At 63.0% G+C, this 56,971-nt stretch carries 50 protein-coding genes and 1 tRNA gene (1 of these 51 cut by a window edge); 24 read left to right on the forward strand and 27 right to left on the reverse strand.

Annotation, left to right across the window (positions count from 1 at the left end):
- Positions 1-97: 97 nt before the first annotated feature.
- Entirely contained in the window at positions 98-1,660 is a 1,563-nt protein-coding gene (gene hisS / locus NKJ46_RS08295; RefSeq protein WP_352663963.1) for a histidine--tRNA ligase, read from the reverse strand.
- 209 nt (positions 1,661-1,869) lie between these two features.
- On the opposite strand from hisS, the gene NKJ46_RS08300 reads away from it, so the two are divergent.
- Positions 1,870-2,124 carry a hypothetical protein gene (locus tag NKJ46_RS08300; protein ID WP_352663965.1) on the forward strand — a complete coding sequence of 85 codons (255 nt, stop codon included), beginning with the start codon at positions 1,870-1,872 and terminating at the stop codon, positions 2,122-2,124.
- Between the two features lie 4 nt (positions 2,125-2,128).
- Here the strand turns inward: NKJ46_RS08300 and NKJ46_RS08305 are convergent, their stop codons facing one another.
- The gene (locus tag NKJ46_RS08305; protein WP_352663967.1) at positions 2,129-2,764 is read right to left on the reverse strand and encodes a DNA-3-methyladenine glycosylase I; all 636 of its coding nucleotides are present in this window, start codon (positions 2,762-2,764) and stop codon (positions 2,129-2,131) included.
- 222 nt (positions 2,765-2,986) lie between these two features.
- On the opposite strand from NKJ46_RS08305, the gene NKJ46_RS08310 reads away from it, so the two are divergent.
- Together NKJ46_RS08310 and NKJ46_RS08315 are read left to right on the forward strand one after the other, a co-directional pair.
- The gene (locus NKJ46_RS08310) at positions 2,987-3,721 is read left to right on the forward strand and encodes a L,D-transpeptidase (protein WP_352663969.1); all 735 of its coding nucleotides are present in this window, start codon (positions 2,987-2,989) and stop codon (positions 3,719-3,721) included.
- Positions 3,722-4,002: 281 nt separating this feature from the next.
- Positions 4,003-4,923 carry a bifunctional 5,10-methylenetetrahydrofolate dehydrogenase/5,10-methenyltetrahydrofolate cyclohydrolase gene (locus NKJ46_RS08315; protein WP_292664484.1) on the forward strand — a complete coding sequence of 307 codons (921 nt, stop codon included), beginning with the start codon at positions 4,003-4,005 and terminating at the stop codon, positions 4,921-4,923.
- An 11-nt stretch (positions 4,924-4,934) separates the two neighbouring features.
- Here the strand turns inward: NKJ46_RS08315 and glcF are convergent, their stop codons facing one another.
- The 5 genes from glcF to NKJ46_RS08340 form a co-directional block, all read right to left on the reverse strand.
- On the reverse strand, positions 4,935-6,266 hold the full coding sequence (glcF, locus tag NKJ46_RS08320; RefSeq protein ID WP_352663971.1) for a glycolate oxidase subunit GlcF: 1,332 nt from the start codon (positions 6,264-6,266) through the stop codon (positions 4,935-4,937).
- A gap of 68 nt (positions 6,267-6,334) precedes the next feature.
- Positions 6,335-6,718 carry a DUF4870 family protein gene (locus NKJ46_RS08325; RefSeq protein ID WP_352663973.1) on the reverse strand — a complete coding sequence of 128 codons (384 nt, stop codon included), beginning with the start codon at positions 6,716-6,718 and terminating at the stop codon, positions 6,335-6,337.
- On the reverse strand, positions 6,715-7,971 hold the full coding sequence (locus NKJ46_RS08330; protein ID WP_352663975.1) for an FAD-binding protein: 1,257 nt from the start codon (positions 7,969-7,971) through the stop codon (positions 6,715-6,717). The genes NKJ46_RS08325 and NKJ46_RS08330 overlap by 4 nt, the downstream gene beginning before the upstream one ends.
- Positions 7,972-8,189: 218 nt before the next feature.
- Positions 8,190-9,686: an FAD-linked oxidase C-terminal domain-containing protein gene (locus tag NKJ46_RS08335; protein ID WP_352663977.1), complete on the reverse strand. Its 1,497-nt coding sequence runs from the start codon at positions 9,684-9,686 to the stop codon at positions 8,190-8,192.
- 138 nt (positions 9,687-9,824) lie between these two features.
- Positions 9,825-11,159 carry a DUF3422 family protein gene (locus NKJ46_RS08340; protein WP_352663979.1) on the reverse strand — a complete coding sequence of 445 codons (1,335 nt, stop codon included), beginning with the start codon at positions 11,157-11,159 and terminating at the stop codon, positions 9,825-9,827.
- A gap of 310 nt (positions 11,160-11,469) precedes the next feature.
- Here NKJ46_RS08340 and NKJ46_RS08345 point away from each other — a divergent pair, with 310 nt between their 5' ends.
- From NKJ46_RS08345 to NKJ46_RS08355, 3 genes are read left to right on the forward strand one after another with little or no spacing between them, the layout of a single operon-like run.
- Positions 11,470-12,273 carry a FadR/GntR family transcriptional regulator gene (locus NKJ46_RS08345; protein WP_352663981.1) on the forward strand — a complete coding sequence of 268 codons (804 nt, stop codon included), beginning with the start codon at positions 11,470-11,472 and terminating at the stop codon, positions 12,271-12,273.
- Between the two features lie 54 nt (positions 12,274-12,327).
- Positions 12,328-13,464 carry an alpha-hydroxy acid oxidase gene (locus NKJ46_RS08350; protein ID WP_352663983.1) on the forward strand — a complete coding sequence of 379 codons (1,137 nt, stop codon included), beginning with the start codon at positions 12,328-12,330 and terminating at the stop codon, positions 13,462-13,464.
- A gap of 38 nt (positions 13,465-13,502) precedes the next feature.
- Complete coding sequence (locus NKJ46_RS08355) at positions 13,503-14,273, forward strand: metallophosphoesterase family protein (protein ID WP_352664347.1); 771 nt, start codon at positions 13,503-13,505, stop codon at positions 14,271-14,273.
- 24 nt (positions 14,274-14,297) lie between these two features.
- On the opposite strand, the gene NKJ46_RS08360 is transcribed toward NKJ46_RS08355, so the two are convergent.
- Positions 14,298-15,305, reverse strand: a complete 1,008-nt coding sequence (locus NKJ46_RS08360) for a LacI family DNA-binding transcriptional regulator (protein ID WP_352663985.1) — start codon at positions 15,303-15,305, stop codon at positions 14,298-14,300.
- Positions 15,306-15,506: 201 nt separating this feature from the next.
- Here NKJ46_RS08360 and NKJ46_RS08365 point away from each other — a divergent pair, with 201 nt between their 5' ends.
- The 5 genes from NKJ46_RS08365 (at position 15,507) to NKJ46_RS08385 (ending at position 22,387) form a co-directional block, all read left to right on the forward strand.
- A complete protein-coding gene (locus NKJ46_RS08365; protein ID WP_352663987.1) occupies positions 15,507-16,772 on the forward strand; it encodes an ABC transporter substrate-binding protein in 1,266 nt (421 codons plus the stop codon).
- A gap of 117 nt (positions 16,773-16,889) precedes the next feature.
- Positions 16,890-17,789, forward strand: coding sequence for a carbohydrate ABC transporter permease (locus NKJ46_RS08370; protein ID WP_352663989.1), 900 nt, complete (start codon positions 16,890-16,892; stop codon positions 17,787-17,789).
- A complete protein-coding gene (locus NKJ46_RS08375; RefSeq protein WP_352663991.1) occupies positions 17,786-18,643 on the forward strand; it encodes a carbohydrate ABC transporter permease in 858 nt (285 codons plus the stop codon). Before NKJ46_RS08370 ends, NKJ46_RS08375 begins: the two co-directional genes overlap by 4 nt.
- Positions 18,644-18,671: 28 nt before the next feature.
- A complete protein-coding gene (locus NKJ46_RS08380; protein WP_352663993.1) occupies positions 18,672-21,284 on the forward strand; it encodes a GH116 family glycosyl-hydrolase in 2,613 nt (870 codons plus the stop codon).
- On the forward strand, positions 21,284-22,387 hold the full coding sequence (locus NKJ46_RS08385; protein ID WP_502903373.1) for an ABC transporter ATP-binding protein: 1,104 nt from the start codon (positions 21,284-21,286) through the stop codon (positions 22,385-22,387). Before NKJ46_RS08380 ends, NKJ46_RS08385 begins: the two co-directional genes overlap by 1 nt.
- Positions 22,388-22,530: 143 nt before the next feature.
- Here NKJ46_RS08385 and NKJ46_RS08390 read toward each other — a convergent pair whose 3' ends face one another.
- Both NKJ46_RS08390 and NKJ46_RS08395 read right to left on the reverse strand, forming a co-directional pair.
- Complete coding sequence (locus tag NKJ46_RS08390; protein WP_292664785.1) at positions 22,531-22,671, reverse strand: hypothetical protein; 141 nt, start codon at positions 22,669-22,671, stop codon at positions 22,531-22,533.
- A 287-nt stretch (positions 22,672-22,958) separates the two neighbouring features.
- Entirely contained in the window at positions 22,959-23,657 is a 699-nt protein-coding gene (locus tag NKJ46_RS08395; RefSeq protein ID WP_352663997.1) for a type 1 glutamine amidotransferase, read from the reverse strand.
- Between the two features lie 74 nt (positions 23,658-23,731).
- Here NKJ46_RS08395 and NKJ46_RS08400 point away from each other — a divergent pair, with 74 nt between their 5' ends.
- From NKJ46_RS08400 to NKJ46_RS08415, 4 genes are all read left to right on the forward strand, one after another.
- Positions 23,732-24,394 (forward strand): hypothetical protein, encoded by a 663-nt coding sequence (locus NKJ46_RS08400; protein WP_352663999.1) that lies wholly within the window; start codon positions 23,732-23,734, stop codon positions 24,392-24,394.
- Positions 24,395-24,426: 32 nt separating this feature from the next.
- A complete protein-coding gene (locus NKJ46_RS08405) occupies positions 24,427-25,161 on the forward strand; it encodes a 16S rRNA (uracil(1498)-N(3))-methyltransferase (RefSeq protein ID WP_352664349.1) in 735 nt (244 codons plus the stop codon).
- Positions 25,162-25,346: 185 nt separating this feature from the next.
- Entirely contained in the window at positions 25,347-26,720 is a 1,374-nt protein-coding gene (locus NKJ46_RS08410; RefSeq protein ID WP_352664001.1) for a glutamate--cysteine ligase, read from the forward strand.
- Between the two features lie 102 nt (positions 26,721-26,822).
- Positions 26,823-27,878, forward strand: a complete 1,056-nt coding sequence (locus tag NKJ46_RS08415) for a DUF937 domain-containing protein (protein WP_352664003.1) — start codon at positions 26,823-26,825, stop codon at positions 27,876-27,878.
- Between the two features lie 191 nt (positions 27,879-28,069).
- Here the strand turns inward: NKJ46_RS08415 and NKJ46_RS08420 are convergent, their stop codons facing one another.
- Positions 28,070-28,360, reverse strand: a complete 291-nt coding sequence (locus tag NKJ46_RS08420; protein WP_254819306.1) for a DUF1127 domain-containing protein — start codon at positions 28,358-28,360, stop codon at positions 28,070-28,072.
- Positions 28,361-28,538: 178 nt separating this feature from the next.
- Between NKJ46_RS08420 and NKJ46_RS08425 the strand changes: the two genes are divergently transcribed.
- The 3 genes from NKJ46_RS08425 (at position 28,539) to NKJ46_RS08435 (ending at position 32,268) form a co-directional block, all read left to right on the forward strand.
- Complete coding sequence (locus NKJ46_RS08425; protein ID WP_023716458.1) at positions 28,539-29,495, forward strand: LysR substrate-binding domain-containing protein; 957 nt, start codon at positions 28,539-28,541, stop codon at positions 29,493-29,495.
- Positions 29,496-29,567: 72 nt separating this feature from the next.
- A complete protein-coding gene (gene xseA / locus NKJ46_RS08430; protein ID WP_352664005.1) occupies positions 29,568-31,133 on the forward strand; it encodes an exodeoxyribonuclease VII large subunit in 1,566 nt (521 codons plus the stop codon).
- A 7-nt stretch (positions 31,134-31,140) separates the two neighbouring features.
- The gene (locus NKJ46_RS08435; protein ID WP_352664007.1) at positions 31,141-32,268 is read left to right on the forward strand and encodes a DmpA family aminopeptidase; all 1,128 of its coding nucleotides are present in this window, start codon (positions 31,141-31,143) and stop codon (positions 32,266-32,268) included.
- Positions 32,269-32,318: 50 nt separating this feature from the next.
- Here the strand turns inward: NKJ46_RS08435 and NKJ46_RS08440 are convergent, their stop codons facing one another.
- The 4 genes from NKJ46_RS08440 to NKJ46_RS08455 all read right to left on the reverse strand — a co-directional run bounded on the left by NKJ46_RS08440 (position 32,319) and on the right by NKJ46_RS08455 (position 34,997).
- A complete protein-coding gene (locus tag NKJ46_RS08440; RefSeq protein WP_352465001.1) occupies positions 32,319-32,573 on the reverse strand; it encodes a hypothetical protein in 255 nt (84 codons plus the stop codon).
- A gap of 508 nt (positions 32,574-33,081) precedes the next feature.
- A complete protein-coding gene (locus NKJ46_RS08445) occupies positions 33,082-33,426 on the reverse strand; it encodes an Atu4866 domain-containing protein (RefSeq protein ID WP_352664009.1) in 345 nt (114 codons plus the stop codon).
- Positions 33,426-34,148: an SDR family oxidoreductase gene (locus NKJ46_RS08450; RefSeq protein WP_352664011.1), complete on the reverse strand. Its 723-nt coding sequence runs from the start codon at positions 34,146-34,148 to the stop codon at positions 33,426-33,428. Before NKJ46_RS08450 ends, NKJ46_RS08445 begins: the two co-directional genes overlap by 1 nt.
- Before the next feature lie 96 nt (positions 34,149-34,244).
- Positions 34,245-34,997, reverse strand: coding sequence for an SDR family NAD(P)-dependent oxidoreductase (locus NKJ46_RS08455; protein ID WP_352664013.1), 753 nt, complete (start codon positions 34,995-34,997; stop codon positions 34,245-34,247).
- Between the two features lie 137 nt (positions 34,998-35,134).
- On the opposite strand from NKJ46_RS08455, the gene NKJ46_RS08460 reads away from it, so the two are divergent.
- The gene (locus NKJ46_RS08460) at positions 35,135-36,058 is read left to right on the forward strand and encodes a LysR family transcriptional regulator (RefSeq protein ID WP_352664015.1); all 924 of its coding nucleotides are present in this window, start codon (positions 35,135-35,137) and stop codon (positions 36,056-36,058) included.
- Between the two features lie 45 nt (positions 36,059-36,103).
- Here the strand turns inward: NKJ46_RS08460 and NKJ46_RS08465 are convergent.
- Positions 36,104-36,180, reverse strand: a tRNA-His gene (locus tag NKJ46_RS08465).
- Positions 36,181-36,525: 345 nt separating this feature from the next.
- Positions 36,526-36,981, reverse strand: a complete 456-nt coding sequence (locus NKJ46_RS08470) for a phasin (RefSeq protein ID WP_352664017.1) — start codon at positions 36,979-36,981, stop codon at positions 36,526-36,528.
- 252 nt (positions 36,982-37,233) lie between these two features.
- Here NKJ46_RS08470 and NKJ46_RS08475 point away from each other — a divergent pair, with 252 nt between their 5' ends.
- The gene (locus NKJ46_RS08475) at positions 37,234-40,977 is read left to right on the forward strand and encodes a PAS domain S-box protein (RefSeq protein ID WP_352664019.1); all 3,744 of its coding nucleotides are present in this window, start codon (positions 37,234-37,236) and stop codon (positions 40,975-40,977) included.
- A gap of 282 nt (positions 40,978-41,259) precedes the next feature.
- Here NKJ46_RS08475 and NKJ46_RS08480 read toward each other — a convergent pair whose 3' ends face one another.
- The gene (locus tag NKJ46_RS08480) at positions 41,260-43,218 is read right to left on the reverse strand and encodes an acetoacetate--CoA ligase (protein ID WP_352664021.1); all 1,959 of its coding nucleotides are present in this window, start codon (positions 43,216-43,218) and stop codon (positions 41,260-41,262) included.
- A 182-nt stretch (positions 43,219-43,400) separates the two neighbouring features.
- Between NKJ46_RS08480 and NKJ46_RS08485 the strand changes: the two genes are divergently transcribed.
- Complete coding sequence (locus NKJ46_RS08485; protein ID WP_352664023.1) at positions 43,401-45,251, forward strand: AsmA family protein; 1,851 nt, start codon at positions 43,401-43,403, stop codon at positions 45,249-45,251.
- 7 nt (positions 45,252-45,258) lie between these two features.
- Here NKJ46_RS08485 and NKJ46_RS08490 read toward each other — a convergent pair whose 3' ends face one another.
- The 7 genes from NKJ46_RS08490 to NKJ46_RS08520 form a co-directional block, all read right to left on the reverse strand.
- Positions 45,259-46,077: an ABC transporter permease gene (locus tag NKJ46_RS08490; protein WP_352464986.1), complete on the reverse strand. Its 819-nt coding sequence runs from the start codon at positions 46,075-46,077 to the stop codon at positions 45,259-45,261.
- A complete protein-coding gene (locus NKJ46_RS08495; protein ID WP_352664025.1) occupies positions 46,074-47,042 on the reverse strand; it encodes an ABC transporter permease subunit in 969 nt (322 codons plus the stop codon). Before NKJ46_RS08495 ends, NKJ46_RS08490 begins: the two co-directional genes overlap by 4 nt.
- Before the next feature lie 9 nt (positions 47,043-47,051).
- The gene (locus NKJ46_RS08500; protein WP_352664027.1) at positions 47,052-48,191 is read right to left on the reverse strand and encodes an ABC transporter ATP-binding protein; all 1,140 of its coding nucleotides are present in this window, start codon (positions 48,189-48,191) and stop codon (positions 47,052-47,054) included.
- Positions 48,192-48,264: 73 nt separating this feature from the next.
- On the reverse strand, positions 48,265-49,362 hold the full coding sequence (locus NKJ46_RS08505) for a polyamine ABC transporter substrate-binding protein (RefSeq protein ID WP_352664029.1): 1,098 nt from the start codon (positions 49,360-49,362) through the stop codon (positions 48,265-48,267).
- 352 nt (positions 49,363-49,714) lie between these two features.
- Positions 49,715-50,662, reverse strand: coding sequence for a DMT family transporter (locus tag NKJ46_RS08510; protein WP_352664031.1), 948 nt, complete (start codon positions 50,660-50,662; stop codon positions 49,715-49,717).
- Positions 50,663-50,827: 165 nt separating this feature from the next.
- Complete coding sequence (locus tag NKJ46_RS08515) at positions 50,828-51,730, reverse strand: DUF2167 domain-containing protein (RefSeq protein WP_352664033.1); 903 nt, start codon at positions 51,728-51,730, stop codon at positions 50,828-50,830.
- A 155-nt stretch (positions 51,731-51,885) separates the two neighbouring features.
- Positions 51,886-53,337 (reverse strand): helix-turn-helix domain-containing protein, encoded by a 1,452-nt coding sequence (locus NKJ46_RS08520; RefSeq protein WP_352664035.1) that lies wholly within the window; start codon positions 53,335-53,337, stop codon positions 51,886-51,888.
- Between the two features lie 237 nt (positions 53,338-53,574).
- On the opposite strand from NKJ46_RS08520, the gene aceA reads away from it, so the two are divergent.
- Together aceA and NKJ46_RS08530 are read left to right on the forward strand one after the other, a co-directional pair.
- Complete coding sequence (gene aceA / locus NKJ46_RS08525) at positions 53,575-54,864, forward strand: isocitrate lyase (protein WP_352664037.1); 1,290 nt, start codon at positions 53,575-53,577, stop codon at positions 54,862-54,864.
- Between the two features lie 78 nt (positions 54,865-54,942).
- Positions 54,943-55,185, forward strand: a complete 243-nt coding sequence (locus NKJ46_RS08530; RefSeq protein ID WP_352664039.1) for an SMc00767 family acetate metabolism repressor — start codon at positions 54,943-54,945, stop codon at positions 55,183-55,185.
- 65 nt (positions 55,186-55,250) lie between these two features.
- Here the strand turns inward: NKJ46_RS08530 and NKJ46_RS08535 are convergent, their stop codons facing one another.
- Positions 55,251-55,712: a RidA family protein gene (locus NKJ46_RS08535; protein ID WP_352664041.1), complete on the reverse strand. Its 462-nt coding sequence runs from the start codon at positions 55,710-55,712 to the stop codon at positions 55,251-55,253.
- 430 nt (positions 55,713-56,142) lie between these two features.
- On the opposite strand from NKJ46_RS08535, the gene NKJ46_RS08540 reads away from it, so the two are divergent.
- On the forward strand, positions 56,143-56,532 hold the full coding sequence (locus NKJ46_RS08540; protein WP_352664043.1) for an ANTAR domain-containing protein: 390 nt from the start codon (positions 56,143-56,145) through the stop codon (positions 56,530-56,532).
- Positions 56,533-56,564: 32 nt separating this feature from the next.
- Here the strand turns inward: NKJ46_RS08540 and NKJ46_RS08545 are convergent, their stop codons facing one another.
- Positions 56,565-56,971 carry the 3' portion of an HAD family hydrolase gene (locus tag NKJ46_RS08545; RefSeq protein WP_352664351.1) on the reverse strand. Its footprint extends 310 nt past the window's final position, so only the last 407 of its 717 coding nucleotides appear in the window; its start codon lies beyond the right edge, outside the window; it ends in the stop codon at positions 56,565-56,567.

The following is a 56,971-nucleotide window of genomic DNA, read 5'->3' on the forward strand; positions in this document are numbered from 1 at the left end:
GTCGCCAAATTATCAAAATAGCAAAGGAGGCGCCGACGGCGATGCTGCCAATCTCCCCCCTTGCGGGGGAGATGGCCGGCAGGCCAGAGGGGGGTGCTCACGCGCCACCTTTCGCCCGGTCGGCCGCCTGCGCCGCCAGTATCTTCTTCACCTCGGCGACCAGCTCACTCTCCGCCACCGTCATCTGCGCCGGCCGTGCGGCGCGCCATTCGGCGTTGTCGGCGATCTCGGCCGACATTTTCGCGCCCTCGATCAGATCCTTGATCTGCACCTCGCCCTTGGCGCGCTCGTCGCCGCCCTGGATGACGGCGATCGGGCTGCCGCGGCGGTCGGCATATTTCAGCTGCGCCTTCATGCCGGCGCCGCCGAGATACATTTCCGAGCGGATGCCGGCGGCGCGCAGCTCGGCCACCATCTTCTGGTAGCGGCCGAGGCTTTCCGTATCCTTGTCCATGGTCAGCACGACGACCGGCGCGATCACGTCCGAAGTATCGAGCTTGCCGAGGTTCTTCAGCGCCGTCATCAGCCGCGAGACGCCGATGGAAAAGCCGGTCGCCGGCACCGGCTCGCCACGGAAGCGCGAGACCAGACCGTCGTAGCGACCGCCGCCGCCAACCGAGCCGAAGCGCACGATCTGGCCGTCCTCGTTGGGGATCTCGGCCAGCAGCTCGGCCTCGTAGACCGGGCCGGTGTAATATTCGAGGCCGCGGACGACGGAGGGGTCGATGCGGATGCGATCCTCACCGTAGCCGCTTTGCGCGACCATGGTTCTTATCTGCTCCAACTCTGCAAGGCCCTCAACAAACGAGGCGTTCGTGATGCCCAGATGTTCGAGTTTCCTTTCCTCGATAAGATTGCTGAGACCGGGGTTGATGGATCCCAGTGTCTGGACAATTTCTTCGGGATCGTGCTGCGCCATGACTGTGAAATAGCTGATCACGACGTCGATCTGCGTATTGTCCAGCCCAGCACCCTTGGTGAAATCACCGCTCTCGTCCTTGCGCCCCGCGCCCAAAAGCAGGCGCACGCCCGCGACGCCAAGCTTGTCCAGCTTGTCGATCGCCCGCAGCACGGTCAGCCGGCGGCGGATATTCTCGTCGCCGCCAAGGCCGATCGCCTCCAGCACGCCATCGAGTACTTTGCGGTTGTTGACGCGGACGACGTAATCGCCGCGCTTGATGCCGAGCGCCTCCATCACGTCGGCCATCATCATCGCCATCTCGGCATCGGCTGCGACACCCGGCGTGCCGACCGTGTCGGCGTCGAACTGCATGAACTGGCGGAAGCGGCCAGGACCGGGCTTCTCGTTGCGGAACACCCAGCCGGAGCGATAGCTGCGATAGGGCTTCGGCAGGCGCTCGAAATTCTCGGCGACAAAGCGCGCCATCGGCGCGGTCAAATCGTAGCGCAGCGACAGCCACTGGTCGTCATCGTCCTGGAACGAGAACACGCCCTCGTTCGGCCGGTCCTGGTCGGGCAAAAATTTGCCGAGCGCATCGGTGTATTCGATCAACGGCTGGTCGACCGGCTCGAAGCCGTAAAGCTCGAAGACCGAGCGGATCGTGGCCATCATCTTCTCGACGGCGCGCAGATCGTCGGCGCCGCGGTCGACAAAGCCGCGCGGCAGCCGCGCTTTCATCTTTTCGGATTTGTCGGCCATGGGATGGGTACTTTGCCAAGCAATTGGTGACTTATTTCGGGTCGGCGTGTCCTACCGATGCAGGCCGGAGAAGGCAAGGGTTTGCGCTTCTCCCTGCTCCCCCTGCGCGAGAAGGCAAGAAAAAGAAGCTGAAACAATTGCGCCATGCGCGCGGCATCGTGCCGACACAATCCGGGCCGATAAGCGCGCCGAAACAAGGGGTCGGGGCCATGGCCACGCTAGAAAAGTTCGACATCATCGATAGCGGCGCACGCGACGCCTCGGTCCGGCTGCGGCCGGCCGATGGTTATGCGCCAAAAACGACGAAGCAAATCGCCGGACCGTTCGAGATCGCGGCGCAACAGCGCAGCGGGCCGACCATGCGCGACGTGCTGATGACCGGCCTGCTGGTGATCTATCCGGTGTTCGCCGCGCTGGCGGCCATCCTCGCCGGGTTTTTCCTGGCCGGCGCCGGCGGTGCCTGAGCCGCTATTTCGGCCGCTTGAACGCCTTCCGCTCCGCCTCGACCGGCTCGCGGCAGACGCAGCCCTCGAGATGGTCGTTGACCAGCCCCATCGCCTGCATGAAAGCGTAGACGGTGGTCGGGCCGACAAAGCTCCAGCCGCGCTTCTTCAGCTCCTTCGAAATGCGGACCGAGACGGCCGTCGTCGGATTGGCGCGCAGATGGGCGAGATCGACGATCTCGGGCCGCTCGTCGGGGCCGGGCTCGAATTTCCAGAACCATGCGGCCAGCGAGCCGGCCTCGTCGATGAGTTCGCGGGCGCGTTTGGCGTTGTTGATGGTCGAGACGATCTTGCCGCGGTGGCGGATGATCCCGGCATTGCCAAGCAGGCGCTCGACATCCTGGTCGGTGAAGGCGGCGATCTTGTCGACATCGAAGCCGGCAAACGCCTCGCGGAAATTGTCGCGCTTGCGCAATATGGTCAGCCAGGACAGGCCCGACTGAAAACCTTCGAGGCAGATCTTTTCGAACAGCCGGCGATCGTCGGCGACCGGCCGGCCCCATTCGTGGTCGTGGTAGTGCAGATAATCCGGCAGATTGCCGTGCCAGAAGCAGCGGGCGATGCCGTCGGGACCGGCAAGCAGACCTGTCTTTTCATCCATGGCGGAATTCCGTTCGTGTCTTGGCGTTAACGCGTTTTGACGCTGCCTTTACCGCGGCTTTACCAGATTCCTGAACCGGGCGGTAACCACACCAAAAGCTTTACTGACAGATCGGCATTTTACGCATTCCGATTCATGTTTCGGTTGCCGCTTCGCGCCCAATGTCGGCGAAATCGGGGAGGCTTTGCACCCCGGCATGTTCGACGATCAAGGTGCGTTGCGATGAAGACATTCTTGTTCCCACTGTTCGGCGCCGCGGCCATGCTTGCGGCCGGCGCCGCCAATGCCAACGACCGCTATGCCGAAAGGCCGCCGGTGGTGGTCAGCCCCGACCTTTCGGCGCCCTGGGTGCTGCAGCTCGGCCATGCGCCGGGCATCGTGCGGCAGAGCCGGCAGGAGACGCAGCCGCAACGGCGCTACCGGCGGCTGGCCGAACCGGATCAGCTGCGCACCGCAGCGGTGCAGGCGCCGGCCAAGCGCATGGTGATGCGGCCGCAGATCGACCCGATCTATCTGCCGCAGGAAGTCGCCTATGACGGCCCGCAGAAGCCGGGCACCATCGTCATCGATACGCGAGAGAATTTCCTCTATCTGGTCGGGAAGAACGGCAAGGCGCGGCGCTACGGCGTCGGCACCGGCAAGCCGGGCTTCGAATGGTCCGGCACCCACAAGATCACCAACAAGCGCGTCTGGCCGGACTGGCGGCCGCCGGCGGTAATGATCGCCCGCGAAGCCGCCAAGGGCCGCTATCTGCCGACCTATCTCGCCGGCGGTATGGAAAACCCGCTCGGCGCACGCGCGCTCTATCTCGGCTCGACCGAATACCGCATCCACGGCACCAACCAGCCCTGGACGATCGGCGGCGCGGTGTCGTCGGGCTGCATCCGCATGCGCAACGAGGACGTAGTCGATCTTTACGAACGCGTGAATATCGGAACAACGGTGGTGGTGATATAGTTGCCGCAGCGAATCATCTGGTCTAGAAAGACATTAGCTTTGGCTTTCTGAGGCCAGATGAATGAATAACGGGGGACGGGCCGTGTGGGGATGCGGCCAGTCACGAAAGGGCAGCGCGGCAAGCCGTGCTGCCCTTTTTGTTTCCGCCAACGCCAGCAAGAATTGACGGGAAGATTTTGCCGGCACGTCGCGCCACCGGCATGGCGGTTCGTTTTTCGCACTGCCTTTTCGCCGTTGCTTTGCTATGTGGCGGCTAAAATCCAGATAAAGGCCCCATCCCGATGTCCCTTTCCGACGACAGCCGCTATCTCAGAGGCGGCCCGGTTGCCCAACGCATCATCGCCGGCGTGCGCGAGGACGCGGCGATCGCCACCGCCGAAGGCTTTCCGCCCAAGCTGGTGTCGATCACCGTCGGCGATACCGCGGCGGTCGACGTCTATGTCCGCAACCAGCGCGCCAAGGCGGGGCTTGCCGGTATCGGCTTCGAGGAAAGGCGTTTTCGCGCCGACATCACCGCTGGTGAACTCGAAGCGGCAATCCACGGCCTGAATGCCGATCCGCGCGTCACCGGCATCATCATCCAGCGGCCGGTGCCGGTGCACATTCCGATCAAGACACTGCAGGCGGCGGTGCATCCGCTCAAGGACGTCGAGGGCATGCATCCGGCCTCGATCGGCAACATCGTCTATAACCAGCTCGACCTGGCGCCCTGCACCGCCGCCGCCTCGGTCGAACTGCTCAGGGAAACCGGGCTCGACCTCAAGGGGCTCGAAGTGGTGGTCGTCGGCCATTCCGAGATCGTCGGCAAGCCGATCGCGTTCCTGCTTATGAGCGAAGGCGCGACGGTGACCGTCTGTCACCACATGACGCGCTCGGTGGCGGCACACGCACGCCGCGCCGACGCGCTGTTCGTCGCGGTCGGCAAGCCGCGGCTGATCAAGGCCGACATGGTCAAGCCGGGCGCCGCCGTCATCGATATCGGCATCAATTCGGAAATCGGGCCGGACGGCGAGAGCCGCATCGTCGGCGACGTCGATGCCGAGAGCGTCAGGCATGTCGCGTCGTGGATCACGCCGGTGCCGGGCGGCGTCGGCCCGATCACCGTGGCGATACTGCTGCGCAACACGATGGTGGCGCTCAGCCGCCAGCGCGCCCGCTACCAGGCAACCTACGGCACGGCGGACAGGCTGGCGGCGGAGTAGGCGCCGTCGCATCACTCGGCCGCGATGACCGCCCGGTCGTCGCGAACGCCTTCGGGCTTCGGCCCACCGTAGGCCCAGTCGAGCAGCTTTATCGTATGCACCACCGGCAGCTTGGCGGCAGACGCGATCTGGGTGATGCAGCCGATATTGCCGGTGGCGACGATTTCGGCACCGGTCGCTTCGATATTCCTGACCTTGCGGTCGCGCAACTGAGCCGAAATCCCGGGCTGCAGGATGTTGTAGGTGCCGGCCGAACCGCAGCAGAGATGCCCTTCGCGCGGCTCGCGCACGACGAAGCCGGCACGGGCGAGGAGTTCCTTCGGCTGGCGGGTGATCTTCTGGCCGTGCTGCATCGAGCAGGCCGAGTGATAGGCGACGATGGTGCCCGGTCTACGCACCGGTTCCGGCAGGTCGAGGCTTGCCAGATATTCGGTGATGTCCCTGGCCAGCGCCGAGACGCGCGCCGCTTTGTCGGCATAGGCCGGATCGAGGCGCAGCATGAAGCCATAGTCCTTGATGGTGGTGCCGCAACCCGACGCGGTGATGACGATGGCATCTAGCCCACCCTGGTCGATGGCGCGCGTCCAGGCGTCGACGTTCCGACGGGCGGAGGCCAGGGCAGCGTCCTCGCGTCCCATGTGATGCACCAGCGCCCCGCAGCAGCCCTCGCCCTCGGGCACCACGACCTCGACACCAAGCCGGGTCAGCAGCGAGATCGTCGTGTCGTTGATGCTGGGATCGAGCACCGATTGCGCGCAGCCGGTGAGGATGGCGACGCGGCCATTTTTCTTCGTCCCCTGCCCCGCATGGACGCCCGGCAAGGCCATCGGCGAGCCTGCCGGGACCGACGCCGGTGCGAGCCTCAGCATGGCGCCCAGAGGCCTCAAGGCCTGGATTTTCTCAAACAGGCCGGCGAATGGCTGGCCGAGTTTCGCCAGCTTGAGCGCGGCGCGGAAGCGCGAGGGATAGGGCAGCACGAAGGCCAGCATGGCGCGCGTCAGGCGATCGGCCAGCGGACGCTTGTAGGTCTCCTCGATATGGGCGCGGGCATGGTCGACCAGATGCATGTAGTTGACGCCCGACGGGCAGGTGGTCATGCAGGCGAGGCAGGACAGGCAGCGGTCGATATGGGTGACGATCTGCTTGTCTGCCGGACGGCCGTTTTCCAGCATGTCCTTGATCAGGTAAATCCGCCCGCGCGGTGAATCCAGTTCGTTGCCTAATGTCACATAGGTCGGGCAGGTGGCGGTGCAGAAGCCGCAATGCACACATTTGCGCAGGATCTTCTCCGATTCCGCGACATGCGGATCGGCGAGCTGGGCAGCTGAGAAATTGGTCTGCACGTAAACGAATCCTTACCGTTTGAGCATGATCTTTTCCCAAAACCGGTATCCACTTTTGGGGATCATGCTCATAATCCCAGAAACCAGCTTTCCGGGTTTTTGACCGGCTCGCCGCGCTGTAGCGCCTGCAGGCCGAGAATACAGCGGGCGATGAACCAGACGGCGACGGCAACCATCAGCACGACACCGACGACCACGACCATCAGCAGCGCCGAGATCAGTGCATAGAGCAGGCCGATCCAGAAGGTGCGGATCAGGAATGTGTAATGGCTCTCGACGAAGCCGCCGGCCTTGCCGCGATTGATATAGGCCAGGACGATGCCGACAATGCCGCTGACGCCGATGGCTAGGCCGGCGAGATAGAGGATGTAGATGACCAGCGCATTGGTCGGACCGGGCTCCAGCCAGCGGTCGGTCTGGCGTGACGTACCGTTTTGACCTGGATCGCTCATTGGGCTCCTCCCTCGGTTGCCGGCGAAAGAGTAGCAGAGCCTGCGCCCGGCGCCATCCGGCCGGGATTGAGGATATTCTTCGGGTCGAATTCGGCCTTCAGCCGCGCCGACAGTGCTGCCAGTTGCGGCGCTTGCGGTTCGAACACCGGAACGGCGGCGCGGTGCGAAAGGGTTGCGCGCACCAGCGTCGCATGGCCGCCGCCGTGCCTTCTGATCAGGCCGCGCAACAGGCCGGCCTCGGGATCGTCCTGCTGCATGCGCAGCCAGATCAGCCCGCCCTGCCAATCGTAGAAGGCATCGACCGCGGCCTGCATGCGCAGCGCCAGCACCATAAGGTGGCCCTGCGACGGCGCCATCGAGACGCGCCATACCGGCCTTTCGCTGCCATCGGCGAACGGCGCGCAATCGCGGATATCGCGCCAGACCGAATACGAGACCGAACCCGAAATCTCATGCAGCGGCCCGGCGTTTTTCAGCAGGTCTTTCAGCGCGGCGATGCGGTAGGCGACCGACGGGCCGAAGCCCTCGATGCGCAGCAGCGTCGCAGCATCGCTGCCGAGACTTCCGCCGGCGACCCGCGCGGCGACCCGTTCGGGAAGATGGGCAGCGCTTGACACTTCGGCGCTCGAGCCGAGCGCCAGCGCCATGGCGGCGACGGCATGATCGTCGAGCAGGCCGCGGATCGCGAGCGTGACTTCGGTCTCGGCTGAAGGCAGCACCTTGAAGGTGACATCTGTGAACATCGCCAGTGTGCCCCAGCTGTTGGCCATCAGCTTGGACAGATCATAGCCGGTGACGTTCTTGACCACGCGGCCGCCGGACTTGAAGGCCTCGCCGCGCCCGGAAACGGCCGCTATGCCGAGAATGTGGTCGCGTGCAGCACCGGCCTTCAGCCGGCGCGGCCCGGAAAGGTTCGCGGCGAGTGCGCCGCCGATCGTGCCTCGCCCTGGCTCACCGCCGAGCAGCGGGCCGTAATCCATCGGTTCGAAGGCCAGTTGCTGGCCGTTTTCGGCAAGCAGGCTTTCGATCTCGGCCAGCGGCGTGCCGGCTTTTGCCGACAGCACCAGTTCGGCCGGCTCGTAAAGCATGACGCCGGAGAGTTTGGAAAGGTCGAGCGTATGCTCACTCTGCTGCGGCCGGCCGATGCCGCGCTTGGAGCCGTGGCCGACGATTTCGAGCGGCGAGTCTTCCGCCGCTGCCCAAGCGATGGTGGAGAGGGTTTCCGCGGCGGTTGATGGGGTGAAGGTGGTCATGCGGCGGGTGCGCCAATCGTAAATGAAGAGAAGCCGCGATCCTTCCCACCCCCCTCTGTCCTGCCGGACATCTCCCCCGCAAGGGGGGAGATCGGATGTCGCTTCGGCTTTCGCCAACCACCAACACTTGAAGGCGAGCAGGACGTTGAAGCAGCCAATCTCCCCCCTTGCGGGGGAGATGTCCGGCAGGACAGAGGGGGGTGTTCAAGCGCCAACCCTCAAAACCTCGGAATGTCCGGAAACGCGGTCTGCCCGCGATGCACGTGCATCCGCCCGAGTTCGGCGCATCGTCTTAGCTGCGGAAATACCTTGCCCGGGTTGAGCAGATGGTTGGGGTCGAAGGCGCATTTGACGCGCATCTGCTGGTCGAGGTCGATCTGGTTGAACATTTCGGGCATCAGGTCGCGCTTCTCGACGCCGACCCCGTGCTCGCCGGTCAGGACGCCGCCGACCTTGACGCAGAGCCGCAATATGTCGGCGCCGAAGCTTTCCGCCTTGTCGAGTTCGCCCGGCACGTTGGCGTCATAGAGGATCAGCGGATGCAGATTGCCGTCGCCGGCGTGGAAGACATTGGCGACGCCGAGCCCGTATTTCTCCGACAGTTCGCGCATGCCGGCGAGGACGCGCGGCAGTTCCTTACGCGGGATGGTGCCGTCCATGCAGTAATAGTCGGGCGAGATGCGGCCGACCGCAGGGAAGGCCGCCTTGCGGCCGGCCCAGAAACTCAGCCGCTCCTGCTCCGACTGCGAAATGCGGCATGTGGTCGAGCCGTTCCTGTAGGCAATGGCTTCGACCAGGCCGATCAGGTGATCGACCTCGACACCCGGCCCGTCCAGCTCGACGATCAGCAGCGCCTCGACATCCAAGGGATAGCCGGCCTGGACGAAATCCTCGGCGGCGTGGATGGCCGGGCGATCCATCATCTCCATGCCGCCCGGAATGATGCCGGCGCCGATGATGTCGGCGACGCATTGGCCGGCCTGCTCGCTGGTCGGGAAGCCGATCAGCAGGGCACGCGCCGTCTCCGGCTTCTTCAGGATGCGCACGGTGACCTCGGTGACGACGCCGAGCAGTCCTTCGGAGCCGGTCATCACGCCGAGCAGGTCGTAGCCCTCCGCGTCGAGATGGCTGCCGCCGAGGCGCACCACCTCGCCATTCATCAGCACCATCTCGATGCCGAGCACATTATTGGCGGTGAGACCGTATTTCAGGCAGTGCACGCCGCCGGAATTTTCCGCGACATTGCCGCCGATCGAGCAGGCGATCTGGGAGGATGGATCGGGGGCGTAATAGAAGCCCTCCTGCTCGACGGCGGTGGTGATGCCGAGATTGGTGACGCCGGGCTGGGCGACGACGATGCGGTTCTGAAAATCGATCTCGAGGATGCGGTTGAAGCGGCTCATCACCAGCAGCACCGCGTCCTCCAGTGGCAGCGCGCCGCCGGACAGCGACGTGCCGGAGCCGCGCGGCACGACGCGGATGTTGCGGTCGCTGCAATATTTCAGCACCCGCGAGACCTGCGCCACGGTTTGCGGCAGCACCACGACCAGCGGCAATTGCCGGTAGGCGGTGAGCCCGTCGCTCTCGAAGGCGCGCATTGCATTGGCGGCGTCGACGACGCCCTCGCCCGGCACGATGATGCGCATATCGGCGACGATCTCGTCGCGCCGGCGCATCGTGGCGTCGTCTGGTTTCGGCATGGCAAGGCCGGACATCGACAGCCTCCTTCGATCGACTGGTAAAAATCTTTTACCAGCGACGGCTGTCGGTTGCAAATGCCGCTTTGGCCGGGATAGGAGGCCTGTGGCCGGGACAGCCTTCCGCAGCGGCAATCTGCCGCTGCGCGCCCCGCACTACTCGCCCGGCTGCTTGCCGGGTTCGGAGTGCATGCGGCGGACGCGGCGCACGCCCCACCAGACGAGCAGGACGGCGAGCGGCACCGAGGCGGCGGTGACCATTTCCGGCGCAAAGGCATGGCCGAAGATCGAGGCGCCCTTAGCGACGTAGCCGATGAGGCCGACGACATAGTAGGACACCGCGGCGACCGAGAGCCCCTCCACCGTCTGCTGCAGCCGCAATTGCAGGCGGGCGCGATTGTTCATCGATGCCAAGAGATCGCGGTTCTGCTTCTCGACCTCGACGTCGACCCAGGTGCGCAGCAGCGTGGTAGCACGGGTGAGCTTCGTCGACAGGTTGGCCTGACGCTCCTCGACCGAACGGCAGGTACGCATCGCCGGCGCGACGCGCCGCTGCAGGAACCCGCCCCAGGTGTCGTAGCCGGGCACCGCCTCTTCCTCGAGCGCCTCCAGCCGTTCGCGGACGATGCCGTCATAGGCGCGGCTGGCGCCGAAGCGGTAGAGGCTGGAGGCGGCATCGGCCTCCAGTTCGGCGGCCAGTTCGGTCAAGTCGGCAAGTAGCGTCTGGCTGTCGCGGGTCTCGGCGACCTTCATTTCCAGCGTGGTCTGGGCCAGCCTGTCCTCGATGCGGCGGGCACGCCCCGAAAGCGTCAGCGCTAGCGGCAGGCCGAGCATGGCCAGCGTGCGGTAAGTTTCGATATCGATCAGCCGCTGCGACAGTGCCCCGGTGCGCGCCGGCGTCAGGCCGCGGTCGAGCACCAGCATGCGGGTCAAGCCGTCGCCATCCTGACGGAAATCGGTGACGATGGCCGCGTTGCCGCGCTCGACCAGCGAATAGCACAGGCTGGTCGGGTCGAAACCGGCGATCAGTTTTTCGTTCGCCGGCGTCCATTTGCGGATTTCCAGCCTGATGCCGGAAATCACCATGCCCGGCGGCGAAAACCCGTTGCCGAAGGGTGTGTCTTCTTGCCCCCTGCCGTTTTCGGCGAGCGGGCCTTCCCAGAGATAGGTCGAGAACTCCGTGTGGCGTTCCCAGCGCAACGAGCCCTTGCCCCATTTCATCGCGTGGTGGCGGGCGTGAGGGTCGGGCGCGGCGATGCCGAGGCGTCGCGACAATTCGGAAAGCACGGCCTGATCGACACCGGATCCAGCTTCGGTCATGAAGGATAGTTGCACCAGCACGCGCGGCTTTTCGACCAGCGGCTGCGGCCGCGCGTGGACCTCGCCAAGCGCGCCGGGGCGACCTTCATGCGCCGGAAAACCCATGACGCTGCCGCCCACGGCTTTGGCGCGCAGCTGGAATTCGAGGTTGGAAGGGTCGGCGTCTGGCACGGCTGGTCCCCAGAGCTTTCTGAGCCCTTTGGCAATGATTCCCTCTAGAGCGGTGCATCGTTTCACGGAAACGCCGAACCGCTCTATCTCTTTGATTCTGTGCAATTCCGGACGGAAAACCGTTTCACACTTTTCCTGGAATTGCTCTAGAGGCAATCTCGAGAGGACGCAAACACCAGTTTAGCTCAAGCTGATATGAAGCCGCGGCTGTGAAACCGACCTGGCGCGGGCAAATTGGATAAATAATTTGACCAGTTGGCGACGCTGGCTTTATCTTGCGCGACATCGGTTCAACCCCCAGGCATCCCGTTTGAGCGACATTTTCTCCCGGATCGAGCATTCGCGCACCGCCGACGAGGTGGTGCAGCAGATCGAGAGCCTGATCCTCGAAGGCGTCCTGCGCACCGGCGACCGGCTGCCGGGCGAGCGCGAGCTGGCGCGCCAGTTCGAGGTGTCGCGGCCGATCCTGCGCGATGCCTTGAAGGCGTTGGAAGGGCGCGGGCTGTTGACGACACGGCCAGGCGGCGGCACCCATGTCGCAGATGTCATCGGCCAGCTGTTCACCAAGCCGGTGACCGACTTGATCTCGATGCATCGCAAGGCGGTGACCGACTATCTGGAGTACCGCCGCGAGATCGAGGCGGTGGCGGCGGAATATGCGGCGCGGCGCGCCACATCGGACGATCTGGCGCTGCTCGACCGCATCATGGCACGTATGGACGAGGCGCACCGGACCGGCAATTTCGACGACGAGGCGGAAATCGACGTCGAGTTCCATCACGCGATCTGCGAATGCGCGCACAACATCATCCTGCTGCACACGCTGCGCTCCTGTTATCGGCTGCTGTCGGAAGGCGTGTTCCAGAACCGGCGGCTGGTGTTCAGCGTGCCGGGCGCGCGCGAGGCGCTGCTTTCGCAGCACCGGGCAATCTACGCCGCAGTCAAGGCCGGCGATCCGGCCGCGGCACGGCAGGCGGCGATGGACCACATCTCCTACGTCGAACGGTCGATGGCAGAGGCCGAGCGCAGCGGCGACTGGCAGCGCGTGTCGCGGCTGAGGCTCAGGCAGCGCTCCGAGCCCGGTGACGGTGACCCGGCAAGAAAACAGCCGTAGGCACCGCCCAGAAAATTCAACGACGAACCAGCGACGAACCAGCGGAAAAGATCCATGAGCAGCATTCTCACCATCGCCGACCTCAAGGACCTGGCGCGCCGCCGCGTGCCGAAGATGTTCTTCGACTACGCCGATTCCGGCGCCTGGACCGAAAGCACCTACCGCGCCAACGAAGAGGATTTCCAGAAGATCAAGTTCCGCCAGCGCGTGCTTGTCGACATGGACAACCGCTCTCTGGAATCGACCATGATCGGCGAGAAGGTGACGATGCCGGTGGCGCTGGCGCCGACCGGCATGACCGGCATGCAGCATCCGGACGGCGAGATGCTGGCGGCGCAGGCTGCGGAAGAATTCGGCGTGCCGTTCACGCTGTCGACGATGAGCATCTGCTCGATCGAGGACGTCGCATCGGTGACCAGGAAGCCGTTCTGGTTCCAGCTCTATGTGCTGCGCGACAAGGATTTCGTCTTCGATTTGATCGACCGCGCAAAAGCGGCGAAATGTTCGGCGCTGGTGCTGACGCTTGACCTGCAGATCCTCGGCCAGCGCCACAAGGATATCCGCAACGGGCTTTCGGCGCCGCCGCGAATGACGCCGAAGCACCTCTGGCAGATGGCGACAAGGCCGCGCTGGTGCGTCGGCATGGCCGGGACAAAGCGCCGAAGCTTCCGCAACATCGTCGGCCATGCCAAGGGCGTCGGCGACCTCGCCTCGCTATCGTCGTGGACGAAGGAGCAGTTCGATCCGCATCTGTCGTGGAAGGACGTCGCCTGGATCAAGGAGCGCTGGGGCGGCAAGCTGATCCTGAAAGGCATACTCGACAAGGAAGATGCGCTGATGGCCGCCAGAACGGGCGCCGACGCCATCATCGTTTCCAACCATGGCGGCCGCCAGCTCGACGGCGCCTCGTCATCGATCATGGTACTCGAAGAGATCGCCGATGCCGTCGGCGACACGATCGAGGTGCATATGGACGGCGGCATCCGTTCCGGCCAGGACGTGCTCAAGGCACTGTGCCTCGGCGCCAAGGGCACCTATATCGGCCGGCCTTTCCTGTACGGACTCGGCGCACTCGGCAAGGAAGGGGTTACCAAGACGTTGGAAATCATCCGCAAGGAGATGGACATAACGCTGGCACTGTGTGGAAAGCGTCTGGTCACCGACATGGGCAAGGATCAGCTTCGGCGCTAAAGTCCCGTGACGGCATGACCACGGAGGCGACGCAGGCATTGACGGAGCCCGGCATCAGTTTCTACGAGGCGCGCGGACCGCAAGGCATGCGCCTTTACGCGATCGGCGATGTGCACGGCCGGCTCGACCTGCTGACCTCCATGCACCGGCGGATCGAGGCGGAGCTCACTCAAAGGCCGTCGACCGATTGGCGCGTGATCCATCTCGGCGACTATGTCGACCGGGGCCCGGACTCCAGGGGCGTCATCGATTTCCTGATCGACGCGCAAAGACGCGATCCGCGTCACCTGATGCTGGCCGGAAATCATGATCTCGGCTTCCTCGATTTTCTCGATGTCCCCGACCCGGACGGCCTGTTCATGCGCTATGGCGGCATCCAGACGGCGCTGTCCTATGGCGTGTCGCTCAGTGGGAGCAGCGCCTGGTTTGGCCGCGCCGATGCGGCATTGCGGCAAGGGCACGCCGCACTGGTCGAGGCGGTGCCGCAGAACCATGTCGAGTTCCTGGGCTCGCTGCCCTTTTCAGTGACGTTCGGCGATTTCTTCTTCTGCCATGCCGGCATCCGGCCTGGCATTGCGCTGGAAAGCCAGAGCCCGCAGGACCTGATCTGGATCCGCGAGGTCTTCCACGATCACACCGGTCTTCATCCCAAGATCGTGGTGCACGGCCATACGCCGGTGCCCAAGCCCGAGATCACAGGCAACCGCGTCAATGTCGACACCCTCGCCTGGCAGTCGGGAAACCTCACCGCGCTCGTCGTGGACGGCACGGACAAGCGGATCATGACGGTGGCCGGCGAGAGGGCCTAGGCCGTGCTGCCATGCGGCCAAGGCTCAGCCTATCGCCCGGGTAGACTCGCGGACGACCAGGTGAGGCTGATGGATGTCCCATGCACCTGTGGCAACTTCCTTCTGGGTGATCTGCCTTAACAACATTTCGACGGCGCGGCGCGCCATGGACAGGATCGGCGTAACCACCACGGTTGGCGCCGGGTCCAGGACAGCAGCGAATTCCAGATCGTCGATGCCGACGATCGAAAGGTCGGCCGGCACTTTGATCTTCAGTTCGCGCACCGCGAACAGGATCCCAAGCGTCATCAGGTTCGAGATCGCTATCAGCGCCGTCGGCCGGTCACGGCGCTGGAGAAGCTCGATCGCCCGGTCATGCGCCTGGGTTTGATCGAAATTACCGGCGAGCTGAAGGCCCGGTTCAACCGGCACTCCATGCTCGGCGTGCGCCTGGAGGTAGCCGCCAAGACGATCGTCGTTGGTCGCCAGTCCGGCGATGCCGGTGATGATGCCGATTCTGCGATGCCCAATGCCAAGGAGATGGTCGGTGGCGAGCCGCCCTGCCTCGATGTTGTCGGTCTTGATCACGTTGTAGGGCAATCCCTCGACAAACATGTCGAGCAACACAGCCGGCACCTGGATCTGGTCGACGAGGCGGCTGCCGTGTTCGGCATCGGAGCGCGTGGGAATGATGACAAGCCCGGCCACGCGCTGGACGCGCAGCATCTTGAGCACCTGGCTCTCGCGCTCCGAATCCTGTCCGGTCGAGTAGACCACCGTCATGTAACCCGCGATAAGGCAGATATTCTCGATTTCCCGGGCAACCGCCGCGAAATGCGGGTTGGCGATGTTCGGCACGACGAGGCCGATGAGCTGCGAATTCCCGCTCCTGAGCGAGCGGGCAGCGCCGTGCGGCACGTAACCGACCGCGGCAATCGCCTTGTTGACCTTCTCGATGACCTGCTCGCTGACCGGAGCCGAGCGGTTGAGAACCGCCGACACGGTGGAGATCGCGACGCCGGCGCCACGCGCTACGTCCTTGATCGTCGCCATGCAACTGCCCCGCCCATCTGATTGCCCCTTCATCTCATTGCACTTGCCAACCACTCTCGCCTGCGTAATACTCGAAACGTTTCGTGCTTACAATCAAGCTGCCGACGACCGGTCAGGGAGGATTTGGAGCGGTTCGTATTCGAAACGTTTCGACAGCAGATTGATGTATAGCGCGTCGGGAGAACGCAAGGGAGGATTTCAATGATCAAATTGTCACGGCGTACGCTTTTGCTGTCGTCGGCCGTACTTGCCGCCGGAGCGGGAATGAGGGGCGCATTCGCACAGTCCGACCAGACCGCGACCCTGAAGCTTCAGGGCTTCGGCAGCGATGCGGAGCTTTCAGCCGTCACCAACGCGGTTGCTCGTTTCAACAAGAAATATCCCAACGTCACGGTCGACATCTCGATGGACCCGATCTCGAACGGCTGGGGAGATTACGTGACGCGGGTGATAAGCGAATTCAACGCGGGCAGCGCGGCCGATGTTTACGGCACCGCCATCGAGACCTTCCAGGCTTTTTCGTCGCGCGGCCTGTGGCTCGGCCTCAACGATTTCGTATCCGCCAATTCCGGCTTCTCTGACTTTGCGCCCAGCCTGTTCGCACAAGCCTCGTACAAGGGGGAAATCCATTACATCCCCATCGGCTGGAACAACATCATGATCAATTACAATCGCGATCTCTTCGACAAGGCCGGGATTGCCTACCCCAAGCAGGGCTGGACCTGGGAGGAATTTCGCGAGGTCGCCAAGGCGCTCACCGTCAAGGACAGCGCCGGCAATGTCAGCGAGTTCGGCTACGAGGTGCCGAACCAGAACTTCTTTATCCAGCCCTGGTTCTTCAGCAACGGCACCGGCGTGCTCAACGACGACTGGACGGCCTCGAACATGCTCGATCGCAAGGTTGCCGAAAGCCTGCAGTTTCTCCACGACCTGATCCATGTCGACCGTGTTTCGCCCATCCCGGGCAAGGAGACCATGGACAATCAGTTCATGGCCGGACAAGTGGCGATGATCAGCCGTGGTCACTGGATCGTGCAGAACGCCAAGACCAACAAGGTCAACATGGACATCGCCATTCCACCGAGCAAGGAAAGCGACACGACGGTCATCGGTTTCGGCGCTTACGCCATCTCGAAGGCAACGGAGCAGCCGGATCTGGCCAAGGCGCTGGTGCTCGAACTGACCAGCGAGGAAACGCAGAAGGAAGAGGGCGAGAAGGGCGGCGGCGTGCCGGGACGCAAATCCGCGGCGGAGACGGCTGCGTTCCTGTCATTCCCGCCCAGTGCGGCGCTGTACTACCAGACACTGCCCCACACCAAGGCGGTGCCGTCTCCAGCCAACTTCCAGGAAGTCGAGAAGATCTTCATCCGCAATTACACCGCAATGATGGCAGGCGAGGTATCGATCGCGGATGGCTGCAAGCAGGCCGATGCCGAACTCAACGAGTCTTTTGCCCGCCTCAAATAGAGGTTGGCCTGAGAACCCCATGCCCTCCCCGGCGCTCTGCTTCACCGACGCGGACGGCGTCGGGCGTAGCGCGCCGATCTCCTCAACACCTGAATGCCAGAGGACTTTGTGGCAAAAATGATTGCGAAGCGGCAGGGTTTCGATCTGGCCCGCGCCCAGGCACTGACCGGGTATCTGTTCGTGCTGCCCACTTCGGTGCTCTATCTCACTTTCGTCCTGATGCCGGTTATCATCACTTTCATCTTGAGCTTCAGCTATTACGACCCGATGCTCGGTTCGCGCTGGGTCGGCTTCGATAACTTCACCCGCTTCTTCACCAATCCGCGTTCGCTGCGGATCTTCTGGAACACCCTGCGCTTCGCCTTCTTCGCGGTCACCTTCAATGTATCCATCGGCCTGCTTTTGGCCGTGGCCCTCAATCGTGCGATGCCAGGCTGGCTGCTCTATTTCTTCCGGCTCGCCTTTTTCATGCCGGTTATCATCGCCGTCGCCTTCGTCTCGATCGTATGGAGCTATTTCTTCGCCGACGACCTCGGCGTCATCAACTATTTCCTGCGTCTCTCCGGCATCCGGCCGGTGCATTGGCTGACCGACAGCAACAACGCCATGATGTCCATCATCATCATGGACGTCTGGAAGAATACCGGGTTCTTCATGGTCATCTTCATCGCCGCGCTGCAGGGTGTGCCGAAGAGCATCACCGATGCGGCACTGATGGATGGGACGCCTGCCTGGCGAACGTTCTTCCGCATCATCCTGCCGTATATTTCGCCGGTCGTGTTCTTTGCCATCGTCTACGCCTCAATCGGCGCCCTGCAAGTCTATGAATCGATCGTCATCCTTACGCAGGGCGGGCCGGGGGACAGCACGCGATCGCTTTCGATCCTCATCGTCGAAGAAGGTTTCGGCAGTTTCCAGATCGGTTACGCCGCAGCCATTTCGGTGGTGATGACAGTGATCATCCTCATCATAACGGCGATCCAGCAACTGCTGTCGCGCAAATGGGTGCAGCAATGAGCGCCGCCTCGGCCCTGCAGACGCGCGCGGCCAAGCGCTGGATCGATGCGGCGATCATCGCGGTGATGGCGGCTCTCGCCGTCGGCATGCTGCTGCCGTTCTTCTGGTTGTTCTCGATGTCGTTTCGCCCGGTGGCCGAAGCCTACAAGCTGCCGCCGAGCTTCCTGCCGCCCAGCCTCGATTTCGCCAACTACGCGCGTGTGCTGGCATCGCGCGTGCCGTTCCTGCAGATCTATGCCAATTCGCTGCTGGTGGCGGTCGTGGTGACAATCGGCCAGCTCGTCACCTGCACGCTTGCCGCCTTCGCCTTTGCCCGCCTCAGCTTCCGGGGTCGCGACGCGCTGTTCTTCATCCTGCTCGTCGGCCTGATGTTTCCGGCCCAGGTGACGATCCTGCCGATCTATCTCGGCTACGCTCGGACAGGGCTGATAAACCGGCCGATCGGTCTTGCGCTCATGTACCTCACCTCGAGCTTCGGCGTGTTCTTGATGCGTCAGTTCATGCTGAGCCAACCCAAGGCGCTCGAAGAGGCCGCGCTGATGGACGGCGCCGGCTATTTCAAGATTTTCTGGCGCATCTCGCTGCCGCAGTTGCGGCCGGCGTTGTCGGCGCTCGGCATCATCACCTTCACGCAGACCTGGAATTATTATTTCCAGGCCCGTGTGCTGCTCGGCAAGGAGCAGTCGATGACGCTGCCGGTCGCCATGGATGTTCTGCGCGGCTACCTGGCGGCGGGCAATCTCTCGCTGGTCATGGCCGCCATGAGCATGTCGATCCTGCCGGTCGTCCTGCTGTTTCTCATCGCCCAGAGATTTGTGATCGAAGGGATCACGATGAGCGGGATCAAAAACTAGAACTGTCATGCCAGTCGAGGAAATACTCATGTGGGACGACCTTGTATCCATCGATCCGCGCTTTGCCTACAAGGGCGAGCGCACCCGTTACATTGCGTTTCCATTGGGTGGAATCGGCTCCGGCGGCTTCTCGATCTCGGGAAGCGGGCGACTGATCGACTGGTCGATCCGCAACCGCCCGGCGCTGCAGGGCTACAACGGCTATTCGCATTTCGCCATCAAGGCGGAAAGAGGCGGCGAACTGGTCGACGCGCGCGTTCTCAACGGTCCTTATGATCTCAATCCGTCCGGCGCACCCGGCCTGCGCAAGATGTTTGACGGTTTTGGCCATGGTGCCAACCGGCAGACGCTGGTCGGTGTGCCGCATTTCAAGGAGGTCGATTTCTACGGCCGCTTTCCCACCGCCGATCTGGTGTTCAATGACGAGCGCTTCCCCGGCGCCGTCCGCCTGACGGCGCTGTCGCCGTTCATCCCTCACAACGATCACGACAGTTCGATGCCGGTTGCCATGTTCGAGTTCGAACTCGTCAACGACACCAAGGACGAACTGACCTACACGCTGGCCGGGACGCTGGGGAACTATGGCTCCAACAGCGGCATCCATACATTCGAGCGGCAGGACGGCCTGAGCACGCTGCGCCTCACATCGTCCGACCAGACGCTGAAGCCGGCGGATCGCGGCGACCTGACCATCGCCACCGACGCGGCCGATGTCGACCACACCGATTATCATTATCGCGGCCAATGGTTCGACAATTTGGCCGTATTCTGGAAAGAATTCGCGCGTCCCGGGCGGCTGCCCGAGCGGCGCTACGACCAGCCTCGAACGTCCAGGCATATGAGCCTGCAGCCCGAACACGGCACCTTGGCGGCGCGCGTCACGGTTCCGGCCGGCGGGCGAAAGAAGGTGCGCTTTGTCATATCCTGGAATTTTCCGATCGGCGACATCTATTGGGCATTCCGCACCTCGCCCGATGCGCCGATCCCGGATCGCGAAACGCCGACCTGGCGCAACTACTATGCCAACCACTGGGCAGGCTCAGAAGCGAGCGCACGCGATGCGCTGCGTCGCTGGGATGCGCTCGCCGGTGAGACCATGGCCTTCCGGGACAGTATCTTCGGCTCGACATTGCCGGCCGAGATCAAGGATGCCGCAACCGCGACGCTTGCGCTCCTGCGCACCGCGACGGTGATCCGGCTGGAGGGCGGTGAGATCTGGGCGTGGGAAGGCCAGCACACCCAGGACGGCTCCTGCGAGGGAACCTGCACGCATGTCTGGAACTACCAGCAGGCGCTGGCGCATCTGTTCCCAAAGCTGGAGCGCACGCTGCGCGAGACCGAATTCACCTACAACCAGCTGCCCACCGGCGGCCTTACTTTTCGCCAGAAGCTACCGCTCGGCGCCGGTTTTGACATCATCGGCCCCTGCGCCGACGGGCATTTCGGCGCGGTGATCAAGACCTATCGCGACTGGAAGCTGTCGGGCGATACAGAATGGTTGAGACGCTACTGGCCGAATATCCGGCGTGCGGTCGAATATGCGTGGAGCGAGGATAATCCGGACCGCTGGGATCCGGATGAATCAGGCGTTCTTTCCGGCCGTCAGCACCAGACCCTCGACATGGAACTTTTCAATCCGAACTCCTGGCTTGGCTCGATGTATGTGGCGGCGCTGCTTGCGGCATCTGAAATGGCGACGGCGCTGGGCGAGGCGGATTTCGCCGATAGATGCGGCAATCTCGGTCGGAACGGCGCAAGCTACATCGACGAGAAGCTGTTCAACAGCCGTTGGTTCGTCCAGGACATCGATCTTTCCGACAAAAGCGTGCTGGCGCCGTTCGACGTCGGCCGCAAGGCCGGCGTACTCGCCGACGGTTTCATGGAGACCTATTGGTCGGACGAGTATTCCGAGCTGAAATACCAGATGGGCGAAGGCTGCGTCACCGACCAGATCCTCGGGCAATGGCACGCCGAGGTGGCGGGGCTGGGCGGCTTCCTCGATGACCGCAAGGTCGAGGCGGCGCTCAAGGCGGTGCACGCCAACAATTTTCGCCCGAGCCTCGAGAACCACTTCAACCCAGGCCGAAACTATGCGTATGAGGACGAGGGTGGATTGCTGGTGGCGACCTATCCCGAAGGTGTGCGCCAGCCGATGGTTGCAGCACCTTATGCCGAGGAGGTATGGACCGGCATTGAATATATGGCGGCCTCCCACATGATCATGCGCGGGCTGATTGACGAGGGCCTGAGCATCGTTCGCGCCGCTCGCGACCGGCACGACGGCTCGCGCCGCAATCCCTGGAACGACATCGAATGCGGTTCCTATTATGCCCGCTCCATGTCCGCATGGCAGTTGGTCAACGCCTGGGCGGGCCTCAGCGCCGACCTCGTCGCAGGGCGCATCAGCTTTGCGCCCAAGGACCGGGGCGACTACACGGCGTTCTGGTCGGCCGGCAACGCCTTCGGCGAACTGAGCCGCAAGGCTGGAGAGCTGACGCTCGCGGTGCTTGGCGGCAGCCTCGACATCTCTGAAATTGCCGTTGCCGGTCTTGGCGTGCATCGGCTTCCGGAGCGCCGGGCAATCGGCACGGGAGCGCGCCTGGTCCTGCAATTTGGGTCCGGAACCCCGGCGGTGGCATGATGGCTGCGATTGAACTCAGGGATGTCAGGAAAAGCTTCCAGGCGCTCGAGGTGATTCACGGCATCAACCTGGCGGTCGACGAAGGCGCGTTCACGGTGTTCGTTGGCCCCTCGGGCTGCGGCAAGTCCACTCTGCTCAGGATGATCGCCGGCCTTGAAGAGATAAGTTCAGGAGAGATCCGCATCGACGGCAAGCGCTGCGACCACCTGCTGCCGTCGGCGCGCGGCATGGCCATGGTTTTCCAGTCGTATGCGCTTTACCCCCACATGAACGTCGCGCAAAACCTGCGTTTCGGCCTGGAGAACCTCAAGCTGCCGAAACCGGAGATCGACGCGCGGGTGGCCAAGGCGGCGGGTATCCTGGAGATTGCGCATCTGATGAAGCGGCGGCCAAGCCAGCTGTCCGGCGGGCAGAGCCAGCGCGTCGCCATTGGTCGTGCGATTGTCAAGGAACCGAAGGCGTTTCTGTTCGACGAGCCGCTGTCCAACCTCGATGCCGAGCTGAGGGTAAAGATGCGTGGTGAGCTTGTGTCATTGCACCGCCGGCTCGGCTCGACGATGATCTATGTCACGCATGACCAGGTCGAAGCCATGACCATGGCCGACCAGATAGTGGTCCTGCGAGACGGGGCGGTCGAGCAAGTGGGATCGCCCATCGACCTTTATGCCCGCCCCGCCAATCAGTTCGTCGCCGGCTTCCTCGGCGCACCGCAAATGAACTTTGTCCAAGGCAAGATTGGCAGGCTGAACGGCTCCTTGGGCCTGACACTTGGCGAGGGCGTGACCGTTGCGCTGCCCGGCCGCAGTGTCGAGTTGCCGGACGGCACACCTATAACGATCGGCGTCCGCCCCGAACATGTCGAGATAGGCAGCGGGCCGCTCAAGGCCCGGATCGAGACGACAGAAATCCTCGGTTCGGAAACCGTAATCCATGCACGACTTGACTCGGGGCTGGGCTTCACCGTGACGCGACGGGGAATATCCGGCGCCAAAGCCGGCGAGGATTTGTCGCTTGCGCTGCCCGCCGCCTTTGTTCACCTGTTCGACGACAAGGGCATGGCGGTCGGCGCAACGTCGGACTGGCGCAGCGACTATGTGAGGTGACGTCGATCAGAGCTCGAAGTCATTCGTCGACTGACGTCCAAAGTGGGTGACGTCCGGAGCGGGATCCATCCAAATTGAATCGGGATCCTACGCAGTTGCCGCATTTCTGGGACGCCAAGTGAGTCCGCTTGGCTGCAAAAGCTCTAGCGAAGCGCGGCGGTGACGCCGTAGCCGTCGACGGCATTGTGGTCGTTGGCCGCGTCGGCGGAATAAATACCGAGGCCGCACAACACGATAGCCGACAACATGACAAAGGACAAAAAGGCTGCTTTCACGGACGTCATCTCTTGTTGAGCTTCCTGCATCTATGCACGAGCGGGTTACCAATGCGTTGAAACGCAAAACACGTCGCAAATGTCTGACGGTTTCGCGCTTCTAGGTATGTTCTGTATCGGCGGTGTGTCGCGCGGGTCACAGGAAAGGTTCATCGCGGTTGCACGCAAGATGCAGAGCGGGCGCCTTTTAGGCTGGCCGACAGACACAGGCCAAGGATGAAACGCGTTATCCCCGGAGGATTTGCCCCCGCGTGCCAAATATGCAACGTCGCCAACTACGCTGACTGTATGAGCCGTCAGATCGTCGCCACCCAGGCGCGGGCGATGGCCAGGCCGGCGGCATCGGCTTGCGGTCCGTTGCGGGCCATTTCATCGTCGAGCCGGACGGCCCATTCCGGATTGCGTTCGGCGATCAGCGGTGCGAAGGACGTGCTCCAGTCGCGAACCATCGGCCGGTCGGCCTCGAAATGGAACTGGAAGCCGTAGACGGCGCGGCCGATGCGGAACGCCTGGTTCTCGGCGACGGCGTTGCCAGCCAGTCGCACGGCCCTCTCGGGCAAGACAAAGGTGTCGTCGTGCCATTGGAAGATCGGGAATTTTTCGGGCAAGGCGGCGAGCACCGGATCGGCCTGCGCCGCCGCGGTAAGCGCGACCTCCTGCCAGCCGAATTCCGAGGCACCGCCTATCTGGTTCTCGCCGCCAAAGGCGCGCGCTACCAACTGGCTGCCAAGGCAGATGCCGAGCACCGCGCGATCCCTCTCGCCAAAGTCGCGCGTCAGATCGAGCAGACCCGCGAAATAAGGACAGAGCTCGTCGTCCAGCGCATTCTGGGCGCCGCCGAGCACCACCATAGCGTCATGCTCGCCGCTAGCTTGCGGCAGCGCGTCGCCGCGATAGGGCCGGCGCAGGTCGATATCGGCGCCCGCCTCGACCAGCGCCGCGCCGATCTGGCCAAGGCCCTCATTGTCGAAGTTCTGGACCACCAAGACCCGCATCGAAACCTGCTGACATTAAATTGATGCAACGAGCGATATCATGGCGCCAGCATTGCAGCCAACAGGGAACGCCTATGCCACTGCAAAACCGGGTCGATCCATTCGGCGCCATCCATGCCGTACCGGAGCGCGGCCTGTTCATGGGCAATCGCGGCATTATTCACGACCCCGAGACGAGAACGCTGTTGAAGAAGCGCTGGGCGCTGCAAGCCTGGATCATCTGCGCCTGCGAATACGGCGACGTGCGGCGCGAGCCGATGGGGCGCAACCGGCAAAGCGACGACCAATTGGGCGGCAAGGCCGGCTGGACCGAGCTGTTTTTCCTCGACGAGGTGACGGCACTTGCCGCCGGGCACCGCCCCTGCTTCTTCTGCCGGCGCGAGCGAGCCAGGGATTTTGTCCGGCGTTTCGGCGACGCCTTCGGCATTGCCGAGCCACGCGCGCCGCAGCTCGACAAGCGCCTGCACAAGGAGCGGCTGGCATCGGGCGGACAGGCGCCGAGACTGAAACCGGAGGCGCTTGCGGACTTGCCTGACGGCACGATGATCTCGTCGGGAAACAGGACGTACGCCCTGTTTGACGGCGCCGCGCTGCCCTGGAGTTTCGGCGGCTATGGCGAACCGGTGGGGTTCGGCGGTTTTACCGACAGTCCAATCCGCGTGCTCACGCCGGCGACAACTGTTTCGGTGCTAAGGCAGGGCTACGAGCCTGTCTGGCATCCTTCCGCCGAGGCTTGACGACGAGGGTGACGTTGCCGCATTCCTCGGCGATGCGCGCCAATTACAAGATGCAGCGGCTGTTCGTGCCGGACGAGCTTGGACCGGACATCGAGTTCGACGTCGGCCCGCAGCAGAGCCATTATCTCTCGCATGTGCTGCGGCTCGGCGAAGGCGCCGAAATTCTGGTCTTCAATGGCCGCGACGGCGAATGGTCGGCGGCAATCGCCGCGAAATCGAAGAAGGCGGTGCGCCTGAAGATGATGGAACTGCAGCGGCCGCAGCCGCCGCTGCCCGATCTCGTCTATTGCTTCGCGCCGCTGAAGCAGGGGCGGCTCGACTACCTCGTGCAAAAGGCGGTGGAGATGGGCGCCGGCATCCTGCAGCCGGTCATCACCCAGCATACGCAAGTGGCAAAACCAGGCATCGAGCGCCTGCGCGCCAATGTCGTCGAGGCGGCCGAACAATGCGGCATATTGGCGGTGCCGGAGCTGCGCGAAGCGGAAAAATTCGAGCGCCTGCTCAGCAACTGGGACCGAGAGCGGCGGCTGATCTTCTGCGACGAGGACGCATCGACCAACAATCCCCTGCCCGCATTGCAGGCGGTGCGGGAGGGAAAGCTCGGTCTGCTGGTCGGACCGGAGGGCGGCTTTTCCGACGATGAACGCAGGATGCTGAGAGCGCTGCCCTTCGTTACCGCCATTCCGCTCGGGCCGCGCATCCTGCGAGCGGATACGGCGGCGGTGGCAGCTTTGGCGCTGATCCAGGCGACAATCGGGGATTGGTGATCAATTCCCGTTACCCTCTGGCTCAGGATTTTTCGCTTGATCGGCTACTGACATTTCGTCCATCTAGCGCCGGCAGTGGCCGCGTGTCCTTTCGGGCGCGCAAAGGACGCTGTAGCATTTGATTGGGCACCTGATCCCTTCCGAAAATCGAAGCCGATTTTCGGGGTCATGTGCGGAGGGCTATTATGGCGCGCGATACTACCGATTTCCGGCCGATCGAAGGCGTCGACGAACTCGTCGAGCACCTGGCCGAAGGCAACAAGCCGCGCGACAAATGGCGCATCGGCACCGAGCACGAGAAATTCCCGTTCTATGTCGACGGCAATGCGCCGGTGCCCTATGGCGGCGAGCGCGGCATTCGCGCCATCCTCGAAGGCATGCAGGACAAACTCGGCTGGGACCCGATCATGGATGCCGGCCGCATCATCGGCCTGGTCGAGCCGACCGGCCAGGGCGCGATTTCGCTGGAACCCGGCGGCCAGTTCGAACTTTCCGGCGCGCCGCTGGAGACGATCCACCAGACCTGCCGCGAAGGCAATGCGCATCTGGCGCAGGTGCGCGAGATCGCCGAACCGATGGGCATCCGCTTCCTCGGCCTTGGCGGCAGCCCGAAATGGTCACTGGCCGAGACGCCGAAGATGCCGAAGTCGCGCTACGAGATCATGACCCGCTATATGCCCAAGGTCGGCACCAAAGGTCTCGACATGATGTACCGGACCTGCACGATCCAGGTGAACCTCGACTTCGAGAGCGAAGCCGACATGCGCCGCAAGATGCAGGTGTCGCTGAAGCTGCAGCCGCTGTCGACGGCGCTGTTTGCCAACTCGCCCTTCACCGAAAGCCGGCCGAACGGCTTGCAGAGCTGGCGCGGCGAGATCTGGCGCGACACCGACAATCAGCGCTCCGGCCTGCTCGAATTCTGCTTCTCGCCCGATTTCGGCTTTGCCGACTATGTCGAATGGGCGCTCGACGTGCCTATGTATTTCGTCATCCGCGACGGCCAATACCATGACATGACGCACATCACCTTCCGCCAGTTCATGACGGGCGCCGCCCGCAACGAATTGCCGGACGGGCTGCCGACGATGGGCGATTGGGCGAACCATCTGTCGACGCTGTTCCCGGACGTGCGGCTGAAGCGCTTTCTCGAAATGCGCGGCGCCGATGGCGGGCCGTGGCGGCGCATCTGCGCGCTGCCGGCCTTCTGGGTCGGGCTGCTCTACGATGCGGCGGCGCTCGACGCCGCCAAGGCACTGACCTCGAGCTGGAGCTACGACGAAGTGCTGGCAATGCGCAACGCGGTGCCGGAACAGGGCATTTCGGCGCCCTTCCGCAACACGACGTTGCGCGAGATCGCCCGCGACGTGCTCGTCATCTCGCGCATGGGACTGAAGAACCGCGGCCGCAAGAACCGCGACGGCTATGACGAGACCTCGTTCCTCAACACGCTGGACGAGGTCGTCGCGCGCGGCACGACCAGCGCCGAAGAGATGCTCTCGGCCTACCACACACGCTGGGGCGGCTCGATCGAGCCGGTGTTCATGGAATACGCGTATTAACGCTTCGCTATCGGCTTGGCCGATGGTCCGGCAAATTCGCTTCAATCAGTGATGGAAACGAACTAGGCTTCTCCAACGAGGATTTTCCCGGAGGAGAAAACAATGCCTTCCTTGTTCGATATTCTGGCACAGGCCCAGAACGGCAACGGCATGCAGGCGCTGGCCCAGCAGTTCGGGCTGTCGCAGCAGCAGACGCAGGCGGCGGTCGCGGCGCTGCTGCCGGCCTTTTCGCAGGGCCTGAAGCGCAATACGTCCGATCCTTATGGACTCGGCTCCTTCATGACGGCGATGGCCAGCGGCCAGCACGCCAAATATTTCGAGGATGCAAGCCGGGCCTTCTCGCCGCAGGGCCTCGATGAAGGCAACGGCATTCTCGGCCATTTGTTCGGCTCGAAGGACCTGTCGCGGGCCGTCGCCAGCCAGGCCGCCCAGGCGAGCGGCGTCAGCCAGCAGGTCCTGCAGCAGATGCTGCCGGCAATCGCCTCGATGATGATGGGCGGGCTGTTCAAGCAGACCACCAACCAGCTGGGCGGACAGATGCATGCGGCAGGCAGTGGCGGCAATCCGCTTGGCGAGCTCATCGAGCAGATGATGCGGCAGGCGGGCGGCGCCCAGGCGCCGGCCCCTCAGCCTGCAGGCCCCACGGATAACCCGCTCGGCAAGATGCTGCAGGACATGTTCGGCGGGCAGCAGCCGCAACAGACGCAGAGCCCTTACGGCGACAACCCGCTCGGCAAAGTGCTGCAGGACATGTTCGGCGGCGGGCAGCAGCCGCAAAGCCAGCCGCAGCAGACACAGAGCCCTTATGGTGACAATCCGCTCGGCAAAGTACTGCAGGATATGTTCGGCGGCGGCGTACCACAGCCGCAGCAGCCGCAGAACCAGCCCCAGCAAACACAGAACCCTTATGGTGACAATCCGCTCGGCAAAGTACTGCAGGACATGTTCGGCGGTGGCGCACCGCAGTCTCAGCCGCGTCAGGCGCCGCAGCAGCCCCAGGCGCCGCAGCCGCAGGCCAATCCGAGCGGCAGGCCGAGAAATCCGTTCGACGACCTGTTCGGCAAGATGTTCGAGACGGGCGCCCAGCAGCGCGACGACTACCAGAAAGGCATGGAGTCGATCTTCGACCAGTTCAAGCAGGGCATGGGCCGGCGGTAGAACCTGTTCCATCCCGATAAAAATCGCGATGGGGCTCTGTCAGTGCCGCCCAAAAAGAAAGCCCGGTCCTGGGAGGACCGGGCAGCGCGCAGGCTGGCCGGGGGGATCCGGCAGGGAGTGGGGAGCCTGCGTAACTTGGTGGCGTCGTGCCTCAAAAAGGTTCAACGCGCCCGAACGACGAAATCACGCGATCACACCACCTTGCGGGCAAGATCCTCGATCGTTTCGGCGCGCTCGACCGCGATGACGCGAAGCCGTTCGGTAGGATCGCGGCCAAAGGGCACACCGACAGCGACGTGCAGGTCGGCGCGGGTCAGGCCGATGTCGGCGAGCTCGGCATCCGACATCTCGCCGAGGCGATAAAAGGCGCGGCGGTTTTTCCAGGCGCGGTAAACATTGGCAGCGGCATTGGCCACGCGCGTCGCAACGGCCGGACGCGAAGTGATGCGCGAGGTCTCGGTAGCGAAATCAAACGTAGCCATGTCGGTCTCCTTCACATTCGAACGGGCGAAACCGGTCGATCGGGCGCTGGCGACAGCGGCCGTTCCGGCTTCGATTCACATGCCTTCATGTGGACAATCGGAATTTGCCATGGCGCGATTGATTAATCCAACGAATGTTTCTAATCTTTAGCATCAGCATCAATGATGGATTAGGCCAATGAAAGCGCCGCTCGATCTCGATCAGTTGCAGACCTTCATCTCGATTGTCGACACCGGCAGCTTTACCCGCGCGGCGGAAGCGGTGCATCGGACCCAGTCTGCGGTGTCGATGCAGATGCGGCGGCTGGAGGAACGGATCGGCAAGCCGCTGTTCGAAAAAGACGGCCGCACCAACAGGCTGACCGAGGAGGGCGACCGGCTGCTCTCCTACGCAAGGCGGCTGCTTTATCTCAACAAGGAAACACTGGCCGCATTCGACGACCGCCGGCTCGAAGGCACCATCCGCATCGGCACGCCGGATGACTATGCCGATCGCTTCCTGCCCGAGATCATGGCGCGGTTTGCCCGTTCCAACCCGCATGTCGAACTGACCGTTATCTGCGAGCCGACGCCGGGACTGGTCGAACACATCAAGCGCGGCAATCTCGACCTGGCACTGGTGACGCACAACGACGCGCGCGGCCAGTCGGAAGTGGTGCGGCGCGAACCGCTGTTGTGGGTCACCTCGGCCAACCACGCGACGCATGAGCAGCCGATCCTGCCGATGGCCTTCGGCCGGCCGAACTGCATCTGGCGGCGCGCCGCCGCCGACGTGCTCGACCAGCAGAACCGCGACTACCGCATCCTGTTCACCAGCTTCTCGGCTACAGTCATCGCCGCGGCGGTGCTTTCCGGCCTGGCGATCTCGGTGCTGCCGGAATGCGCGCTCAGGCCCGGCATGCGGGTGCTGGGCGAGGCCGACGGTTTCGGCGCCCTGCCCGATTGCCGCATCGGCATCATGCGCGGCCAGACCTCGCGGCCGGAGATCGTCGATGCGCTCGCGCGCCACATTTCGGAAAGCCTGGACAACATTTCCGTGCCGCTTGGCGAAGAGACCGGGACGTTCGATTTCGCCGCGCTAGCCTTCGCCAAGATGAAGCGGACCAAGCCGAACCAGATCCTGCCGGGCTGGTGAGGGATTGCAATTGGGGCAGACATCGAACACGGCCGCCTTGACGGCGGCCAACAACCGTCCCCCAATCTGCCGATGAGCGACGCAGCATCCGAATCACGCACCAACGCCACCGAATACACGGTGAGCGAGATTTCCGGCGCGCTGAAGCGCACGGTCGAGGACGTCTTCGGCAATGTGCGGGTGCGCGGCGAGATTTCCGGCTATCGCGGACCGCATTCCTCCGGCCATGCCTATTTCTGCCTGAAGGACGATCGCGCGCGGCTCGACGCCGTGGTGTGGAAGACCGCGATGAGCCGGCTGAAATTCCGTCCCGAGGAAGGCATGGAGGTGATCGCCACCGGCCGGCTGACCACCTATCCCGGAAAGTCCACCTACCAGATCGTCATCGACAATCTCGAGCCGGCCGGTGCCGGTGCGCTGATGGCGCTGCTTGACGAGCGCAAGCGCCGGCTGCAGGCCGAAGGCCTGTTCGACGCGGCGCGCAAGCGGCGTCTGCCATTCATGCCGCGCGTCATCGGCGTCGTCACCTCGCCGACAGGCGCCGTCATCCGCGACATCATCCACCGCATCAAGGACCGGTTTCCGCTGCACGTGCTGGTCTGGCCGGTGCGGGTGCAGGGCGAGACGGCTGGTGCGGAAGTGACCGCTGCCGTCAACGGCTTCAACGCACTGCCATGGGACGGCGCCATCGCACGGCCCGACCTGTTGATCGTGGCGCGCGGCGGCGGCAGCCTGGAGGATCTGTGGGGCTTCAACGACGAAGCGCTCGCCCGGGCCGTCGCCGCATCGGGCATTCCGGTGATTTCCGCCGTCGGCCACGAGACCGACTGGACGCTGGTCGATCTGGCGGCGGATGTGCGGGCGCCGACGCCGACAGGCGCCGCCGAGATCGCCGTGCCGGTCAAGGTCGACCTCGAAGCGACGCTTGCCGGCCTTGGCGCGCGGTTGAAGACCGCACTGTCGCGCAATTTCGAACGAAAGCGGCAGGCGGCGCGCGCAGCCGCCCGGGCGCTGCCCTCGCCCGACCAGTTGCTGGCGCTGCCGCGGCGGCGCTTCGACGAGGCGACGAGCCGGCTCGGCCGGGCGCTGTCGGTCAGCGTCGAGCGCAAGCGGGGCAGGCTTCTGGGGCAGCGGCTGACGCCGGCGACTTTGTCGCGACGCATGAACGAAGCGCGCACGCTGACCCGCCGCGACCTTGCCCGTGCGCAAGCGGCGTTCTTCGCCATCGTGCGCGAGCGTCGGGCGCGGTTTTCACGCACGGCGACGAGACTGTCACCGGCGCCGATCGCCAGACGGCAGAAACTGCAAGGCGATGCCCTGCTGGCACTGACACGGCGGCAGGACCAGGCGATTTCGCGGCGGCTGGACCGGCTGCGTGGAAAGCTGACGCAGGCCGACCGGCTGCTGGCGACGCTCTCGCACAAGGCCGTGCTGGCGCGAGGCTTCGCGCTGGTCAAGGATGCGGACGGCGCGGTGATCAAGCATGCGGCGGAAGTCGCGTCGGGAATGGCGCTTTCGCTGGAGTTCGCCGACGGCACCGCCGATGCAGTCGCCATCAGTGGCACGGCGCGGCCGAAGACGGTTGCCAAGCCCGCGGCCAAGCTCAAGGCGCCGGGCGGCCAAGGTTCGCTTTTCTGAGGAAGAAATGACCGACCCGCATCTTGCGACGCCCTCGGGCAAACTGCGCGCCCGTGCCTTCGCCATCCCATTCGAGGGCACGCCAGGCCGCTTCAATGCCATCACCGATGTGCCTGGCGTGACGGTCGGCTATACCACGCTGATCTCGGGGGATGGGCCGCTCGTCGTCGGCAAGGGTCCGGTACGCACCGGCGTGACCGCGATCCTGCCACGGCCCAGAGACGAGTTGGCCGTCCCTGCGTTTGCGGGCGTGTTCAGCGCCAATGGCAATGGCGAACTGACCGGCTCGCATCTGATAGAGGAGCTCGGAGGGTTCAATCTTCCCATCACCATCACCAACACGCATTCCTGCGGCGTCAGCCGCGACGCAACGCTGCGCTGGATGCAGACGGTGCTGCCGCGAGCGCTCGACAGCGCCTGGGCGCTGCCGGTGGCGGGCGAGACCTATGATGGCTTCCTCAACGATATCAACGGCCATCATGTGAGCTTCGAGCACGTGTTTTCCGCGCTCGAAACGGCTGAAACCGGGCCGCTCGAAGAGGGTAGCGTCGGCGGCGGCACCGGCATGATTACCTTCGGCTTCAAGGCGGGATCGGGCACATCCTCGCGCAGCGTCGACTGGAACGGAGAGCGTTTTACGATCGGCTGCTTCGTCCAGTCGAATTTCGGTTCGCGGCGAAACCTCGTGATCCGTGGCATCAGGGCTGGAGCGGAACTCGCCGAACCGGCGATCCGGGACAACACGCCGCGAGCGGAAAAGAGCTCGATCATCGCGATCGTCGCCACCGACGCGCCATTCATGCCGCATCAGTTGAAACGGCTGGCGAAACGCGTGCCGCTCGGCGTCGCGCTGACCGGCGGCTATGGATATAATTCATCCGGCGATATTTTTCTGGCCTTCAGCACGGCCAATGCCGATGCGGCGCGCGGCGCGGCCGGCAAATTGGCCAGCGCCGGTTACATACCGGATGCCGACATCAATCCGTTCTTCGACGCCGTCGTTCAGAGCGTGGAGGAAGCAATCCTCAACGCGCTGGTCGCCAATGAAGACATGACCGGGCGCGACGGCAATTTCGTGCCGGCGTTGCCTAAAACATGGCTCCAAGAGAGATTTGTCAAAGCTGCGCGGCGATAAGACCGCGCAACTGCATCAGACAGGCAATGTTCGCCCGGCAGGTTTTGCCGTCAGCCGGCGGGCTTATTCGAATGCCGCTCGTCCTGCTCGGCCTCGGCCGCTTCTTCGAGCCTTGAAGCAATGAGCTCCTGAATGTCGCCGACCTCTTCCTGGATATCCTCCAGGGGTATGCCGGCTTCGGCGGCCTTGGCCGCACATTCCCTGGCGAGGGTCTCGGCCTGCTTCTCGATTCTGGCTGGCGAGGGCTGGCAGTGGACTTTTTCGCCAATCCACCCGCGCAAGAACTCGATCGCGTGTTCACTCATACTGCTGTTTCCCTAGCGGCTATGCCGGTTGGTAATCATAAACGTCGGCATCTTCGAAAAGATGCGTGCTGCCATTCGAGCCGAGTCGGCTTCGCCCGGCAAGCCGAACTTGTCCGAGGTCCACAGAGCCGAAGGGAATGGAGGGTTCAAGGAGCACGTTCTAGTTCTTGAGGACTGATTCTCTCGAGGAAACTTTCGACCCGCGCTATTGTTTCTATTTGCTTTTTTTCGGTTTTCAAGCCGTTTTAGATCACAATAGATGTCACAATAGCTAGCACATTTACCGCGCTCTCGCTGGCACGACATAAAAGGCGAGCCGTCAAAGCCGCCGCTATATAGTGACAAGCATTTGCAATGTCGACTCTGCTCGCGGTCCTGCTTCTTTCCGCCGCGCTTGCTGGGAGATATGTGGTGTGACGGGCCTTGCAGTGCAAGCTGCCGAGCGCCTCATGCAAGGCATGCAACAGCGTCTTGTGGAACCCTGAAGTGCTTGTCTCAGGGCGGCTCTCTACCGCTGGCGATAAAGGATCATGCCGGCATGATAGAGGACGCCTTCGACGAACTCACCATCCGCGGTGAAGCCCGTATCGTCCCAGTATTCTATGTGATTGCCCTGCACTTCATAGCGTCCCCGATAGGCGCTCTCGCGGTCACCGCGCGCTTCGTCATGACGGCCGTTCGGCAGGAGTTCGTGCCTGATATGGCGATCCTCGGTGACCCACATTCCGACATAGGGGTGATCTTGGTGCGTCATTGGTTGCTCCGCAAGAATTGGAGTTGAAGGAAGGGTCAGGCCGGTTGGAGCTACTGCGACGGCAATACCCGTAAGCACTGCGGCCAAAGTGGATCGCATCAATGCGCCGCCTTCGTCGGGCGCACGACGATCTCGTTGACGTCGACATCGTCGGGCTGTTCGATTGCGTAGCGCACTGCCCTGGCGATGGCATCGGGTTGCAGCGCAATAGCACGCCAGGTTTTCATGGCGGCGGCAGCGGCTTCGTCGGAGATCGTCTTCGCCAGCTCGCTTTCCACCACGCCAGGATGAATGCAGGTTACGCGGATATCGTCACTCTCCTGGCGGAGCCCATCGGAAATCGCGCGGACAGCGTATTTCGTTGCGCAATAAACGGCAGCCGTGGGCGAGACGGCCAGCGCGCCGATGGAACCGATATTGATGATATGCCCGGAACCACGTGCCGTCATCTCGGGCAGGACCGCCGCGATGCCGTACAGAACACCCTTGATGTTGACGTCCACCATCAGCTCCCACTCGTCGACCTTCATGGCTGCCATGGCCGACAGCGGCATGACGCTCGCATTGTTGACGATGACATCGACCTGGCCCCATTCGGCCCGGGCGGCATCGGCGAATGCTGCGACATCCTCCCTTCTGGTGACGTCCAGCGCTCGCACGCGAACTGTTCCACCAGCTGCCTCGATTTCGGCCGCAAGCGCTTCAAGGCGGTCGGTGCGGCGTGCGCCGAGCATCAGCTTCGCACCTGCCACGCCAAGTTCGCGGGCAATGCCAGCGCCGATGCCGCTGGAGGCACCGGTGATCAGAACAACTTTGTTCATGGTCCTCGAGATGATCCTTTTGGTTCTGTGATTATTTTCACGACGTGAAGGGTGGCGCATGGGTGAGCTCCCGCAGTGCGCCGACCCTATTGGGACTCACTGGGCGGTGTAGCCGCCATCGACCAGAAGCAAGGCCCCGGTGATGAAGCTGGACGCCGGCGAGGCAAGAAAGGCGATGGCCTCGGCAACTTCTTGCGGCTGGCCGATCCGGCCGATCGGATGCGCATCGCCGAAGCTGCGCAGCATCTCCCGGCCATTTTCCACCACGCCTTCCATGATGTCGGTTTCGATCACGCCAGGGGCAACGGCGTTGCAGCGAATGCGCATGCGCCCATATTCGATCGCGATCACCTTGGTCAGCTGTGCGACAGCCGCCTTGGAGGAGGCATAGGCCGCCTGCGTCTCGAAGGCCGCGACGGCCGAGATCGACGAGACATTGACGATCGAGCCGCCACCGCCGGCGACCATCAATTCCACTGCGGCCCGGGCGGTGACAAAGCTGCCGCGCGCATTGATCTGCAGAATGCGGTCATAGTCGTCGACCGAGGTCTCCGTCAGACGTTTGTTGAGCGTGCGACCGGCATTGTTCACGACGATGTCCAGTCGTCCGAAGCGCTTCGCCGCGAGTTCGACCGAGCGTCTGGCCAGATCCTCGTCGGCGACATCGCCGACCAGGGTTGCCACGTCCTCGGCTTCCAATTCGCGTACGCTGTCGCTGAGATCGCTTGCCACGATCCGGGCGCCCCGCGCCCGCAGCAGTTCCGCCGCGCAGCGGCCGATGCCGCGTGCCGCGCCCGTCACGAGGGCGACTTTTCCATCCAGGTCCCAAGAAGAAGGGAGTGATGTCATGGGATATCTCCTTTGTCGACCGGCTTCGGCTTGGATCGGGAGGATCAAGCCTTCTTGCCGTTGCGACAGAGATAGAGCCATGGCATTGTCGCGATAACCCGCCCGCCGTTAACCTCGATGGTAAGTTTTACTAACCAATGGACATCGATCTCAATGCAATTGCCGTCTTCGTCGCGGTGGCCGAGGAACGCAATTTTCGCGCTGCGGCAGACCGGCTGGGCGTGACGCGCTCAGCGGTCAGCCAGAGCATCCTCAGGCTTGAACAGCGCCTTGGCATCGCATTACTGCAGCGCACGACACGCAGCGTTAACCTGACCGAAGCGGGCGAGCGCCTGCTGGCGAGCGTCGCACCGGCGATAGCCGATGTGAACGCGGCAGTCGAAGCCATCACGGAGTTTCTGGACCGCCCGCGCGGCCGCCTGCGGATCGCGGTTTCGTCGATCGCCGAGGCCTTTCTGTCAGGACCGTTGCTGGCGTCCTTTGCAGAAAAGTTTCCCGAGGTGCATCTGGATATTGTGGTCACCGACGAGGAATTCGACATCGTTGCCGAAGGCTATGATGCGGGAGTAAGGCTCGGCGAAGTGATCGAGCAGGATATGATTGCCGTGCCGGTGTCGGGCGATCAGCGACAGATGGCCGTCTGCGCCCCGCGCTATCTCGAAAAGTTCGGAGCACCCGCCCATCCGCGCGAGCTTGTGGCTCATCGCTGTATCGGCTGGCGGCCGGCGCCGGGAGTTTCGCCCTATCGGTGGGAGTTTGGCGAGGACGGGCGCGAGTTCGACGTGGCGGTTGCGCCCGAGATCACCACCAACGACATGTGGCTGATGATCCGGCTGGCCGTTGCTGGCGCCGGGATCACGTTTGGCATGGCGGACACATTCCGCCCCTGGATCGACCGCGGCGAGCTCGTGCCAATCCTCGACGGCTATTTTCCGCCGTTTGCCGGCTTCTATCTTTATTTTCCCAGCCGACGGAATATCGCGCCGAAGCTGAGAGCCCTCGTGGATCACCTGCGCGGTGCGCGTCAGGCGGGATCGCAGGTGACCGCGCCAGGATCGTAAAGATCGCTTGGCGCTATTGGTCAGAAACCCTGGCTGAAAGCTGAATGGTACCGTTGGCTGGGATCGAACCAGCGACCTCCGGATCCACAATCCGGCGCTCTAACCATCTGAGCTACAACGGCACGCTTGCCCGAGCGAGATCCAGACGGAACGTTCATTCTCCGGGACCCGCTCTGTCGTTCGGCGATGCGTCCATACGGGCTATCGGAGTTTAATTCAAGGTTTTTGGCAAAGCAAAGGATCGCTCCGGCATCGCGTCATTTTTCGCCGGACAAAGAAAAGGCCGGCGGGAGGAGGTGCCGGCCTTTTCCTGTTACGAGCCAGCGGGAGGAGGTGCTGGCTGGTTATCCCGGTGAGCAGAGGGAGGAGGTTCCACCCGCCGGGTATTCGCTTAAACCACTATATCGCACACCTATTTGTCTGACGAAATGCGACCTTTTGATGCATCGTCAAACTGTGTGCAAATATTAGGCGATCTTAATTTCTTTCACGGCCTTCTCGAAGGCGGTCTTGATCGGCTTGGATACGTCCTCGGCCGCCTTGGCAGCAACCGCCTGGAAGTCCTTGGCCTGCTCGACGGTCATTTCGACGCGCTTGCGCAGGAAAGCAGTCTGCAACTCAACGACTTCCGACAGCGACTTGGCGCCGATCAGCGCTTCGAAATGCGAGAAGCCAGCTTCGGCATTGGCGCGCAGGGCGGCAATGGTCTTGAGCGACAGGTCGCTGGACACGGTCTTGGCGGTCTCGTAGGTCGATTCCAGAGCCTTCTGGGTCTCCTCGGCGCCGGTCTTCAGCTTGGCATAGGCCTCTTTCGACTGCTCGACGCCCTTTTCGGCGAAGGCGCGCATCTGGTCGGTGGCCTTGGAAGCGTCGAAGCTCGGGAATTCAACGTTTTCGATCGTGTCAGTCTTGGTCCTTGACATTTTCCATCCTTTTCAGCGCAGCGGCTTTGACAGAAAGCCGTCTCGTTCATCTATCATGGCAACATAAAGGCAAATTTTGTGCATTGCAACATGTTTGTTGCATCGCACCATAAATTATTTGTCTCGCGGCGTTAACCACGCGCCTAGAGATTCCATTGGTTGCACGCTATGACTTGTGGACCTTCGCGCCGTCGGCTTTTATTAACAAAGCGTTAACCGCAAATTGCCCGCTCTGTGAGGGTCCCCAAGCGCATGCCGGCTGAAAACTACTCCTTCCTCGATGTCGCCGTGCTCGACGCGGTCCGCCTGCGCTTCGCCGCCGGCGACGCGATCGCCATTTTGTCGGCAGATCTCGAGCAGGTGATCTGGGCCAACGGCCCCGGCGCGGCGGTATTCGGCTATCCCGACATCGGCGCGATCATCGGCGCCTCGGCAGGTTTGCCGCTGATCGCCAGGCGCCAGATCATGGCGACCAGCGGTTTTCCGCAGATCGGCCTCGACCGTGCCATCACGGTCCGGCTGGCGACCGGCCTGACCAGCCGCGCGGTCGGCTTCCTGGCCAGCGCGGTGACCATGCCCGATGGCGAGGAAGCCATCGTGCTGGCGCTACCGGCGGCGCAGACCGGCTCGCGCAGCGCGGCCGAGATCGCCGATCGCGCCATCGGTGGCTTTACCGAAGACGGCCACTACATCGCCTTTGTCGACGCCAAGGGCAATATCGACGCCGCCTCGGACGGCTTTTCGGCGCTCGGTATCCGGCCCGAGACGCTGGCCGCGCTTGTCGCCGACGTGGCGAACGAGAGCGACCGCATCGTCAAGCGCCTGGTTCCGGGGGGATCCCGTTCCTATCCGGCGGGCCTTGCCCGGCTGACGGACGAGCGGCACCTGCTGGTGGTGATCGACGAGGACCGGCTTGACGGCGAGGCCCCTGCTGGCGAGCGTGCCGGCGCGGAAACCGAGCCAGCAGCGGCACCGAGCGGTGGCGATCTTCCCCAGCCAACGGATCAGGACAACGAGCAGCCAATCGGCAGCACCGGCGCGGCGGAAATCGACCCTGCAGCGATCGAAGGCACCTCCGCATCGGCGGAGCACGAACCTGTCGACGCGGCCGACAATCACCGCACGGTTGGCGAAGCGCCGACGCTGCATGACCATTGGTACTTCAATGCCGGCGACGACGCGCAGGGCCTGCCCGGGACAGCTGCGTCCGGCAAAGTCGAGACCAGCCCGGACGCTTCGCAGGCCGGCGCGGATAGTTCGCCGGAAAGCGCCGCAAAAGCCACCAAAGCCGCCTCCCCGGCCGAACACCGCGGTTCGGCGATCGATCGCACGGCGGCACCCATGCGTTTCGTCTGGCGTACCGACGCGGAGGGCCGGTTCAGCGCCCTGTCGCCGGAATTTGCCGAGCTCGTCGGCAAGCCGGCCGCCGACGTCATCGGCCGCCGCTTCGAGGATGTTTCGGCCGCCTATGGCCTCGATGCTTCTGGCGAGATTGCCGGCCTGCTCGAACGGCGCGACACCTGGTCCGGCCGCTCCGTGCTGTGGCCGGTCGCCGGCACCGATCGGAAGATACCCGTCGATCTGGCGGCCCTCCCGGTTTACAGCCGCAGCCGCGTTTTCGAAGGTTTTCGCGGTTTCGGCGTTGCCCGCAGCGGCGATGCGGTGGTCGATCCGGACGCGGCCGGCATGGCCCTTGTCGCCGAGGAGATACCTGCCGAGACCATCGGGCCGGAAGCCGTCGAACCTCTCCCCGAGACACCGAAACCCGCCGATCCGTTCAGGGGCGAAGTGCCGGCATTGACCATCGTGCCAAAGCCCGAGCGGCGCTTTGCCGACAAGGTGATCCGGCTGGCCGAGCACCGGCAGCCGGCCAACGACAAGGGCCTGTCGACGCTGGAACGCAGCGCGTTTCGAGAGATTGGCGAGCGTCTCAAGAAGGACAGCACCCCGGCCGAAGAACAGCCCAGCGCCGGAAGGCCGAAGCCGGTTGCGACCAAAGTCGAGGCAGCCGGCAAGGCCGACGAGCCAAAGCTGAAAGAAGCCGGCCCGACGGACAAGGGTGAGATGCCGGCGCAAGGTCCGGAAAGCGGGGCGGCTGCCGCCGAACCGCCCGAGGCCGATGCCGAAGACCAGAAGGATCTTGCCCGGCTCGACGGCGAGCAGCCTGATGAGGCGGTAGCCGAGGCGCAAGCCAGCGAACCCGTCACACGCCCTGTTTCCGGATCGCTGCTCGACTATGCCGACCGCGAACCAAGCGATGAAGCGCAGGAAGGCGTTGAGCCCAGCACGAACCGTCGAACGATCGTCGCCGAAGCGCCGCAGGATGGCAACGACGACAGCATGACAGCCGAAGATTTCCGTGACGCCGAGGACAGCGAGGATTGGTCCGAAGACAGCGCAGCCGACGTTGCCGGCCAGGTGCCGCCCAGCGAGCGGCCGCAGGCACCACCGCTCAAACTCGACGGCTTCGTGCCGTCGGCGTTTGCCGGAGAGGACAACAAGGGGCCGGATACCTCGATCCTCGGCAAGCTGCCAGTGCCGGTGCTTATCCATTCCGGCGACCAGCTGCATTACGCGAACGACGAATTCCTCGGCTTGACCGGCTATGCGACGCTCAATGCCCTGGACGAGGCCGGCGGGCTCGGCGCGCTGTTTGCCGACCCTTATGCCGACGACGGCAGTTCGGACGGCGGCGACCGCTCATTACGGCTGAAGACGCGCGACGGTCAGGAGTTTCCGATCGACGCGATTTTACGCTCCGTCCCCTGGGGAAACGGCAAGGCACTGATGCTGGTCGTACGCCGTTCCGGCGACGACGAGGCAGCAGCCATTCCACGTGGCGCCGCCGACGACCAAACGCAGCCGGATGTTTCCGAGCTCAAGGCACGCATTGCCGAGATGCGCACCATCATCGACACCGCCACCGACGGCGTCGTGCTGATCGGCCGTAACGGAACGATCCGTTCAATTAGCCGTCCGGCGGAGGCGCTGTTCGGCTTCGACAGCGACGAGGCGACCGGCAAACAGTTCGTCTCGCTGTTTGCGATCGAAAGCCAGCGCGCGGCGCGTGACTATCTCGAGGGGTTGTCGGAGCCCGGCGTTGCGAGTGTGATGAACGATGGCCGCGAGGTGATCGGACGCGAGGCGCAGGGGCGCTTCATTCCGCTGTTCATGACCATCGGCAGGCTGCCCAACGACAGCGGCTTCTGCGCGGTGGTGCGGGACATCACCCAGTGGAAGCGGGCCGAAGAGGACCTGACCCAGGCGCGCGCGGTCGCCGAGCGCGCCTCGTCGCAGAAGACCGATTTTCTGGCCCGCATCAGCCACGAGATCCGCACGCCGCTCAACGCCATCATCGGCTTTTCCGAGCTGATGGTCGACGAGAAATTCGGGCCGGTGGCCAATGACCGCTATCGCGATTATCTGCGCGACATCAACCGTTCGGGCAACCACGTGCTCGATCTGGTCAACGACCTGCTCGACATTTCGAAAATCGAGGCCGGCCAGCAGGAGATGGCCTATGAGGCGGTGTCGCTCAACGACACACTGGCCGAGACCGTGGCGATGATGCAGCCGCAAGCCAACCGGGAGCGCGTCATCATCCGCTCCAGCTTCGCCTCGCGGCTGCCGGAAGTGGTGGCCGATCTGCGCAGTGTGCGGCAGATCGCGCTCAACATCCTGTCGAACGCCGTCCGCTACACGCAGGCCGGCGGCCAGGTGATCGTGTCGACGGCCTACGAGATCTCCGGCGATGTCGTCATGCGCGTGCGCGATACCGGCATAGGCATGAGCCAGTCCGAGATCGAGCAGGCACTGAAGCCGTTCAAGCAGATCAATGCGCTGAAGCGCGGCCGCGGCGATGGCACCGGTCTCGGGCTGCCGTTGACCAAGGCGATGGTCGAAGCGAACCGTGCCCGGTTCACCATCAATTCGACGCCCGGCGAGGGAACCCTGGTCGAAGTCGCCTTTCCCTCGACCCGCGTGCTCGCCGGTTAGCTATAGCGGTGCAAAGAAAAAAGGCGTCCAACAGGACGCCTTGAATGATAGAATTGCTGTCACAACGGGGCTTGAGCGAATCAGATCCTCTCGGGGCTAAGAGGAACGGGATTTCTCCCTCAAGTTACGCACGACTATCGATGCCGGGCCTTAACAAAACCTTACCGCCACGCCGGAAAGTTTACCAATGTGTACCACGCATGAAATCTAGGTAAATTCCGAAGAGATAATTTGTTAACGATACCGGAGACCTCAAAACGGCTCCGACCTTGGACCCCGGGATCAGTCGGCGAGCTGCGGCAGGTTGCGGAACAGCTCGAGCGCTTCGGGATTGGCGAGCGCTTCCTTGTTCTTGATGGCGCGGCCATGCACCATGTCGCGTACCGCGAGCTCGGTGATCTTGCCGGATTTGGTTCGCGGAATATCGCTGACGGCGATGATCTTGGCCGGCACGTGGCGCGGGCTCGCCCCGGTGCGGATTTTCGCGCGGATGCGTTTTTCCAGCTCGCCATCGAGCTCGACGCCGGCCGCCAGCCGCACGAACAGCACGACGCGAACGTCATTGTCGAAATCCTGGCCGATGCACAGCGCTTCGAGGATTTCCGGCATTTGCTCGACCTGATTGTAGATCTCCGCCGTGCCGATCCTGACACCGCCCGGATTGAGCGTGGCGTCGGAACGGCCATGGATGATCAGGCCGCCGTGGGCGGTCCATTCGGCGAAATCGCCGTGGCACCAGACATTGTCGAAACGTTCGAAATAGGCGGCTTTGTATTTCCTGCCGTCAGGGTCGTTCCAGAATCCGATCGGCATCGCCGGAAACGCCTTGGTGCAGACGAGCTCGCCCTTCTCCTGGCGGAGCGGCCGGCCGTCATCGTCCCAGACATCGACGGCAAGACCGAGCCCGGGCCCCTGGATCTCGCCGGTCCATACCGGTTCGATCGGCACGCCGAGCACGAAGCAGGAGACGATATCGGTGCCGCCGGAAATCGAAGCCAGATGCACGTCCTTCTTGATGCCTTCATAGACGAAGCGGAAATCTTCCGGCGATAGCGGCGAGCCGGTCGAGGAGATGGTGCGCACGCTGGAAAGATCATGCGTGCGGATCGGCTTGAGGCCGGCCTTGCGCACGGAATCGATGAATTTGGCCGAGGTGCCGAAATAGGTCATCTTTTCGGCATCGGCGAAGTCGAACAGCGCATTGCCGTCCGGGTAGAACGGCGAGCCGTCGTAGAGCAGCAAGGTGGCGCCCGATGCCAGGCCCGACACCAGCCAGTTCCACATCATCCAGCCGCAGGTGGTGAAGTAGAAGAAGCGGTCGCCGTCGAGCAGGCCGGCATGCAGCCGTTCTTCCTTGACGTGCTGGATCAGCGTTCCGCCGGCCGAATGGACAATGCATTTGGGAATGCCGGTCGTGCCCGATGAAAACAGGATGTACAGCGGATGCGAAAACGGCAGCCTCTCGTAGCTGATAGGCCTGGCGGCAAAGGGTGACAGCGCCTCTTCCAGCGCAGCCGCCTTGCCGATGGTCGCCGCGACGTCGGTCGAGGTGCCGAGATAGTCGACAATGAGGACTTTGCGGACGGTGGCGAGCTTGCCCGCCACGGCCGCGATCTTGTCGGCGACTTCGATCGCCTTGCCATTGTACCAGTAGCCGTCCGGCGCGATGAATATGACCGGCTCGATCTGGCCGAACCGGTCGAGAACCCCCTGCTCGCCGAAATCTGGAGAGCAGGACGACCAGACCGCGCCGATCGAGGCGGCCGCCAGCATCGCAGCAACAGTCTCCGGCATGTTGGGCATCATAGCTGCGATGCGGTCGCCCTTCTTCACCTTGAGCGACAGGAAAAGCTGCTGCAAGCGCGAGGTCAGCGCTTGCAGCTCGTTCCAGGACAGCCGCCGCTCGACCTTGTCCTCGCCGCGAAAGACGATTGCGTCGCCAAGGCCGGTTTTCTTGAGGAGATTCTCGGCGAAGTTCAGCTTCGCATCAGGGAAGAAGGTCGCGCCGGGCATCTTGTCGCCATCGACCAGCACGCGTTCGCCCTTGTCGCCGACGATGCCACAAAAGTCCCAGACCAGGCTCCAGAAGGTCTCGCGGTCATCGATCGACCAGCGATGCAGGTCGGTATAGGAGGAGAAAGCCTTGCCGGCCACGCTCGCCGCGGCGTTCATGAAGGCAGTCATCGGCGCCGCGTCGATCTGCTCTTGCGTCGGGATCCAGAGCGGTGCGTCGTCAGCCATCATTGTTTCTCCGCAGGCTGCATCGCTTATGCATATCGCGATGCAGCAGAGCAAGATTTTGTTGGACCGCGCCGGTCAGGGTGTGCGCAAATGCCATCGCCGGGCCATAAAGACTTGAAATGCGTCAGCCGTCGGTTACACCCGTCGGGCGATTTTGTCGGAATGGAAGCATACGGGGCGATATGCCATCACCTTTGATCCGACGCGGAATATGGGCGATCGGCGCGGCCGTCATCGTCATCGCGCTGGTCGTCGCAGCCTTGCCGTTGATCGCCTCGACCCGCATCGTACGCGACCGTATCGCGTGGGAAATGAGCGCCTGGAGCGGTTTTCGGGTAACCATCGACGGCGCGCCGCGCATCGAGGTCTGGCCGAATTTCCGGGCGATCCTGAGCGACGTGACGCTGTCGCAATGGACGGAGACGGATGCGCCGCCCGTGGTCGAGGCCGAACGAGTCGAGGTCGACCTCTCGGCCATGGCGGCGCTGCGTGGCGATGTCGTGTTTTCGACGGCGCGGCTGGTGCGACCGACGATCCGGGTTCAGCGTACCGCGAGCGGGTTTTTCCTGCCTGCGATTCCCAGCGGCGGGCGCATTACGCGTTCGATCGATGCTGCCCGCGCGGTGATCAACACAAATCCCGCCAAGCCGGATCTCGGCAAGCTGCCGACAGATCCGTTCGGCACAGTCGAGTTCAGGGACGGCCGCGTGGTGACTGCCATCGGCGGCAAGGACCAGGAGATATTGAGCAGCCTGAGCGGCCAGGCGAACTGGGCCGCGATGAACAGCAATGCGACGCTGTCGGCGACCGGGATATGGCGCGGCGAAAGCGTTGCCATCGACGCCGCATCGCCGAACCCGCTCGTGCTGTTTGGCGGCGGCACGGCACCGGCCACATTTTCCTTCAAGGCGGCACCGGCCAGTTTTTCGTTCGACGGCCGCGCCAGCATGTCGGAGAACGGCTATTTCGACGGCCAGGCAAAATTCGCCGCACCTTCGCTCCGACGCGTGCTCGAATGGTCGCAGGCCGGCATCGCGCCCGGTGCCGCAATCGGCTCGATCTCGGTTTCAAGCAAGATCACGGCGACAGCCGGGCGGGTCAAATTCGAAAACACGGCCCTGACCCTCGACAACAACCCGGGAATGGGTGCGCTGGACTTCACCTATGGTGAGGCACTGCCGGTGATCTCCGGCACACTTGCCTTCGATACGCTCGACCTCAGATCGTTTCTCTCCGCCTTTACGCCGGTGCCATCCGCCGGCGGCACCGGTCCGGGCGAGATCGACACAAGCTTCGCCGACCGGATCAATCTCGATCTCAGGCTGTCGGCGGCGCATGCCACGGCCGGCGCCATCCAGCTTGCCGACGTCGCTGCCACCGCCCAGGTCAAAAATGGCCTTGCCGTCTTCGACATCTCGGATGCATCCGCCTTTGGCGGCAACGTCCAGAGCAGCGTCCGTTTCGACCGCAAGCCCGCCGGCACGGAAGTCGAGATCCGGCTGCTTGCTTCCGATATCGACGGCGGCGCTTTCGGCACCGCGGCCGGAATGACGCGGCTGGTACCGATCGGCACTGGAACCGTTTCGGTCATCCTCAAGGGGCCTGGCAGAACCTGGGATTCGATTTTCGAAAACGCCAATGGCTCGCTGTCCGCGACGTTCGGCGCGGGTGCGCTGAGCCGGCTTAACCTGCCGGCGTTCCTCAAGCACACCGAACAGGGCGGATTCTTCGCGCTGGACGACGTCTCGGACGGAACGCTGCCGATCGACGGGGCCGAGCTCAAGGCGAGCATTTCGAACGGCGTGGCGCGCATCGACAAGGCCGAGGTGAATTCCGCGCAATACAAGATCTGGCTTTCCGGCATCGCATCCTATGCCGGACGCGGGCTGGCACTGTCCGGCGGCATTGCCCAGCCGAGCCAGGCTGCCACGCAGACGAACGGCCAGGCGCCCAAGCAGTCGTCGTTCTTCGTCGGCGGCACGTGGAGCACGCCGTTCATCTCGCCGATAAGCCGCGGCGTCTCGGGAGAGTAGCGAGCCTTCAACCTCGCTGCGCGGCCCGCTCGTCGCGCTGGCGCTGCACCTCGCGGCGTTTGTTTGCGAGTGAAGCGATGATCACGCCAACTGCGACGACCGCGATCAAGATGGTGCAGGCCGCATTGATTTCCGGCGTCACGCCAAGGCGAACCTGGCTGTAGATCTTCATCGGCAGCGTCGTGGCGCCAGGCCCCGAGGTGAAGCTGGCAATAACCAAATCGTCGAGCGACAGCGTGAAAGCCAGCATCCAGCCGGAGACGATAGCCGGCATGATTACCGGCAGCGTGATCTGGAAGAAGGTCTTCACCGGTGGCGCGCCGAGGTCCATTGCGGCCTCTTCCAGCGAACGGTCGAAAGTGATCAGGCGCGACTGAACCACCACCGCGACGAAGCACATGGTTAGCGTGGTGTGGGCAAGCGTCACCGTGAGAAAGCCGCGGTCGAGGCCGACGGCGACGAAGAGCAGCAGCAGCGACAGGCCGGTGATGACTTCCGGCATGACCAGCGGCGCAAACACCATGCCGGAAAACAGCAGCCGGCCGCGAAAGCGCGTGTAGCGTGTCAAGGTGAGCGCCGCCAGCGTGCCGAGCACAGTTGCCACCGTCGCCGAGATGACGCCGACGCGGGCCGTCACCCAGGTCGCGTCCATCAGACCCCGGTTGTGGAACAGCGACACGTACCATTTCGTCGAGAAGCCGCCCCAGACGGTGACCAGCTTCGACTCGTTGAAAGAGAACACGACGAGCAGGACGATCGGCAGGTAAAGAAAGGCAAAGCCGAGCACGATCGATGTGATGTTGAAGCGGCTCCAGGTCGCGTTCATTGGTCCTGCTCCTGGGCACGCGCCTGGGCTCGCTGGAAGAGCATGATCGGCACGATCAGCAGCAGCAGCAAGATGACGGCGACGGCGGACGACACCGGCCAGTCGCGGTTGGCGAAGAACTCGTTCCACAGCGTCCTGCCGATCATCAGCGTCTGCGAGCCGCCGAGCAGGTCGGGAATGACGAACTCGCCAACGGCGGGAATGAACACCAGAAGGCAGCCGGCGACGACGCCGGGCAGCGACAGCGGAAAGGTGATCTTCCAGAAGGCGCTGGTCGGCGGGCAGCCGAGATCCTTGGCCGCTTCGATCAGTGAATAGTCCATCTTCTCCAAGGACGAATAGAGCGGCAGCACCATGAACGGCAGATAGGAGTAAACGATGCCGATGAAGATCGCCGTATAGGTGTTGAGGATGATCAGCGGCTGGCTGATGATGCCGGTTGCGAGCAGCAGCTGGTTGAGCAGGCCCTCGGGCTTGAGGATGCCAATCCAGGCGTAGACACGGATCAGGAACGAGGTCCAGAACGGCAGGATCACCAGCATCAGCAAGGTCGGGCGGATCGTCGCCGGAGCGCGTGCCATGCCATAGGCGATGGGATAGCCGATCAGCAATGTCAGGACGGTCGAGATGGCGGCGACGATGACGCTCGTCACATAGGCATTGAAATACAGCGCGTCCTGCGTCAGCCAGGTATAGTTGTCGAAATTGAGTGCGCCGAATTCCGAAATAAACCCGGAAATGCCGCTGCGGAAATCAAGCACCGGCGTGTAGGGCGGCATGGCGATCGCCGTCTGCGACAGCGAAATCTTGAAGACGATGATGAAAGGGACGAGAAAGAAGAACAGCAGCCAGAGATAGGGGACGATGATGACGAGCCGGCTAACGAAGGCTGCTCCCAGCCTGACCAAGGCGGATTTGCCGGCAGCGCTTGCCGGAAAGCTTGTTGCGGCGGTGACAGCGGACATGATCAGTCCCTACCGTGTCAGGACGACGCCGGCGTCGGGGCGGAAAGAAACCCAGGCGCGGTCGTTCCAGGTCAGCGGGTCCTCGGTGAGGCGTGCCGCATTCATGGTGCTCGCCCGCACGACCTGACCGTCATCCAGCCTGACGTGATAGACGGTCATGTCGCCGAGATAGGCTATGTCGTAGACCTCGCCCTCGATGGCGTTGACGGCACCGGCCGGTTTCGTGGAGGACACCTTGATCTTCTCCGGCCTGATGGCGAAGGTGACGGATGTTCCGGCGGCCGCACTGCCGGCATTTTCGGTGCGGATGGTGATGCCGTTGCCGGCATCGATGCTCGCACTGCCGGCCTCGCCAGCCGCGATCTTGCCGTCGAACATATTCACATTGCCGACGAAGCCGGCGACGAAGCGGGAACCCGGCGCCTCGTAGACCTCGGCCGGCGTCGCCACCTGCATCACCTCGCCCTTGTCGATGATAGCGATGCGGTCAGCCATCGTCATCGCCTCTTCCTGATCATGAGTGACGACGACGAAGGTGAGGCCGAGGTTCTGCTGCAGGTCCATCAGCTCGAACTGGGTTTCCTCGCGCAACTTCTTGTCCAGCGCACCAAGCGGCTCGTCGAGCAGCAGGACTTTCGGCCGCTTGGCGGCGGAGCGGGCGAGCGCGACGCGCTGGCGCTGGCCACCCGACAATTGGTGCGGTTTGCGCTTGGCGAACTGCTCGAGCTTGACCAGCTTCAGCATCTCGGCGACGCGCTTGTCGATGTCGGCCTTGGCCATGCCTTCCTGCTTGAGGCCGAAGGCGATGTTGTTCTCGACCGTCATATGCGGAAACAAGGCGTAGGACTGGAACATCATGTTGACCGGCCGCCGGTAAGGCGGAATGCCGCGCAGATCCTGGCCATCGAGCAAGATGCGGCCGGCGGTCGGCTCCTCGAAGCCGGCGAGCATCCTGAGCAGCGTCGATTTCCCGCAGCCTGAGGCCCCGAGCAAGGCAAAGAATTCGCGTTCGAAAATGGTCAGCGACAGATTGTTGACCGCTGTGAACTCACCGAATTTCTTGGTGACGTTGTCGAACTGGATGTATGGCTTGGCGTTCGGATCGTTCCATGGCGCGAAATCCCTGCGGATGCTGCCAAGCGATTTCATGTCCCACTCCGTCCTGCTGCTTGCCCCATGAGAAAGCGCCCCGGCAGCCAGCTGCCGGGGCATGGTCAGATTGTTATTGGCCGGTGACGATCTTGGTCCAGGTGCGGGTGATGATGCGCTGGGTCTTGGGATCGTAGGGCGAGACGGTGTAGAGTTTCTGCAAGGTGGCGGCGTCCGGATAGATCGCCGGATCTTCCAGGATCGCCTTGTCGATGAACTGCTGCGAAGCCTTGTTGCCGTTCGCGTAAAGCACATAGTTCGACGATTTGGCGATCACTTCGGGCTTCATCATGTAGTTCAGGAACTCATGCGCTTCGGCGACATGCGGCGCATCGGCCGGGATCGCCATCTGGTCAAACCACATCTGGGCACCTTCCTTCGGCACGGAATAGCCGATCTCGACGCCCTGCTTGGCTTCGTCGGCGCGGTTGCGGGCCTGGAAGACGTCACCCGACCAGCCGACAGCCAGGCAGATGTCGCCATTGGCCAGGGCGTTGATGTATTCGGAAGAGTGGAACTTGCGGATATAGGGCCGGACCTTCAGCAAGGTTTCTTCGGCCTTGGCAATCTCATCGGGCGACGTGCTGTTTGGATCGAGGCCTAGATATTTCAGTGCCGCCGGTATGATGTCGGCCGGCGAATCCAGCACATAGACGCCGCAGTCTTTCAATTTGGCCAGGCTTTCGGGATTGAAGAACACGTCCCAGCTGTCGATCTTGTCGGTGCCGAGTGCTGCCTGCACCTTCTTGATGTTGTAGCCGATGCCAACCGTACCCCACATGTAGTTGATCGAATATTCGTTGCCGGGATCATATTTGGCGGTCCGTTCCATGACCGTGTCCCACATATTTGAAATGTTCGGCAGTTTCGACTTGTCGAGCTTCTGGAACACGCCCGCCTGGATCTGGCGTGCAAGGAAATTGCCGCTGGGCACGACGACATCGTAGCCGCTGCCGCCGGCGAGCAGTTTCGTTTCCAGGATCTCGTTGGAATCGAAAGTGTCGTAGACGACCTTGATGCCGGTTTCCTTGGTGAAGTCGTCGATGATCGAACTGTCGATATAATCCGACCAGTTGAAGACGTTGACGACGCGATCCTCGGCATGTGCGCCCAAGGTAAAAGCTGCCAAAAACGCCGAAGTCGCCGAAAGCCAGAGCGCTTTGCGGATCATGCTATTCTCCTTTGATGAGTGTTCCGTCGCCAGCTCGTCGCGGCGTTCGCGCGGCTGGGCATTTGCTTCAGGGTATTGGGCTTGCAGGCAGGCGACAAGCGGGAATTGCCGGCGCCATTATAGTCCGTCGACGAGCCGACAGTGAAAACTTGGCGTGGCGTTGGTGGTGTTCCGGCGCCGTCGGAAGCTTTCGCTACGGCGCGGGCAGGAAGACGACGATGTTGTCCGGCCTCGATGCGGCCGGCATGGAGACTTGGCAAGATAAGCCTGTCTTGTTGTTGCCGTGATCGCAGCCTGCCCGCGCGGCTGCGACATTGTCAATGGTTCATCTCGCTTTGACGCGTGCGCTGCATCAATTAGGCGACGGCACACCGGTGACGCCCGCTCGCGCGGGCCGCGTCTGACGCTTGAACTCGAGCCCGATGTGGACGAGCAGCGCGGTGACGACGACCGCACCGCCGACGATGGTGCGCGCCGACGGCACCTCGGAATGGATGAGCCAGACCCAGATCGGGCCAAGGATCGGTTCGAACGTGCCGAGTAGCGCCGCGACGGCGGCCGGCACAAGCCGGGCTCCGGTGGCGAAGAAGGCGAGGCCGAGTCCCAGATTGATCACGCCAAAGGCAAAGAGGAAGCCCATATCGTGGCTGGAAACGCCCAGCGTCGACGCCTGCGATGCCGCAAAGGCGGCCGCCAGCATCGTGCCGAGGCAGGTCGCCGGGGTCATGCGCACATGGGCAAAGCGGCGCGTGATGACGGTGGCGATCGAGAACATGACAGCGATAAGGAGTGCCAGCCCGTCGCCGATCGGCGACACCGCGCCATCGAGCGATTCCGACACCATGATGGCGACGCCGGCAATGACGGCAGCAATCGCCACCCAGGTCGCCACGGCCACCCGTTCGCGAAACAGCGCCCAGGCAAACAGCGCTGCCAGAAGCGGCACGCCGGCCTGCATCAGGAGGATGTTGGCGACGGTGGTATAAGCAAGCGCCACGACGAAAGAGGTCGAGGCCGTGGCGAAGCAGAACGCCACCGCAAGACCGGCCAGGCCCATGCCGCGAAACAGCTTCAGCGTGCCACGCCAGCCGTCGCGCCAGACCATGAAGCAGAGCAGGAAGGCGGCGGCCCAGACCGAGCGCCAGAACACCACCGTCCAGCTGTCGCCGGCATCGATGAAACGGGCGATGGTACCGCCGAGGCTCCACATCAGCGCCGACAGGAACACCAGCAGGAAACCGATACGCTCCTCATTTCGCGGAGGCGAAACGGCGATCTGCGGTGATGATATGTCGGTCATGACTACGACTGTCGGCGATTTCGGGGCAGCACGATGCACAGCGGACGACAGAAACGTGCCTTAATCGCGTAACGCAAAGGCGGGGATCGGGGGTGATCCAGCATCGTGTTCCGTTTGGGGCACCCAGCAATCAGCAGGCCTGAGAGTTGAGCCGATGAAATCGATCTAGGAGGTTGTCTTGTTGCCGCGAATGAAGCGCCAGAGACCTGCCAAGGGAATCAGCAGGATAAGACCGAATTTTTTCAGCGCGATGAGCGCTACCACCAGAAATCCTGCCTTTGCCGCCAGTTTGCCGGCAATGAGGCCACCGATGCCAATCGCCGCAACCGTATCGACGCCCGGTCTGAAGTCCAAATATGTCTTGCCGGGCTTGAAGACAGCAAGATCAAGCACTTCATCGAGACTCTGCTTGATTTCCGGCAACTGGTCCACAGTTGCGATGTAGCTCATCACGAAAACGCCCTCCCTGCCGAGAAAGCGAACGTCGTAGTTAAGCGTGTGGACTGCATCGTTTCCGAACTGCAGTTCCTTGGCCCAGTGCAGGCGCTTGTTGACTGCGTCGTACACGGGCGGTGATGCCCAGCCGATCAGAGTGATGGGCGAATAGCCGTCCTTTACCCTTTGATCGTTGCCCGACAAGGTATCCGCCCGCATGTTGCGCAGCAGTTCATTGTAGTCGATGGATCCCGCCTCGCTGTCGTCGACGTAACCTATCTTCTCCCATCTCAGCTCTATTCCCCAATTGTTCTCGGCAATGGGGTCATTGCTGACTGGAAAGATCATGCCGAGCGATTCGGAAGCGGCGTCGGGTGGATTGCCCCAGGCTTCCGTCAGGACGGAGGCAGTATCTTTCTTGTTCAGAAAATAGAATTTGTCCTTGAGGTCCAAGTGCACGCCTTCGGCTAGGTCTATCGCGCCAGTCTTCGGATCGATCTTGTCCAGGAACGCTTTGCCGGCGTCATTATACTTTTGATAGGATTTGAAGAAGTCCGCGGACTTTTCCGCAAATGCGGGGCAGATCGAAAAGGCAAGCACCAAGCCAAGCCAAAAAAAAAACGTCCTGCCCATCCCTGATCCCCCGATCGTCGCCCAATTCGTCTTTTGATATCTCACGGCCGATGCTGAATCAATACTTCGACGATCAATGTCCCAAGGGACAGCTTGTTATTTTCCTGCCGTGAAACCGCGTATGATCTTCTCTGGCCAGCAATCTGCCACGGCCGTCACTGGAAATCGAAAGCCGACAGCCCAGTCACCATCTCGTCGAGGCCGAGCGGACGTGTCACGGGTGGCTCGGCGCGGGCGAGGCAGCCGATGCGTTCGCACAGCCGACAGGCAGGGCCTATCGGCGCCGCCGGCGCGGCGGCGCTCTGTCCGGTCTTGCCGATGGCGGCTGGCCCCGGCAATGCCGCTCCATAGACGACCTCGTCGCGAAAGCCGATGTCGCAGCCGAGCAGCAGCGCCGTGCGCCGCGGTCGCTCGGCAAACGAGCCCTGCGGCCCCTCGAGCGTGCGGGCCATGCAGAGAAACGCTGCGCCGTCGGGCATTTCCACTGCATCGACCAGGATCTGGCCGGGCTGGGCGAAGGCGGCATGGACCGGCAGCTTCGGACAGCCGCCGCCGAAGCGGCTTTGCGGAAAGCCGTGGCTGCCCGCCTTGCGGAACCGATTGCCGGCACTGTCGACCTCGAGCATGAAGAACGGCACGCCCGACGCACCCGGCCGCTGCAGCGTGGTCAGCCGGTTCGCCGCCTGCTCGAAGGAGACGCCGAAACGCGACCGCAACATGTCGATGTCATAGCGGGCACGGACCGCGGCGGCGTGAAAAGGCTGATAGGGCATCATCAGAGCGTGCGCGGCATAGCGACCGAGCTCGAAACGCGCCAGCCGGCGGGCTTCGTCCGTGGCCAGCTTCAGCGCCTGGATCTCGGCGGCGACAGCGACGCTCATGCGGATCAGGCAGGCCTCCATAGCCACCTCACGCAGCTGATCGAATGGCGACAGGCGCTCGGACAGAAACAGGCGCTGCGAGTGACGGTCATAGCGACGGCGCCAGTTGGGCATGGTGGCGACCGGCAGTACCTTGACGACGATGCCGAATTCACGCCGCAGCCAGGCCTTCAACGCACTGAACAGATCGTCGCCTGGATCGAGCACCGACGTGAATGCCTCGGCTTCTTCTTCGAGCGCAGCAAAATGGTTCGGCCGGCGTTCGAAAATCTCATGCACCTCGTCGATCGGCAGCCTGGCACCCGAGAGGGCGGTGGCCTTGCCCTCACGCGCGAGCAGCTCGTTGATATCCGACAATCGCTCGGCCTGCGCGCGATAGGCGCGAAACAGCTTTATGACAGCGGCGGAAGCGTTCGGCGCCGCCTCGGCAAGCTCGATGAGTTCCTGGTCGCCCGGCAGTTCGCCGGCGAGCAACGGATCTGAAAACACTTCCTTCAAGTCGGCAACCGACCCCCTCGCCTCGCCCTGCAATTCATGCGGGTCGACCTTGTAGACGGATGCCAGCCTCAGGATCAGTTGCACCGTCAGCGGCCGCTGGTTGCGCTCGATGAGATTGAGATAGGACGGCGAGATGCCGAGCCCTTCGGCCATCGCCGTCTGGGTCAGCCCTTTGGCGTTGCGGATGCGACGAATGCGCGGCCCGGCAAAGATTTTGTGGTCGGCCAATCGACTGCCCTTGACAGAAATTTACATCCGCCAATGGCATGGCGGTCTTTACAATCATGACAGATTTACAACTCTCATCAGTCAAACACAACACAGGTTTTCTCTTATTTTTTGGCTAATCTGGAGGTTTAGCTCGCTCGCGTCGAGCCGGCATGTAAATGATGTCACACATATGGCGCACATATTTTCCCCCGCGGCGCCTTCCGAAACCGGCATCAAAACCGCCTGGAGTGACCAATGACCGACTTTTACAACCTTGTCCCGTCGGCGCCGCAAGGCCGCTTTGATGGCATCGAAAGGCCCTATTCGCCGGACGACGTGAAGCGGCTGCGCGGCTCGGTGCAGATCCGGCAGAGCCTCGCCGAAATGGGCGCAAACCGGCTGTGGCAGCTCATCCACGAGGAGGATTTCGTCAACGCGCTGGGTGCAATGTCGGGCAACCAGGCGATGCAGCAGGTGCGGGCCGGGCTGAAGGCGATCTATCTGTCGGGATGGCAGGTCGCCGCCGATGCCAACACCGCTTCCGCGATGTACCCGGACCAGTCGCTCTATCCCGCCAATGCGGCGCCCGAACTGGTCAAGCGCATCAACCGCACCCTGCAGCGCGCCGACCAGATCGAGACTTCGGAAGGGAAGGGGCTGTCGGTCGACACCTGGTTCGCGCCTGTTGTCGCCGACGCGGAAGCCGGCTTCGGCGGGCCGCTCAACGCTTTCGAGATCATGAAGGCGTTCATCGAGGCGGGTGCGGCCGGCGTCCATTACGAGGACCAGCTGGCTTCGGAGAAGAAATGCGGCCATCTCGGCGGCAAGGTGCTGATCCCGACCGCCGCACACATCCGCAACCTCAACGCGGCGCGCCTTGCCGCCGACGTCATGGGTACGCCGACGCTGGTCGTGGCGCGCACCGACGCGGAAGCGGCAAAGCTCCTGACCTCCGACATCGACGAACGCGACCGGCCCTTCGTCGATTATGGCGCCGGCCGCACTGCGGAGGGCTTCTACCATGTCAGCAACGGCATCGAGCCCTGCATTGCCCGCGCCGTCGCCTACGCGCCCTATGCGGACCTGATCTGGTGCGAGACCTCCAAGCCCGATCTGGGGCAGGCCAGGACGTTTGCCGAGGGTGTGCGCAAGCATCATCCAGGCAAGCTGCTTGCCTATAATTGCTCGCCGTCTTTCAACTGGAAGAAGAATCTCGACGACGCGACGATTGCGAAGTTCCAGAAGGAACTCGGCGCGATGGGCTACAAGTTCCAGTTCATTACGCTGGCCGGTTTCCACCAGCTCAACTTCGGCATGTTCGAGCTCGCCCGCGGCTACAAGGAGCGGCAGATGGCCGCCTATTCGGAACTGCAGGAGGCGGAATTCGCCGCGGAAGCCAATGGCTACACCGCCACCAAGCATCAACGCGAGGTCGGCACCGGCTATTTCGACGCCGTCTCGATGGCGATCACCGGTGGCCAGTCTTCGACCACGGCCATGCATGGATCGACCGAGCACGCCCAATTCAGGCCGGCGGCGGAATAGCGGAATAGCAGACAAACAGAGGGAACGCCCAAACGGGCATGGCAACACAACAGACAGGGCAACACAGGGAGAAGACCAATGGCGTCGATAAGCCGCGTCAAGGAACGGGCCGAAGAGCAGGCCACCAGCATGAATGTCGACCAGCAGGCGACCATCCGAATGCTGGCAAACGATCTGCACAGGCTCAATCAGTCGGTGATGAAGGCGGTCGAGGCCGGCGTCTCGGTCGAGCTGGTGCGCTCGGCACGGCACCATGGCGGCGACGGCAACTGGGGCGATCTGCTGATCCCGGTCATCGTCACGCAACGGAACCACGACTGATGAATTCTACCGCACCGCGCCTATTTTGAGCGCATGTCATCGCACCTCGCACGCCGCGGCTCTGCCTAGTCCGGCAGAGCCGCTAATGCAACGATTTCAATGACAAGATCAGGCTGCGCAAGCGCTGCAACGCCAATAACTTCCGATGGCGGCGGGTTGTTGTAGCTGCAATGCTTCGGGCAGTGTTCGGCAAAGAATTCGTCCAAGACGTCCAGGCGAAAATTGGGCGAACTCAGCACGCCGCCATCGGGAAATGGCCCCTTAACAAAGAAGGTCAGCCTGATGAGATGCTCGAGCGCGCTGCCAAGCTCTTCCAGATCTGACTTGATGTTGGTGAGAATTGCGCGCCACTGTGCCGCTGCATCGCCAATGGCGGCGCCGCCGCTTTTGCCGATCGGATCGTAGTCCTCGGCGGTCGCGGTGTTTCCGGAAAGGTAGACGAATCCCTTTGCGCCGGTAACGACCGTACCCTTTCCCCATGGCATCAACCGGCCGTTTTTGAATTTCCTGTGAGTCACGAGTTCCATTGTCATCTCCCGTCGATAAAAGAGACGTGCCTAGCCAACGAGGAAGGGTAGTCCGGCGAGGCGATACGACAAGCTCGCGACAGACCTGCCTCGCCTTCGTTCAACCTTACGTCAAACCGGCTACAGCTGCGAGTTGACGTGTCGCGCTGCAAAGCCAAGCTTCGCTGAAGCCTGCCCGGTTGTGGTGGCAACTTCTCCTTCGGGCGGCGGTAAAGAAAAGCACTTAATTTTAATTTTATTGTTTCTTGCGATATTCTCCTGATATGCCATTTGAGCTTGACATGAGCAGTGATCTCACGCCAATTACCTCTCGAGTTTCAACCCTGCATTGAAACATTGAACAACGGCCTGCCCCGCCATGTGCCCAGCGAATCGCGATATCGAGACTGCAAAACAGCTGCCTTTCGTTAGCCGGGACATGGAGACGCGGATGCTCCCGGATTTCTCGCGGGTGCTGGTGGTCGGAAAATCACCGATCAACCGCGTCGTGGTTTCAAAGATCGTGGAGCGGTCCGGCCTCAAACCGATCTCGGAAACTCCCGAAACCGCGGCAAAGGCCTTGCGCGCGCTGATTCCCGGGGCTGTCGTTCTCGACGGCGGAGCGGAGAACGGGGACTGCGACGCCTTGCTGTCGGGTATCGATGCACTGCGAAGAGCGTCAGGCAGATCGCTTCCGTCGGTGATCCTGCTTTCGGTCAAGACCGGCACTCCGGAGAGCCTGGGCCTGTCCAGCGTCATCGATGCAGTGGTCGTCAAGCCGATCACCACCGAACGGCTGCAGCCGGTGATCGACCGGCTGATCGCAATTAGCCGCAATTGACGCCTACCGCGATGCCTCGGCTGAAGACCTGATCAATCAATCTCGCCGATATGCTCGATCAATCCCGGCAGTTCGCCGAGATTGGCTATCTGGCGAAAGCGTGGCGCCGAGACCGGCGGCTCAACATGTTCCAGCACCCAGGTCAGCTCGTGCGGAACGTGGATGCCCCAACTGCCGGCTTCGATGGCCGGCACGACGTCCGATTTGAGCGAGTTGCCGACCATCATGCCCTTTTCCGGGCCGTCGCCGTGGCGGCTGAAGATGCGGCTATAGGTGGCCGCGCTCTTGTCGCTGACGATCTCGACGGCATCAAACAGCTCGCCCAGGCCGGATTGCGCCAGCTTGCGTTCCTGGTCGAACAGGTCGCCCTTGGTGATCAGCACCAGGCGGTAGGCGCCGGCCAGCTTTTCCACGGTTTCGCGCGCATGCGGAAGCGGCT

Source organism: Mesorhizobium sp. M0166 (genome assembly GCF_040322255.1).
Lineage (GTDB): Bacteria > Pseudomonadota > Alphaproteobacteria > Rhizobiales > Rhizobiaceae > Mesorhizobium.

Coding starts and splice junctions, on each gene's coding strand:
- hisS (WP_352663963.1), bottom strand. CDS start 1,660: ATGGCCGACAAATCCGAAAAGATGAAAGCGCGGCTGCCGCGCGGCTTT.
- NKJ46_RS08300 (WP_352663965.1), top strand. CDS start 1,870: ATGGCCACGCTAGAAAAGTTCGACATCATCGATAGCGGCGCACGCGAC.
- NKJ46_RS08305 (WP_352663967.1), bottom strand. CDS start 2,764: ATGGATGAAAAGACAGGTCTGCTTGCCGGTCCCGACGGCATCGCCCGC.
- NKJ46_RS08310 (WP_352663969.1), top strand. CDS start 2,987: ATGAAGACATTCTTGTTCCCACTGTTCGGCGCCGCGGCCATGCTTGCG.
- NKJ46_RS08315 (WP_292664484.1), top strand. CDS start 4,003: ATGTCCCTTTCCGACGACAGCCGCTATCTCAGAGGCGGCCCGGTTGCC.
- NKJ46_RS08325 (WP_352663973.1), bottom strand. CDS start 6,718: ATGAGCGATCCAGGTCAAAACGGTACGTCACGCCAGACCGACCGCTGG.
- NKJ46_RS08330 (WP_352663975.1), bottom strand. CDS start 7,971: ATGACCACCTTCACCCCATCAACCGCCGCGGAAACCCTCTCCACCATC.
- NKJ46_RS08335 (WP_352663977.1), bottom strand. CDS start 9,686: ATGTCCGGCCTTGCCATGCCGAAACCAGACGACGCCACGATGCGCCGG.
- NKJ46_RS08350 (WP_352663983.1), top strand. CDS start 12,328: ATGAGCAGCATTCTCACCATCGCCGACCTCAAGGACCTGGCGCGCCGC.
- NKJ46_RS08360 (WP_352663985.1), bottom strand. CDS start 15,305: ATGGCGACGATCAAGGACGTAGCGCGTGGCGCCGGCGTCGCGATCTCC.
- NKJ46_RS08365 (WP_352663987.1), top strand. CDS start 15,507: ATGATCAAATTGTCACGGCGTACGCTTTTGCTGTCGTCGGCCGTACTT.
- NKJ46_RS08370 (WP_352663989.1), top strand. CDS start 16,890: ATGATTGCGAAGCGGCAGGGTTTCGATCTGGCCCGCGCCCAGGCACTG.
- NKJ46_RS08375 (WP_352663991.1), top strand. CDS start 17,786: ATGAGCGCCGCCTCGGCCCTGCAGACGCGCGCGGCCAAGCGCTGGATC.
- NKJ46_RS08380 (WP_352663993.1), top strand. CDS start 18,672: ATGTGGGACGACCTTGTATCCATCGATCCGCGCTTTGCCTACAAGGGC.
- NKJ46_RS08385 (WP_502903373.1), top strand. CDS start 21,284: ATGGCTGCGATTGAACTCAGGGATGTCAGGAAAAGCTTCCAGGCGCTC.
- NKJ46_RS08390 (WP_292664785.1), bottom strand. CDS start 22,671: ATGACGTCCGTGAAAGCAGCCTTTTTGTCCTTTGTCATGTTGTCGGCT.
- NKJ46_RS08395 (WP_352663997.1), bottom strand. CDS start 23,657: ATGCGGGTCTTGGTGGTCCAGAACTTCGACAATGAGGGCCTTGGCCAG.
- NKJ46_RS08400 (WP_352663999.1), top strand. CDS start 23,732: ATGCCACTGCAAAACCGGGTCGATCCATTCGGCGCCATCCATGCCGTA.
- NKJ46_RS08405 (WP_352664349.1), top strand. CDS start 24,427: ATGCGCGCCAATTACAAGATGCAGCGGCTGTTCGTGCCGGACGAGCTT.
- NKJ46_RS08410 (WP_352664001.1), top strand. CDS start 25,347: ATGGCGCGCGATACTACCGATTTCCGGCCGATCGAAGGCGTCGACGAA.
- NKJ46_RS08415 (WP_352664003.1), top strand. CDS start 26,823: ATGCCTTCCTTGTTCGATATTCTGGCACAGGCCCAGAACGGCAACGGC.
- NKJ46_RS08420 (WP_254819306.1), bottom strand. CDS start 28,360: ATGGCTACGTTTGATTTCGCTACCGAGACCTCGCGCATCACTTCGCGT.
- NKJ46_RS08425 (WP_023716458.1), top strand. CDS start 28,539: ATGAAAGCGCCGCTCGATCTCGATCAGTTGCAGACCTTCATCTCGATT.
- xseA (WP_352664005.1), top strand. CDS start 29,568: ATGAGCGACGCAGCATCCGAATCACGCACCAACGCCACCGAATACACG.
- NKJ46_RS08435 (WP_352664007.1), top strand. CDS start 31,141: ATGACCGACCCGCATCTTGCGACGCCCTCGGGCAAACTGCGCGCCCGT.
- NKJ46_RS08440 (WP_352465001.1), bottom strand. CDS start 32,573: ATGAGTGAACACGCGATCGAGTTCTTGCGCGGGTGGATTGGCGAAAAA.
- NKJ46_RS08445 (WP_352664009.1), bottom strand. CDS start 33,426: ATGCGATCCACTTTGGCCGCAGTGCTTACGGGTATTGCCGTCGCAGTA.
- NKJ46_RS08450 (WP_352664011.1), bottom strand. CDS start 34,148: ATGAACAAAGTTGTTCTGATCACCGGTGCCTCCAGCGGCATCGGCGCT.
- NKJ46_RS08455 (WP_352664013.1), bottom strand. CDS start 34,997: ATGACATCACTCCCTTCTTCTTGGGACCTGGATGGAAAAGTCGCCCTC.
- NKJ46_RS08460 (WP_352664015.1), top strand. CDS start 35,135: ATGGACATCGATCTCAATGCAATTGCCGTCTTCGTCGCGGTGGCCGAG.
- NKJ46_RS08470 (WP_352664017.1), bottom strand. CDS start 36,981: ATGTCAAGGACCAAGACTGACACGATCGAAAACGTTGAATTCCCGAGC.
- NKJ46_RS08475 (WP_352664019.1), top strand. CDS start 37,234: ATGCCGGCTGAAAACTACTCCTTCCTCGATGTCGCCGTGCTCGACGCG.
- NKJ46_RS08480 (WP_352664021.1), bottom strand. CDS start 43,218: ATGGCTGACGACGCACCGCTCTGGATCCCGACGCAAGAGCAGATCGAC.
- NKJ46_RS08485 (WP_352664023.1), top strand. CDS start 43,401: ATGCCATCACCTTTGATCCGACGCGGAATATGGGCGATCGGCGCGGCC.
- NKJ46_RS08490 (WP_352464986.1), bottom strand. CDS start 46,077: ATGAACGCGACCTGGAGCCGCTTCAACATCACATCGATCGTGCTCGGC.
- NKJ46_RS08495 (WP_352664025.1), bottom strand. CDS start 47,042: ATGTCCGCTGTCACCGCCGCAACAAGCTTTCCGGCAAGCGCTGCCGGC.
- NKJ46_RS08500 (WP_352664027.1), bottom strand. CDS start 48,191: ATGAAATCGCTTGGCAGCATCCGCAGGGATTTCGCGCCATGGAACGAT.
- NKJ46_RS08505 (WP_352664029.1), bottom strand. CDS start 49,362: ATGATCCGCAAAGCGCTCTGGCTTTCGGCGACTTCGGCGTTTTTGGCA.
- NKJ46_RS08510 (WP_352664031.1), bottom strand. CDS start 50,662: ATGACCGACATATCATCACCGCAGATCGCCGTTTCGCCTCCGCGAAAT.
- NKJ46_RS08515 (WP_352664033.1), bottom strand. CDS start 51,730: ATGGGCAGGACGTTTTTTTTTTGGCTTGGCTTGGTGCTTGCCTTTTCG.
- aceA (WP_352664037.1), top strand. CDS start 53,575: ATGACCGACTTTTACAACCTTGTCCCGTCGGCGCCGCAAGGCCGCTTT.
- NKJ46_RS08530 (WP_352664039.1), top strand. CDS start 54,943: ATGGCGTCGATAAGCCGCGTCAAGGAACGGGCCGAAGAGCAGGCCACC.
- NKJ46_RS08535 (WP_352664041.1), bottom strand. CDS start 55,712: ATGGAACTCGTGACTCACAGGAAATTCAAAAACGGCCGGTTGATGCCA.
- NKJ46_RS08540 (WP_352664043.1), top strand. CDS start 56,143: ATGCTCCCGGATTTCTCGCGGGTGCTGGTGGTCGGAAAATCACCGATC.